Genomic DNA, 55,000 nt, shown 5'->3' on the forward strand with positions numbered 1-55,000 from the left:
GGTCGCGGGTCCCCGAATACCTCAGGGCATGGGAGCTCCGCGCTGCCAGGAGTCGATGACGATCAGCGTCTTCGTCTGGAGCACGCCAACCCCCTTACGGCGTAGACGATTGACCACTTTCTGCAGGTCATCGACGCTGTCGACATGCAACCTGACGAGCGCGTCCACGTCGCCGGTGAGCGTCAGCACCTCATCGACCTCCGGCAGGGTCGACGCGAACTCCACGATGTCGTGGATATCGGTATCGCCCGTGAAGCGCAGCTCGGTGACCGCCTGAAGGCCCTGACCCAGCTTCGCCTGATCCGTGGTGATCGTGTAGCCGGTGATGATTCCCGACTCCTCCAGGCGCGCGATGCGCCGGCGGACCGGCGCGGGGGAGAGCTTCACCAGGCGTGCGATGTCGCGAACGGTGCGCCGTCCGTCGGCTCGCAGCAACTCCAGGATCTGCAGATCGACCGAGTCGAGATGTACGGGTGCCGACATGCCGAAAGTGTAAGCAGTACTTCCCCCAACGATCACTCCCGACCCGGCTGGACTGCTCAGGAGGAGCGTGTTCCGCATCGCTGTGCACACTTTCGTTGTGGACGGATCGGGCCCCTGAAACGGTGTCCCGCATGTCACCGTCGACACAACCGGCAACACACGTTGCCCACTCCGAAACCGTGCAGCCATGCAGCCGGCAGGCCAGTGCCGTGCTGCGACTCGATGTCCTCGCCACGCCCCTGGCGGTCGCCCGGATCACCTCGATCCTGGCCCATCGCCAGTTCGACGTGGTCACCATGGACATCGCCGCGCCCGTCGACGGGGTGCGGCGGATCACCATCGAGGTGGACACGGCGGACGACATCAGGTTGCAGCAACTCGTCAAGTTCCTGAACCGCTCGAACGACGTCGTCAAGGTCATCCGCCTCTCCGACGACATGTCGCACAACCGGCGCGGGGCATTCGTCACGGTCACCTTCCCCGAAGGCCGGCTCGCCGAAGCCGTCGCCATCGCCCGGGCGTTCTCCGCCGAGATCGTGGAGGCCGACCGGACCCGCTGCACCGTCTTCACCGCGGCGGAGCCCGACCGTGTCGACGACCTCGTCAAGGCGCTCTCCGGCTTCACCATCCGGGAGCTCGTGATGGCGGCGCCGCTGCGGATCGCGCGCCCGCTCCGGAAGCGCACCGCCGTGGAGCGTGGCCACACCTGGGGGCAGCGATGAGTACGGACCCGGCACCCGCGGCGGCCCGCGCCGACGACGTCCTGCGGTTGGTCGATCCCGCCGGGACGCTGGACGAACGAGCGGCCGCGGGCATGCTCGACGTGACCGGCGAACTGGTACGCGGGCTGTACCGCGACATGGTGCTCGGGCGCCGCTTCGACCAGGAGGCGTACTCCCTGCAGCGTCAGGGTGAGCTCGGGCTCTGGCTGATGTCCCTCGGGCAGGAAGCGGCCCAGGCCGGGTCGATCCGCGCGCTTCGAGCGGACGACCGGGTCTTCCCGTCCTACCGCGAGCACGTGGCGGCCCTGTGCCGCGGGATCTCACCGACGGAACTGCTGTCGCAGTGGCGCGGCGCGAGCCATGGCTCATGGGATCCCGAGCGGTATCACTTCCACATCTACAGCCTTGTGCTGGCCACGCAGACACTGCACGCGGTCGGCTATGCGATGGGCGTTCGGTACGACGCCGCCGACAGCGTCGTGCTCACCTACTTCGGTGACGGCGCGTCGAGCCAGGGAGACGCCAGCGAGGCGCTCAACTGGGCGGCGGTGACATCGGCACCCATCGTGTTCTTCTGCCAGAACAACGGATGGGCGATCTCGACACCCGCGAGCAAGCAGTACGCCGGCCCGCTGAGCGGACGTGCGAAGGGATTCGGACTCGACGCGGTGTCCGTGGACGGCAACGACGTACTGGCCGTCCACGCCGCCACGCGAGCCATGGTCGAGCGGGTCCGGGCGGGCGGACCACCCGGGCTCATCGAAGCGCACACCTATCGCATGTCCGGACACAGCACATCGGACGATCCCAAGCGCTATCGCGACCACGCCGAGCTCGCCCGGTGGGAGGCACACGACCCGGTGGAACGCGTGCGCCTTCTGCTCACGGCGCGTGGCTGGGCCGACGAGGACTACTTCGCCACGGTCGCGTCCGACGCCGAGGAACTCGCGACGCGGACGCGCGGGGAGTGCCGTGCGCTTCCCGAACCGTCCCTGAGCGACACCTTCCGCAACACCTTGTGCGAGGAGACCGAGGCCCTGCGACGCGAACGCGAAGGTTTCGAGACGTATCTGGAGTCCTTCCTGTGACCACGACAGCCACTACGACCACGACGGCCGCTACGACCACTGCGACCGCGACGGCCACTACGGCCACGCTCGGACGCGCGCTGAACGAGGGCCTGCGGCAGGCGATGCGCGACGACGAGCGGGTGGTTCTGCTCGGCGAGGACATCGCCTCCCTGGGCGGGGTGTTCCGGGTGACCGATGGCCTCGCCGACGAGTTCGGCGACCGTGTCGTGGACACCCCGCTGGCCGAATCGGGAATCGTCGGGACGGCGATCGGCCTGGCCCTGCGCGGGTACCGACCGGTGTGCGAGATCCAGTTCGACGGTTTCGTCTACCCCGCCTTCGACCAGATCGTCAGCCAACTGGCGAAGATGCGGGCCCGCTCCCGCGGGCTGCTGCGGCTTCCGGTCACCATCCGGATCCCGGTGGGTGGCGGAATCGGCGCGGTCGAGCACCACAGCGAGTCGAACGAGGCGTACTTCTGCCACACGGCCGGCCTGCGCGTCGTGGCATGCGGCCACCCTCAGGACGCGTACGACATGCTCCGCGCCGCGATCGCGTGCGACGACCCCGTCATCTTCTACGAGCCGAAGCGCCGCTACTGGGACCGGGCCGAGGTCGACCTCGCCCGCCCCGTGGACGGCGACACGCTGGGGCGCGCCCGGATCCTGCGCGAGGGCACCGACGCCACCGTGGTCGCGTACGGGCCCACGGTCGCGGTCGCGCTGGGCGTGGCCGAGGTCGCCGCCACCGAAGGCCGTTCGCTGGAAGTCCTGGACCTCCGCTCGCTGTCGCCGCTCGACACCACCGAACTGTGCCGCTCGGCGTCGAAGACGGGACGCGTCGTGGTCGTCCACGAGGCGCCCGTCAACGTCGGCCTGGGCGCGGAAATCGCCGCGACGGTCATGGAGCACTGCTTCTACGACCTCGAGGCCCCCGTGGAACGGGTCGGTGGCTACAACATCCCCTATCCGCCGGCCCGAGCGGAGGGTGACTACCTGCCCGATCTCGATCGAGTTCTCGACGCCGTCGACCGGGTGTGTGCCCCGTGAAGAACCCGGCGAACCTCCCGGAGGACGCGATGCTCGTCACCAAGCACTTCCATCTCCCCGACGTCGGCGAGGGCCTCACCGAGGCCGACATCCTCGAGTGGCGCGTGGCACCCGGTGACCGGGTCGGCGTCAACGACATCATCGTGGAGATCGAGACGGCGAAGGCGGCGGTGGAGCTGCCCAGCCCGTACGCCGGGACCGTCACCGAGATCCTGTGTGCCGCCGGTGAGGCGGTGGCCGTCGGCGCGCCCATCATCGCGTTCCAGGTCGAGGACGACACCGTCCCGGGGACGGGGCCCGAACCCGACGCCACACTCCAGGAGCAAGCCGATCCGCCCGCCCCGGACGGTGCCCGGGACGAGCAGCCGTCCGCCCCTGCCCGCGAGCCCGTCCTGGTCGGCTATGGGCCGGCCCACGCCCGGACGGCGCGCCGCCCGCGCAAGAGCAAGCCCGCGCCACCGGCCGTCACACCGTCCAGCGGGAAATCCCTCGCGACCCCGCCGGTGCGCAAGCTCGCCCGCGACCTCGGAGTCGACCTGGCCCTGGTGACCGCCACGGGCGCGTCGGGCCGCATCACCCGCGAGGATGTCCACCGCCTCGCCGAGCGGCGGGCAACCCCGTCGAACGCCCCTGGCCCCGCCCGTGACGACGTGGTGCGCACGCCGATCCGCGGAGTGCGCAAACACACCGCGGAGGCCATGGTCAAGAGCGCTTTCACCGCTCCGCACGTCACGGAATGGGTCACCGTCGACGTGACGCGGTCCCTCAAACTGCTGAAGCGGGCACGCGCCGACAAGGCGTTCGACGGGGTGCGCCTGACACCGCTGTGTCTCGTCCTCAAGGCGGTGCTGACCGCCATCGCGCGGCATCCCGGGATCAACGCGAAGTGGGACGCCGAGGCCGGTGAGATCGTCCAGTACTCCGACGTCAATCTCGGTGTCGCCGCGGCGACACCGCGAGGGCTCATCGTCCCCAACATCGCCGCCGCCCAGCGGCTCTCCCTGCGTGAGATCGCCCTGGCGCTCACCGACCTCGTCGAGCAGGCCCGCGCCGGCAAGACGACACCGGAGCGGATGAGGAACGGGACGTTCACGATCACCAACATCGGAGTCTTCGGCATCGACGGCGGAACACCGATCCTCAACCCCGGCGAGGCGGCGATCCTCTGCTTCGGCCAGGTGCGGCGAACGCCGTGGGAACACAAGGGACGCGTACGGCTGCGCGACACCACGACCCTCGCCCTGTCGTTCGACCACCGTCTCGTCGACGGCGAACTCGGTTCGCTCGTCCTGCGCGACATCGCCCGCTTCCTGGAACGGCCCGACCTGATGGTCCTTCACCGCTGACCGGCCGTCCTGGACGTGCTTCAACGCCGGGTGAGCAGGTCTTCCAGGGCTCGCAACGCCGTGGCGTTGTCGGCCCGGCGGCGTTTGTGCTCCACCCAGTAGATGGTCCGGTCGGGTGGCCCGTCGCGCAGCGGGACGACACGGCATCCGGTTCGCGCCTTCAGGTCGTCGGCCATGAAGGAGGGGGCCACCGTCCAGCAGTCCGGGGTGCGCAGCAGCGGTGGCAGCGTATGCACCATGGTGACGGTGTGGACGGGCTCCCGCAGCAGGTTCCGCTCCCGCCACAGGTCGTAGTCGGGACCCCAGGGCAGATATATCTCGTTCGACCGGGACAGCGCGGAGAGCGGCAGCGCCCCGGCCGATTCCGGGTGTTCGCCGTCGATCGATGGTGAGTTGACGGCGGCGAGCATCGGATATCGCGCGAGTGGACGCACCCGGAGGTCGGTGTGGACAGGCTCGTAGAAGACGAAGGCGACGTCGAGATGGCCGGCGACGACGCGGTCGCACAGCGCTGTGCTGCGCCCGCTTTCCAGGGTGAGCCGCAACTGGGGGAGCCGGGTGCGCAGTTCTCCGACGAGTGAGTCGAACACATAGATGCTGATGGCGTCGGCGCCGCCCACGGACAGGGCCGCGTCCGGCGCCTCGCGGATCCGGGCGGCCTCGCCGACGAGTCGCTCCCACTGCTCGGCGAGCTCGCGGTAGCGCTCACCCGCGACGGTCAGCCCGATCCCCTTCGCTCCCCGTGCCCGGAGGACAAGACGCCGCCCCAGGCGCTTTTCCAGCCGTTCCAGCCGGTAACTCACGGTCGACTGGGAGGTGTGCACGATCCGGGCGGCTTGGGCGAGGCTTCCCGAGCGGGCGATCGCGAGGAAAGTCTCGACCTCCTCTACGACGAACATATCGATCCCGTCGATATTCGGTCTCGAAAACTTGAGCGTGACAGGCATCTTAAGCCCGACCTAACGTGTGTCCACCGGCCGGAGACCTACGTCACATCCGACTGCCGATTCCCATGGGGAGATGAGACACCGTGGACACGCGCGAAGTCCCCCTGGACGACCTGCCCACCTGCCGATTCCATCGCAAGGTCGCCTTCGTCGCGGCGGGCGGCCCCTTCTGCGACGGCTATCTCCTCGGCATCATCGCGGTGGCACTGCCCACGATCGCCACGGACCTGGGAATGGGCTCGCTGGGCGAGGGACTCATCGGTGCCTCGGCGCTGATGGGCATGTTCCTCGGCGGCCTGATCTTCGGCCCGCTCACCGACCGGCTCGGACGCAGCGGCATGTACACCGTGAACCTCTTGGTGTTCGTGGTGTGTTCCGCGCTCCAGTTCTTCGCCGGGGACGCCGTGTCCCTGTTCCTCATGCGCTTCGTCATGGGGGTCGCGCTCGGCGCCGACTACCCCATCGCCACGGCCCTGGCCACCGAATTCCTGCCCCGGCGGCTGCGCGGGCCGGTGCTCGCCTCGCTGGTGCTGGTCCTATGGGTGGGTTTCACCGCGAGCTACGCCGTCGGCTATCTGATGGCCGGTCTCGGTGACGGGGCCTGGCGCTGGATGCTGGCCAGTGCGGCCGTCCCCTCGTTCGTCTTCCTGCTGCTGCGGCTGGGCACCCCCGAGTCCCCGCGCTGGCTGCTGAGCGTCGGCCGCATCGACGAGGCGCGCGCCGTCGTCGCCGAACACCTGGGGCCGCGGGCCGACTTCGAGGCGCTGGCCGCCGAGACGCGCGCCGTCCCCGTGCGGAAGGGCCCGGCCCTGAGCGGCATCGGTGAGCTGTTCCGCCGCGGCTACGGGCCGATGGTGGCGTTCTGCTCGATCTTCTGGGTCTGCCAGGTGGCACCCTCGTTCGCGGTGAAGACCTTCCAGCCGCAGCTGCTCACCTCGCTCGGGGTCGACAACGCGCTGGGGGCCAGTGTGCTGGTGCAGTCGTTCGCGATCGTGGGCACCGCCCTCGGCATGCTCGTCATCAACGCCCTCGGCCGCAGGACGCTGCTGCTCGTCTCCACGGCCGTGTTCACCGTGGCGCTGCTGGTCCTCGGGATCAATCCATGGGCCACCAGCGGGCTGGTGATCACGCTGTTCATCGTGTTCAACCTGGCCGAGGCGGCCGGTGCCGCGCTGCAGTTCGTCTACCCCAATGAGCTGTTCCCCACCGATCTGCGCGGCACGGGCATGGGCGTGGCCACTGCCGTGAGCCGCATCGGATCGGCCACGGGCACCTTCCTCCTGCCCCTCACCACCGACCGATGGGGCACCTGCACCGGCCTTTACATCGCGGCGGGCATCGGAGCGGTCGGGTTCGCCGTCTCGTGGCGCATGGCGCCGGAAACCCGCCGGCTCAGCCTCGCCCAGGCGAGCGGGGCCGAGGAGCGGGACCGCGGACCGCGGCAGCAGGCCGACACCACGCGACCGGGCCGGCCGGCCCGATAGCCCACCTCAAACCGCAGAGAGACCACAACGAGCAAGGAGACTCATGCCACCCCTCCCTTTCCCCTCCTCCGCCCATGTGGTGGTCGTCGGCGCCGGCATCCTCGGCACGACGCTGGCCAGGCAGCTCGCCCTGAGCGGCGCCCGCGTGACCGTCCTGGACCGCGAGGGTCCCGCGGCCGGGGCCACGTCCGCCGCCTTCGCCTGGCTCACCAACCAGACGTACTTCCGCAACGGCACCTCGCTGTCGGACGGCACGTCCCGGCACTACTTCGGACTGCACCGTCTCGCCCTCGGCGCCTGGCGGCGGCTGCACCACGAGCTCGGCGAGGCCCTGGCGGTCCGCTGGGGCGGAACGGTGCAGCTCGCACCCGGCCACGGCGCGGAACACGACCTTCTCCGCGGCGACCTGCGCCGGCGGCTGGCCTGGGGCAGCCCCTCCCGTGCCATCACCGCCACCGAGGCCGGGGAACTGCTCCCCGGCGCCGTCGTCGCCGAGGAAGCGGTCGGCTTCTTCACACCCGACGAGGGCTCCGTCGACCCCGCCAAGGCCGTCGCCGCACTGGTGGACGCCGGGACGAGGCTCGGGGTGGACTTCCGCTACGGCGCCGACGTCACGGCTGTCGAGGGCGCCGGGGACCGCGCCCGCGCCGTGGTCACCTCGAACGGGCGGATCGAGTGCGACCACGTGGTCGTCGCCTGCGGCGCGGACTCACCCGCACTGCTGGAACCGCTGGGCATCACCGCGCCGCTGGTCGATTCCTCCGGCACCATCGTCCATCTCGCCCCGCTGCCGCCCTTCCTGGAGCGGGTACTGCTCGCCCCGGACTTCCACGCCATCCAGCGCACGGACGGACGGGTGGTGCTGGCCAGGCACTACACCGGAACCCCGGTCTCCGACCCGGCGGGGCTGGACGGCGAGGGGCTCCTGGCCGACGCGGCCACGGTGCTGCCGCCACTGCGGCGGGCGGAGATCGAGAAGGTCACCGTCGGGCGCCGCATCGTTCCCGCCGACGGCCTGCCCGTCATCGGCCGCAGCCCCCTGTATCCCAACGTCCACAGCGTCACCACGAACGCGGGTATCACCCTCGGCCCCTGTCTCGCCCAACTGCTGGCCACGGAGGTCCTGGACGACGTCAGCGTGGACGTGCTGGACCCGTACCGGGCGACCCGGTTCACAGCGGTCGGCGAATGAGCCACGCGGCTCGGGACGACCGGACGGGCCCGCCCCGCCCGGTCGCCGGTATGCCTACAGCCGAGCACCGCGCAGCCAGCGCAGTGACGCGAGACCCAGCGCGGTCATCATGGCCACGATGTTGGGATCGGCGTCCGGCCCGGCCGCGGCAGCGGTCCGCAGGAGGAAACCGGCGTGCAGGGCGAGCATCTCGTTGATCCGGGCGGGGTCGAGATCGCGGGTCAGCGGGTGGTTCTCGGCGATCGGCCGCGGGTCCACACCGCTGAGGGATGCGCTCGACATCAGGGTGACCGCGTCACAGTGACGGGGGCCGATCCAGGCGTGCGGCCAGTCGACGGCGAAGACACGGTCCGCGGTCAGCATGATGTTGAACGGGTACAGGTCTCCATGCAGGAGAGTGGCGCCTTCCAGCGAAGCGTTCTCCTCCAGGGCGACGAGTTGGTCGAAATGGCGGGCCGCCCACGGTGACAGCTCCTCGACCTTGTCCCTGAGCGCGGCGTCGTCCGCCATCGCCGACCACCCTCCGAGGCGCGGCTTGCCCAAGATCGCCTCGGTCACCGGCGATGGCGTCAGGACCTCCGCCATGTCGGTGACCGCCGCGAGCACTCTGTCGAGTTCCTCCCGCCGCCACGGCTGGGCGGGCAGATGTCCCACGACCTCCTCGAAGGCCAGCACGACCCAGGTACCGTCGTCGTACGCGTCGAGCAACCGCGGCGCGGGCACCTCCCTGGGAAGCCGCTCGGACACGGCGATCTCCCGGCGGTGGAAGTCCGCCACCGCCGGTGCCACCGGTGAGTCGGCCGCCTTGATGAAGGCACGCTTGCCGTTCTCCAGACGCACTCGTGCGGCGAGACCTTCGGAGAAGCCGCCCCGCTGGCTGACCGCATGGGCCACCGGGCTGCCGAGCAGCTGCCCGATCCGAGCCGTCACCTCGCGCGGCATCGCCGCCCAGTCCATCCGCCGGCTGCCTGTGGCCTCGGGCAGGCCCGGGCTCGCCGAAACGAGTCGGTCGTCGGGATCACGTGTCATGGCCGGCTCCGAGGTCGCCCTTCACCGTTCTGTGCTCTCTGTCACCGCGTAACCGGGCACGGACGGCCATCGGACGGTCAGCACCACCGACTCCTCCTCCGCGAACCACGAATGGTCGACTCCGTGCCCCCACACGACGTAGTCACCCTGCTCTTCCAGAAGAACGTCGTGGCCGGGGAGTGCCACGCGGAAACGGCCGCTGATCAGGACCAGGAGAGCCGTGCGTTCCTCGCCCCGCACCCACTCCGCTCGTTCGTCGCCACGGGGGTGGACGCCCCATTTGATCTCCACGGCCTCGCTGTGGCGGGGATCGCCGGCGTCCTTGAAGTGTCCGAGGAGCCACCCCCGGTCCAGTGCCGCGTCCTTGCCCGCATTGCCCACGTACACGCTGTCGCTCACGGCCGGACGCTAGCAGCTCCTCGGGTGCGCATCCCGGCATCCCCGTGGCTGTCGCGTCCTAATCGTACGTCGGCCGGGGGCGGGGCCGGAGGACGGTGCCCAGGACGTGTGCCGTGGGGAAGTAGCCCACCTCACGGGAGTCGTAGCTGTTGTGGGTGTTGTCGCCCAGGAGGACCAGCGCTCCGGGCGGGACGGAACCACCGGCGGCGCAGGGCCCCGGGAGCGCTCCCGGGGGCGGTCGGTCGCCCGCCACCGCCGCCACACGCTTGATCATCCAGTCTTGTGCGGTACCGACGGCCGCTACCGCCCGGCTCGGGGTGGGTGACGAGCGCCCGTCGTCCCCTTGCCGCACGACGACCACCTGCCCGGCCGCGTACCGGCCGCCGCGCCGCACCAGCACTCGCTCCCCGTCACGGTACGTGGGTTCCATGCTCCCGCCCCGTACGGTCACGACCACGAGTGTCCGCCGCAGCACCGTTCCCGTGATGAGAGCCGTCCCCAGGGCCGCCCCCAGCCCCAGTGCTGTCAGACCCATCACACGGCCTCTTCCGGCGCCACCGGGGACTCCTCGGCGGAGAGCTGATAGCCACCGGCCTGGAGTGTGAAGAGCCGCGCGTACTCGCCGCCCGCCGCCATCAGCAGGGTGTGGTTCCCCCGCTCGGCGACCCGCCCGTCCTTGAGTACGACGATGATGTCCGCGTCCCGCAGCGCACTGAGCCGGTGCGAGATCAGCAGGCTGGTACGGGTGCTCCGCTCGCTCCGCAGGGTCGCGTGGATCTCGTGCTCCGCCTCCGCGTCGAGCCCGGCCGATGGCTCGTCGAGGATCATCAGTTCGCGGCGCGTGCACGCATCGCGCAGGAAGGCCCGTGCCAGCGCCAGCCGTTGCCACTGACCGCCGGAGAGGACCACCCCCGTCTCCGGGTTGCCCTTGTCCTCCTCGGTGAAGAACATCCGGGTCAGCAAGGTGTCGTAGCCCCGGGGCAGTGCGGACAGCTGGCGGTCGATTCCGGCCCGTTGGGCCGCCTGACGCATCCGCTCACGCGACCGGTCCCGATCCGCCAGTACGGTGAGGTCGCCGAGTGCGATGTTCTCCGCCGCCGTCATGTCGTACTGCATATAGTCCTGGAACACCGCGCCCACGCGCTCCCGCAACCGCGCCGGATCGACCTCACGGATGTCCACGCCGTCCCACAGGATCGCGCCGCGCGTCGGGTCGTAGAACCGGCAGAGCAGCTTCACCAGAGTGGACTTGCCCGCCCCGTTGAGCCCGACGAGGGCCAGCGCACGGCCCTGCGGAAGGTGCAGGTCGACGCCGCGCAGCACCCATGGGAGGTCGGGAGAGTAGCGGAACCAGACGTCCCGGAGCTCGATTCCGTGGCGCAGTACCGGCAACGGGCGGGGCCGGTCCGCGACCGGGAGGTCCGAGGTGGCCCGCGTCACCGCCGTGTAGTGATCGAACATCAGCAGCGTCTGATGGCCCTGCGCGGCATCGCCCGCCAACGAGGTCAGCGCCCCCTGCACACCGGCGATCGCGGCCACGAACATGGTCACATCGCCCACCGACAGCGCCCCGCCACGCGCCGCGAGGACCGCCCAGAGCAGTCCACCGCCGGAGACCAGCGCCGCCAGTCCGCCCAGCCCCGTCTGTACGGCGATTTCTCGCCGGTCCATGGCCCGCTTCGCGGCGTTGGCCGTACGCCGTTCCGTCAGCATCCGCTCGCGCAGAAACCGGCCGATGCCGAAGAGCCGGACCTCCTTGGCCGCCTCCACACTGGACAGCAGATCGGCGTAGAAGAACTCCCGCCGCTCGACCGGCCCGACCTCCCACAGCATCCGCGCCCGCCGCCGTGCCAGTGCCACTTCCGACCACAGCACGGGCGCCCCCGCCACCAGCAGAATCCCGGCCATCACGGGGCTGACGAGGAAGAGCGAACCGAGGAAGCCACCGATGGTCACCCCGGCGCGCACGACGCCCAGGATGCTCTCCGCGACATGGGTGGCCGTCTCGTGGCCCGCCTGCTGGGCCAGCCGCAGGCGGTCCAGGAAGTGCGGGTTCTCGAACTTCCCCAGCCCGACGAACCCGTCGACGGCGGCGAACAGCCGGTCCTGCATCTCCAGCCCCACCCGGCGGTCCAGCTCCGCTCGCGCGTAGCGCATGGCCTGCGAGGCCACCACCGCCGTCACACCGAGGCCGGCCATCGCGATACCGGGCCACAGCAGCGTGTTCGGGTCACCGCTCGCCAGATCGTCCAGGACCAGCTTCATCAACCAGGCCGTCACCACCGGCAACGCGCTCACCAGCAGCGACAGCCCTATGTGGAGCAGCAGGGTGCCGGGGGCGGCGCGGGCGGTGACCGCGCAGACGGCGGCGAGCCGCCGCAGTGCGACCACGGCGCGCCCCGAGTGCCCGGAAGGGGCAGAAGGGGTGTCGGAGGGGACGCGGTCGGTGTCCGCCGCCGACTCCTCGTGGCCGCCTCGCCCGCGCACGCCGCTCACACCGGAAGCGTCGGCCGGGACAGGTCCACCGCGTCGTCGGTGACCACGACATCGCCCCCGTCGTCCGGCGCGACCATGAGCACCGTGGGGAACGCCATGATCTCGAACGCCGCGCCCATGGGTTCCTCGTTGCGGGTCTGGGTCACGACCTTCGCCACCGATCGCAGTTCGGCGACCATGGGCGCGGCCAGGTCCGCATCGCCCACCACGGCGGCCAGCACCCGATCGCGTCCGCCGGGCATCGTACGGGCGTACTCCATGAACTTCGGCAGCTGCTCCTTGCACGGTCCGCAGGTCGGCGTGAAGAAGCCCACCAAGGTGGTCCCGGTCATCGTGGCACGGCCCAACGGCTCGCCGTCCACGGTGTGGGTGGCGAAGTCACCCACCGGCTCGCCGAGTTCGATCGCCGACCGTGGCCGGTCGACGGCCCTCGCCGCCAGCAGTTCGCCGTGCTCCCGCAGGCGCTTGATCACGCCCAGGGTGAGGATCAGGTCCAGCGAACACAGTGCCCCCACGAGCACCACGGCGCTGATCAGGACTGGCATGGTTCCTCCCGGATGTCCCGGATGTTCCGGATGGCCTTCGGATGGTGTGCGCGCGTCGGATCGGGGGCCCGCCGGGCCCTGGACGGGCCGAACAGCTCGGCCAGGTCGTCGAGTACGGTCACCAGGGCACCCGCGACGAGCCCGGCCACCGCCGCCACGATGGCTCCCGTCGCCGTCGCCGGCGCCTGGTCCGCCAGTGTCATCAGGCCGGCCGCCGCCGCGACGGTGGTCAGCAGCACATTGCGGAGGAGATGGCGGCGGCCGAGCGGGGCGGCAGAGGCCCCGAAACACCGGCAGGTGGCGCCCGTTCCCCGCCGTATCGTCCGGGCTATCGCCGCCGCGAAAACGCTCAACAGCCCTGCCGCGAGGGCCAGTCCGGCCACGGTGGCGCCGTCCGACTCCACGATGAGCAGGGCACAGACCGCGCCCTCCGCGCCGACCACGGCCCATGCCGCGGGTCCGACCAGCCGCGGTGGCACCACTCCCATGGCGGGCAGCGATTCCACGAAGGCCGTGAACCTGCCCCGCCCCGCCGACTTGCTCGCGAAGGCGATCAGGAAGACCACGCCGATCATGGCCCGGACCGCGATCACCAGATACTGCACGGCAACCCTTTCAATCGAGGTAGGGGTGCGGGCTGAGCGTGAAGGCGGCCCCCGGATGCCCCCGTGGCCACTCGGGGGCCGCCTGCCCGCTGTCGTTCAGCGGTGCGCCGCGTACGCCGTCGGCCAGGAGCGGACGGCGGTCAGCGCGGCCGTGCGTGGTGTCAGCAGCCCACGCAACCGGCGCAGTCGAAGCCTCCGGCCGAGTTCTTGCAGCACCGGGCGTTGCAGCTGCACTGACCGCCGTACTGCCGGTTGCACTGCCAGCATTGCGGCCAGCACTGCTTCACCTGTACGGCAGAGGCTTCCACCTGGGGAACGAACAGGCCGAGCAGCCTGCTGCCCATCGTGGTGAGCGTCCTGTACATGTCCACCCTCCTTCCGTCGGGTCCGGCCCGGCTCCGTGGACTGGGCGCGGGCCGATGTTGGGTCGAGCCGGCAGACGGCGCCTGCCGACTCCGCCACCATCGCGATCCGGCGGGAGGGATGTCTTGTACGAATGCGACGCCGGGAACGGGCGGCCCTCACTCGGCGAGCAGAACGCTGGTGACCTGATCGGGCAGGAAGTCCAGCGGGTCGCCGGGCTTGGAGGACGCCCGGCGGGTTCCGAACCGGCCCGGCGTACAGCCGACCCGGTCCTTGAAGGCCCGGGTGAAATGGGCCTGGTCGTAGTAGCCCGCGAGGGCCGCCGCCTCCGCCCACGGCAGGCCGCCGTCCTGTAGGCGCAGCACCTCCTGCAGCCGCAGCACCTGGGCGAACTGCTTGGGCGGCAGGCCCACTTGTTCGCGGAAGCGCCGCTCCAGCCGTCGGCGGCTCCAGCCGGTCTCGGTGGCCAGGTCCCCCACGCGCATCCGGCCGTGGGTGCGTCCCAGCCGTCGCCACGTCCAGACGACCTCGGGCGCGCACGCCGGCCCGGCCTGGGCCCGGGTCGCGAACACCCCGTCGAGCAGGGCGAAGCGCGATGTCCAGTCGTGGCACTCGGACAGGCGGCAGAGGAGACGGCCCGCCTCCCGGCCGAGGAGATCGGCCGGGTCCAGGTTGCGCTCCGCCAGCTCGGCCATCGGCATGCCGAAGAAGCGGAAGGCCGCGATCGGCGTCAGCATGACCGTCACGCCGGACAACTGGCCGGTGTGCTCGCCCAGTGTGGCGGTGGCCCGTAAGCCGTTGATCATTGAGGTTCCGGTGACGGACTGGCGTGGATCCACCGCGTCGGCGATCCGTACCGGCTCGCCGAACCCCAGCATCACCTTCACCACACCGTCCGGCACCAGCAGCCGACATCGGGGCTGACGCGCACCGAACCGGAAGCCCCGGTATCCCAGCACATGCTCGCATGCGGCGGCTCCGGGCCTCCTGGTGATCAGCTCCCGCGAATCCGCCGCACTCGATAAGGCCCTCGATGAGTGCTTCTCGTGCATGTTGCTTTCCCCCTCGTGTCCGTGGATCGGTCACATAAGCCCCATCGTGTCCGGTACGGGGAAACGGGGACCACAGGGATCAGGCCAATGCGGACGGCACGGGCGGACCCACCCTGGAGTGCGGATATCCGGGACCCTAGCGGCGCTAGACATTCAAGCGATGCTCTGGTTAGCATCACATGGAAATCTAGCGGCGCTAGAAACGCGCCGGGGGCTCAGGAGGGGACATGCAGAACACACTCGCCGTCGTCACGGTTGTGATCGTCGGCCTGCTGGTGGGCGTCGAGTTCGCGGTGGCGGCCTTCGTCAACCCGATCATCAGTCGGCTGCCGAACAACGGCGGCCTCGCGGCCCGCGGCGAAGGAGCGCGCCTCCTCGGCAAGGTGATGCCGTTCTGGTACATCGGATCAGTCCTGCTCAGCGCCTTCTGGGCGGCCATGGCAAGCGGCGACGCGGGGGCGGGACTCATCGTCACGGCCGCCGCCCTGCTCGTCCTCAGCGTGCTGATGTCGATCGCCCTGCTCGTACCGATCAACTCCCGCGTGGCCCAGTGGACCCAGGACACCGTCCCGGCGGACTGGCGGGAGCAACTCGGCCGCTGGGACCGGTTCCACTACCTGCGCGTCGGCGTCATCATCGCGGCATTCGTCCTGCTGGTCGTCGGCATCGCGTGACGCCCCGGCGCCGGCCGGGCGCCGGGGCGTCACGTCAGGCTCCAGCCGGTGACTGCCCGGTCGCCTCCCCGCAAGCACGTACGTAGTCCAGCACCAGCGGACGGTGGTCGTCGGCACGCCGGGCGAGTGCGTACCGGCTCGGCGAGATGCCGCGCACCGGCCGGGTCACGACGCCGCCCAGAGTGATGAGCGGTGCGTTCCCGCTGGCCAGCAGGCAGACCCCGCGCCCGTCCACCAGCGCCTCGTACGTCTCCTCGGTACTGGCGATCTCGGCACCGACGACCGGTGGCCTGCCGCCACGGGCGTCCGTGGCGAGCCAGTGGTCCCGGAGCGCCCCGGCGCTCGGGGGCAGCGCGAGGAACGGCTCGTCCAGCAGGTCGGCGAAGTCGACCACATCCCGGGCGGCCAGGAGATGCCCCTCGGGCAGCGCGACCAGCCGGGGTTCCCGGGCCACCACCACCCAGGTGTAGCGGTCCGGATCGGGCATCGGGAGCCAGACGAAGGCGAGGTCGCTGGAGCCGTCCGCGAGCCCCGCGGTCGGATCCTCCCAGCTGACCTGGCGCAGTTTCATACGGGCGTCGGGGTGGGTGTCGGTGAACCGGGACCTGATCCCCGGCAGCAGACCGCCGCGGCCAGGGCTGGTGCTCATCCCCACGACAAGCGTCGCCCGTTGCCCGGCCTTGGCCTTCTCGACCGCTTCCCACGCGGCGTCCCACGCGGCGAGCACCTGCTGGGCGTGCGGCAGCAGCGCGGCGCCCACCGGTGTGAGCCGGACGCTCCTGCCGTCCCGTACGAACAGCGGCGCGCCGAGCCGGCGCTCCAGCATGCGGATCTGCTTGCTCAGCGCCGGCTGCGAGACGAACAGCCGCTCGGCCGCGCGGGTGAAGTGCAGCTCCTCGGCCACGGCGGTGAAGTAACGGAGGTCCCTTCCATGCACATCCATAACCATCGGTTATCACACCGGGTCTTGGACGGACAAAGGACTTCTCCGCGAGAGTCGACCTTGAAGAGCACAACACTTCCGTGAAGGGATGTCCGATGGGCAAGGTCTGGCTGGTGACCGGGGCGAACAGTGGCTTCGGCCGGGCGATCACCGAGGCCGCGGTGGCCGCCGGGGACGTGGTCGTGGCCACCGCACGCCGGGTGGAGGCGCTGGGCGACCTCGTGGCCGCGCACCCCGACCAGGTGGAGGCGCTGAGGCTGGACGTCACCGACACCGCCGGGATCGAGGCCACCGTGCGGGATGTGGTGAGCCGTCACGGCAGGATCGACGTCCTGGTCAACAACGCGGGGCGCGGCCACGTCGGCGCGGCCGAGGAGACCACCGACGGCGAACTGCGCTCGCTGTTCGACCTGCATGTCTTCGGCCCCGCCGCCCTGGTCAGGGCCGTGCTTCCCACCATGCGGGCCCGGCGCTCCGGCGCGATCGTCCAGCTGAGCAGCATGGGCGGCCAGATGTCCTTCGCCGGGTTCTCCGCCTACAGCGCCACCAAATTCGCCCTGGAGGGATTCTCGGAGGCGCTGGTGGAGGAGGTCCGCCCGCTCGGCATCAAGGTGCTGATCGTGGAGCCCGGCGCCTTCCGCACCAGCCTGATGGACAACACCGGCGCCAGCGAGGAGATCGCCGACTACGCCGGGACGGTCGGGCCCACCCGGCGGATGACCCGGACCGCCGGGGGCGCGGAGCCGGGCGACCCGGCCAGGGCCGCGGCGGCGATCCTGACCGCCCTGGACGCCGAGCGGACGCCGCTGCGGCTGCCCCTGGGCAGCGACGCCGTCGACGCGGTCCTCACTCACCTCGACGCCATCCGATCCGACGTCACCACCTGGGAGAAGACCGCTCGCGACACCGCCTACCCGTAGTAGACGCCACCTCGAACGTTCAGCGTTGGAGGATGTGGTCCGTCTCCCGCTGGAGCGCTCCCGGAGGGCGTCGCGCAGGCGCCGGCGGTCGGCCGCGTCGAGGAGGCCGGTGGCGTGGGCCACGGGGTAGGTGACCTCGCCGTTGCGCAGGTCTTCGGCGGGGGAGCGGGTGGTGATGCCCCGCTGGTGTTCGTCGGGGGTGGACTGCCCGTACAGGTCGGCGACGTCGTCGGTGATCTGGTAGGCGACGCCGACGGCCTCGAAGTACTCGCAGATCGCGGCGAGTTGGGTCTCGTCGGCGCCGCCGAGGATCGCGGAGACCTCGGCGGTGCTGCGGACGAGCATGCCCGTCTTGAGCCGGTGGGCGGTGCGGATCTGGTCGAGGAGGGCGCGGGCGTCACCGGTTGCCACGGCTTCGTCGAACGCGGCGTGGTGCCCGGCGAGGTCGAGGGCCTGACCGGCGTGGGGGCGCGCAGGTCCCGCAGATAGAGCGGGTAGATGCGCAGCATGGTGCCGGGGTCGGCCTGCGGGACGCGCTGATGAGGGCATCGAAGGTGTAGTAGCCGAGGGTGCCGGCGGTGATCGCGGGAGCGGTGCCGAAGACCTCGTGGACGCTCGGACGGCCGCGCCGGGTGGGGGAGTTGTCCTGGATGTCATCGATGACCAGCGCCGAGACATGGAGGAGCTCGGTGACCGCCGTCAGCGGCCGGTAGGGCTCGGGGTCCGCGCCGAGGAGGCAGAGCACGGCCGCGGCCACGTAGGGGCGCCACGAGCGCCCGGGGTTGTCCAGCAGATGCAGAAGGGGAGCGGCGACCCCCTGGTGGAGGCGGGTACGGGCGCACCTCCTTGTGCCTGCCCGCGTTGGCGTGCAACGTCTTCTCCTTCGAGGCGAAGGCGTCGAACAACGCCAGACCCGACTGGCGCGGGATGTGCTCGTCGTTCCACTGGAGCACGAACTCTACCGGGATGGTGATCCGCTGCGCCGTCTCGGCCAAGTCGTGCCAGAAGACGCCGAAGACCGCGGCGGTGATCCTGGGATCGGCCGCCGCTAGCGGTACCCCGATCGAGGTGCCCATGTTCAGACCGAAGTAGCCGACCGGCCCGTCCGCGCCGATCTCCGGCAACGCCTGGAGGGCGTCCAGTGTCGCCCGCCACTCCGGTACGGCACGCTCGGCCAGGTGGGCGTTGTAGCGGACGACGGTCGGGCCGACCGGCTCGCCCGCCGCCATCGCCCGCCGCATCGCGGCGATCTCCCGCTCGTCGACCGCCGTACGCGGTCGGCCGCCGTGACCGGGCGCGTTGATGACGGCGACGTGGAAACCGCAGTCGGCGATGAGGCGTTCGGTACGGCCCGACATCGCCGGTGCCTTCTTGTGGGTGCCGCCACCGTGCCCCATGAGCACCAGCGGCGCGCGCTCGGGACCGGACGCGGGTGACCAGAGCACACCGGGGACCTCACCGACGGTGAAGTCGCGTTCCATCACACCGCCGGCCGATGTCTCCGCGGTGAACTGCACAGAATTCATAGGGTGTTGCCTTTCGGGAGTGCCTGTTGTCGAGGCGCTCCCGGCGACACCTACCTCAATCGCCCGACCGTGACGAAGCGGGGGAGCACCCACACGGATACAGCGTTCATGGGTCTCACCTCCCGGCTCGTTGCCACGGTCGCCCGCACGCTACCAACCCGGACGTCAACCCGCCCAGCCCTTTTCCCGCGGGCGGTACGGCGTCGTCGATCGTCGTCGGCCTCGGCGCCTACCCCGCCCAGGCGAAGGTGGCGGTTCCACGCACCCCCTCGAAGACGACCGTATCGCCCACCCGGTGGGCGCCCCGGCCCGCGTCCCCCGACGGGCGGCCGTTGCGCCAGGCGATCCGGCCGTCCACGGCGATGGTGCGGTCCTTGTGGAGGAGGGGAACCGCGACCCGGCCGGCCGTGCCTTCCGGTGCCCGGACGGTGAGGACGAACGAGTCATCGCCCGCCCCGCGCCGCCACCGCACGGACAACGTGCCCGGCGGCACCGGGACGTCGCCCTGTGCCCAGCCCAGGTCGATCGGATCGGGCTCCACCGCCCATCTGCGGTAGCCGTCGGCGATCGGGCGGACGCCGAGCACGTGCATCGACAGCGCGGGCACCGCGGTACTCCAGGCGTGGGCCATGCCGACGTGCCCGCCCCAGGCCAGTGATGTGCCGGGCCGGGGCACGGCCGGCTTCCCGTCGGCACCGGCCTCCTCCCACGGTGTGCCGGGACCCTTGCGGATCATGTGGTCCCATGCGGTGCGGATCAGCCCGAGCGCTCCGGCGCCGTCCCCGTGGCGGAACCGGCCCAGGCTCTCCTGGGCCATCACATACGGGGAGATGTACCGCGTCATGTAGGGGTTGCCGGTGTGCCGGGTGGTGAGCGTGCCGTACGGACCGCTGAGGTGCGTGTCCAGGTATGCGATGGCGCGCCGGGCCCGCGGGCGGTCGAGCACCCCGAAGGCGAGGGCGGCGGCGTTGGCGTCGGCGGTGTGGTCGCGGCGCGGATCGTCGGTGTTGAGCGTCATGGCCCCCGCCGCCGGATCCCACAGCCTGCTGAGGAGCGCGGCCCGGACCCGGTCCGCCCGGCGGTCGAGCGCCGCCGCGGCGCCCCGGTCGCCCGCCACGGACTGTTCGAGCCGGGCCAGCGAGCGCAGCGCCGCGTAGTAGGCGGCGTTGGTGGTGGCGTCGAGGCCGGCGGCCCGGTCCGGGGTGTGCCAGTTCTGGGCGGGCAGCCCGCCGTAGTCGGCGGTCCGGAACAGCCCGCCGTCGGCGTCCGGGGCGTGTTCGCCGAAGAACCGCAGGGCGCGGCGGGCGACGGGGAGGAGCGGCCGTACGAAGGCCCTGTCCCCGGTGAAACGCAGGTAGTCGGCCACGCTGACGACCCACAGGAGGGTGAAGCTGTCGAGCCTGACCTGCCCGGCCGCGCCCGGCGGTTCGAACCCGGCCGGTGACCCGTCCGGCGGGCCCGGGTCGCCGGGCTCGCACGGCACATCGATCAGGCTGGTGGCCGGAAGCGTGCCGTCGGGCCGCTGCTGGCAGGCGAACAGGTTGATGGTGTCGCGCAGCACGCGGCGGTAGGCGCCGCCCTGCTGGTACGCGGCCAGGGCCACGAGCTGGACGTCGCCCGCGTACACCGTGCGGTCCCGCTTGGGGCCGTCCATGACGACCCACGGCCGCCCCGCGGCGGTACGGCGTCCACGGGCCGTCGACAGCTCCAGGCCGTAGGCGCTCGCGTACCAGGCACGGTTGAGCACCGGATCGCTGGAGAGGAAGTGCCCGTCGTACGCCCCGGGGAAGGCCGTCTGCCGCACCCGTACGAAGTCCAGAGCGAGCGAACCGGGTCCGTCCAGCGTGATCGCGACATACCGCTGGGAGCCGCGCAGACCGGGGCTGCGCAGCACGGTGGCTCCGCGCGGCGGGGCGTAGACGTCCGCCCGTCCGTCGGGATCGTCGTCGGTGCCCAGGGACCGGCCCCCGTAGAAGAAGCCGTCGGGGTCGGGATCGGCGTCCCCGGCCGGGCCCAGGTACTGGCGCGCCTCCGCGTACGACGCCCTGATCGGCGCGCCCGACGCCCGCCGGACCCCCAACTCGACGTACCCTCCGGCCAGTACGCCGAGGTCGATCACCAGCCGCGCGCCCCGTGGCGCGCTCGTGGTGAGGATCGCCGCCGCGCCGCCCTCCCGTAACGCCCCGTCTGCGCCGGTGACGGTGCCACCGTCTCCCTCGACGGTCACCGATGTGGGCCGCACGAAGGCGCCGGGGACGTGCAGCACCTGCTGTCGCCAGGCCGGATCCATGCCGACCGGCTCCCGGGACAGGGCCACTGCCCGGTTCTGAGGTCCGGCGGCGAGAGTCCCGGAGAGGGTGGCGGCGAGACAGGCGAGGACCATGGTTGAACGAGTCATTCGGTTCAATTTCATTGTTTATGCTGTACGCATACGCTGAGTGGCGGTCAACGTTTGGCGGGGTGATGGCGGATGAAATCCGGCCATGGCGAGGAAACGAACGCCGTGCGCGGCCTGGAACTGCTCTGGGGCCTGGGCGAGCGCCCGAACCGAGGCCGGCGCCCCGCCTTCACCCTTGAGCAGATCGTGCGCACCGCCGTCGGGATCGCCGACGCACAAGGACTCGCCGCCGTGTCCATGCGCCGGATCGCCGAACGGCTCGGCTGCACCACGATGTCGCTCTACCGTTACGTGCCCGGCAAGGCCGAACTGCTCGACCTCATGACGGACGCCGTGATGGGCGAAGTCCCGCCGGCCGATGCCGCGCCGGGCGACTGGCGGACCCGGCTGGAACTGTCCGCCCGCGCCGACTGGGGCCTCTACCACCGCCACCCGTGGATCCTGCGCCTTCCGGCCGGGCGTCCCGCCCTGGGCCCCCACGGCTTCGCCTGGTACGAGTCCGTCCTGCGAGTGCTCACCGCGACCGGTCTGCCCCCGGCGGCCCTGGTCCACGTGTTCGACACGGTCGACGCCTATGTGCGTGGCGCCGCCCGCGACGCCCTCGACGCGGCCGCCGTCGAGCGCCATTCCGGCCTGACCGACGAGCAGTGGTGGGCCGCCCGCGCCCACTTCTGGGACGCCGTCTTCGTCCCGGCGCGCTATCCCATGGTGGCGAGCCTCCGCGCCGCGGGTGCCCTGCATCACCCCCGCGACCGTGGCTTCGAGTTCGGCCTCCGGCTCGTGCTGGACAGCATCGGGACGTTCGTCCGGAACCAGGCCAATGGCCGCGACGAAACACCAAAGCGTTACGAAACTCCCTGTCCGCAATGCGGCAACCCCATCCCTCGCCCCGCTTCCACCGGCCGCCCGCGTACCTACTGCTCCGACGCCTGCCGCCAACGCGCCTACCGCGCCCGCCGGCCCCGCCCGGCGTAGGAGGCCCAGTGCCGAAAGTCCAGCCAGGAGTAGCAAGGCAAGACCAGATCATCTCGATCACCGAAGGCTCCGCGTTCCCTTTTCCGTGCCCGCGGCTACGCTCGTCCCCGTGATGCAGCCGTGGAAAGACCACGTCATCCGTCATCCACTGTGGGGCGCGGTGGAGTTGACGTTCGCATGGCACACCGTGCTGCTGCTCTTCGCCAAGGTCATCCTGCCCCCACTGGCCCCCTCCTGGTACCCGGACCTCGGCGCCACCCTGGTCAACGTCATCTGCGCCGCGGGGGTATGGCTCGTGCTGTGGCGGTGGGGCTGGCTGCGCGTCTCCGGGGTGGCCACGCCCGGCCGTCCGCGCCGCTGGTGGCTCGCCGCGCCCATGCTGCTGGTCGCCTGCTCGTACACCGTGGCCGGCCTCGACGGCAGCGCGACCGTGGTCGTCAGCGGCCTGGTGTCGCTGCTGTGGGTCGGCGTCAACGAGGAGATGTACAGCCGGGGACTCGTCCAGCAGGCCCTCGGCCCACTCGGTCCGATGCGCGCGGCCATCGCCGTCGCCGTCCTCTTCGGAGCGGGCCACATCCAGAACTACCTGTTCTTCGGCGATCCGCTCGACGACACCCTGTGGCAGATGCTGTCCGCCGGCTTCTTCGGCTTCACCTGCGCCGCCCTGCGCTACGCGATCGGCTCGATCTGGCCGATGGTGGCCGTCCACGGACTCGACGACTTCTTCCAGATCCGCTCTCCCGGCTCGGCCCCGGACTGGTGGCAGGTGAGCGTGTACGCCTTCCACTTGGCGTACGGTCTGTGGCTGCTGCGCCGGTACGGCGCCGAAGGCGTCCACTCATCCGCCGAGACCGTCCGCGTCGGCCCCGACGAGACGCCGGGAACGGAGGCGCGGCGCACCGGACCGCGCTGAACGTGCCCGGTACTCCCCGGCCAGGGCCCGGAAGGATTCCTTGGGCTCCCAGTGCCAGGGGGAATCCGGCTCCGCCGGACGGTCCCGGACCACTTTCACCAGGCTGTAGGCGGCCATGTCCAGGTCGAGTCGCGGCTCGCGGCGGTGAGGGGCGTCGGGCGTGACGAAGGTGTAGGCCATGGCCGCGTACAGGTTCATCGACTCGAAAACGTCCAGCACATCGGTCAGATACGCCGCCTGTGTGTGCTCGCTGCGCACCAGCCCCTTCTTCACCCGCGGCGGCGTCTTGGCGTAGTCGACGACGTCCCAGCCCATACCGCCCAGGCGGGGCGCGCCCTCGAAGGTGCAGCAGCCGAACTCGGTGATCGCGAGCGGCTTGCCGTGACGCTGGTACTTACGCAGCTCCTTGACGTGTCCGGCGCGGTTCGGAAACCAGCCGTAGTAGTCGATGCACACCAGGTCGAACAGGTCCCAGTCCACGTCCTCGTCCTGCGCGGCCCCGTATGACAGCGGCCCGCGGAAGACCGCGCGGCCGACGGCGGCGGCCCGTGCGGTGAAGCGGCGCAGTCGCCGGGCGGTCTTCACCGGATCGTAGTTGCCCTTGACCAGGTTCTCGATCCGCTCGGTCGCGGTGGCGCCGGGCACGATCCCGGGGACGAACAGCAGGAACTCACAGCCCACGTTGAGATGCACCCGCACACCCTGCCGACGCAGCCGTTCCGCGAACCGTCCGGTCTCCGCGAGGTGGTCGAGGATGTCCGAAGCGGGCACATCGCCGAGGGTCGGCTCCAGCCAGACACGCAGACCGTTCTCGGCCGCCTCGGCCGCGGTACGGGTGAGCCGCTCGACGCCGTCGCCGGTGATCTTCACCGTGTCGGCGTGCAGTTGGTGGCGGATCGCCCGCAGATCGGTGCGGGCACGAGCCGCGCTCCACGCCGTGGCCGGCGTCTCGCCCTCTCCTACTTCGTAGACGACCCCGCGATAACGCACCCCTCCCGGCCCGGCGTCCCCCGCCCGCTTCCGACCGGCCGGGGCGCGCGGGCTGTCGTGCCACTCCGACGCGGCGGCGTACCCGGCGGGCAGTGCCGCGCCGACTGCGACGGCCCCCGCGAGCCGCAGAAACCGCGCCCTGCTGACCTGGACTGCACCCATCTCGTTCTCTCCCGTCTTCCGGATGACAGCAGCCTGCGGGAGCCACCCGGGTCGGCACCATTCGCCGAATGTCCAGGAGGAAATGGCGGGGGTCAGACCGATGGCCGAGGGACGTCTGGCCGGTTGGCCGATGTGCCGCCCTTCGCGGCCCGCATACCCTCACCACATGACCAACGGCCTCGACCTCGCCCTCCCGGCCGGGCGTACCTGGCGCGACCGGGCGGTGGACGCGGGGCTCTTCTGCGCGGCCGTCTTCCTCGGCATGGTCGTCCTCGGCGTGGTGAAGGAGCAGGGCGGCCTGCCGGGGTGGGCGGCGGAACTGGACCCGCTGCTGGGGCTCCTGGCCTGCTGTGCGCTGTGGTGGCGGCGTGGTTTCCCGCTCACCGTGGCGCTGATCGGACTGCCCGCGGTGGCGCTGGCGACCAGCGCCCTGCCTGCCGGTGCGGTGATCGTCACCAACCTCGCGCTCCGTCTGCGCTGGCGGCGGGCGCTGTTGATGCTCGGTGCGTACATGGCCTGCATGGTGCCCTCCGGTCTGCTGCTCTCAGGAGCGGCTGACGACCTGTGGCTCGATGCCGCGTTCTCGCTGGCCTACCTCCTGGCCGCCTTCGCCTCGGGCAGCGCCCTGCGTTCCCGGCGGCTGCTCGTCGAGCGGCTGCGCGTGGACGCCGAGCGGGCCCGGACCGAAGAGGAGCGCCGGCTCGCCGACGCCCGCCGCGGCGAACGACAGGCCATCGCCCGCGAGATGCACGACGTGCTGGCGCACCGCATCTCCCTGCTCTCCGTGCACGCGGGCGCGCTGGCCTACCGCACCCGGCAGGCGGAGGCGGGCGCCGGTCCCGCGCTGAGCGGCGCCGAGGTCGCCGAGAGCGCCGAGGTGATCCGGGGCAACGCGCACCAGGCCGTGGAGGAGTTGCAGGAGGTGCTGCACCTGCTGCGGGCGGAGGACGGCGGAGAGCCGGTGTCGCTGCTGCCACGGATCGCGGACATCGGCGGTCTGGTCGCGGACGCCCGTGCCACGGGGCAGCCGGTGGACTTCCGTACCGAGCTGACCGCCGACGCCGTCCGCGCCCTGCGGGGGCAGGTTCACCGGACCGTCTACCGCGTGGCGCAGGAGGGTCTGACCAACGCCCGCAAGCACGCGCCCGGCACGCCCGTCAGCGTACGGCTGGCCGGCGGCCCCGGCGGCGGCCTCACGGTGGAGGTCCGCAACGGACTGCCCGCCGCGCCACGCGCCGACGGGGCGGTCCCGGGCACCGGCGCCGGTCTGACCGGGCTCGCCGAACGGGTCCGGCTCGACGGCGGCACCCTCGACCACGCCGCCACCGACGGCACCTTCACGCTGCGCGCCCGGCTACCGTGGCCCGCGAGGTGACGCGATGATCCGAGTGCTGCTGGCCGACGACGACCCCCTGGTGCGGACCGGGCTGAAGATGATGCTGCGCGGGGCGGACGGTATCGAGGTCGTTGGGGAGGCGGCGGACGGCGCCGAGGTGGCCACCGCCGTCCGCGAACACGCGCCCGATGTGGTCCTGATGGACATCCGGATGCCGGTCATGGACGGCCTCGCGGCCACTCGTGAGCTCATCCGGCGCGGTGCCCAGGCCCCGCAGGTGATCGTGCTGACCACCTTCGACGAGCACGGCCTGGTGCTGGAGGCGATGCGCGCCGGTGCCGCCGGATACCTCGTCAAGCACGCCGTACCCGAGGAAATCGTCGAGGCGGTACGGCGGGCGGCCCGGGGTGAGCCCGCGCTGTCGCCGTCCGCCGCGCGTGTCCTCATCCGGCACGCGGCGGGCGGACCGGACGACCGGGCCGAACACGCCCGGCAGCGGCTGGCGTCGCTCACCGAACGCGAGCGCGAGGTGGCCGAGGCGGTCGCCGAGGGCCTGTCCAACACCGACATCGGCACCCGCCTGCACCTCTCCCTCGGCACGGTCAAGGCCCACCTCTCCAGCGCCCTGGCCAAACTGGGCCTGGACAACCGCGTCCAGCTCGCCCTCCTCACCCACGACGCCCATCCGCGGCCCTGACCGGCGGGTGTACGGATCCGGCCGCCGGGCTACGCCACTGGCGTCAGGGCTGACCGGTGAGGATCGGGGTCTGCCAGTTCCGCCATTCGGCCAGGTTGCCCGCCTTCTTGCCCGAGACCCTGAACACGCCGGGGTCGTTCCCCGTCCTCAGCAGGAACTTCCGGATGTTCTGCTGCAGGGGAGCCTTCCACTCGGACCGGACGGCGCAGTGGTTGCCGTCCTGGATGTCCGACCAGTAACTGATGTTGCTCTCCGCGCCGAGCGCCTTGTAGACCTCCGCCCCGCCCAGGGCTGCCACGCTTCCGGACCTGGCTCCCAGCCAGTCGATGTGCGGGTTCTCCATGATGAACAGCCCCCGCGGCGCGACCATGGCCACGATCTCGTGGGTGTCCACCGGCAGCGTGGCCGGGTCGCCCGTGAAGGAGCCGAACGCGTCGCCCAGCCACGGCTGTTCGGAGTAGGCTCTGCTCAGCGGCTGTGCGCCGCCCTCTCCCGGAACCCCGCGGTAGACGGGGAGACCGGCGGTGCCCGACTCGATCGGCATGGTCAGGGCGATGCGCTGGTCGAACGCGCCGACCGCGAAGGCGCCCTTCCCGTACCGCGAGCATCCCGTGACGCCGATCGCGTCCGCCTTCTAGAAGCGGGCCGAGGGGCCGACAACGCCCGGAACGCGGGACCGTGAAGTTGGCCGTTTTCCTTCTGCCGCGGTCGCTCGCCGGTCACGCGGATACGAGGTGGTTGTAGCGGCTTCGGAAGAACAGCAGGGGTGCGGCCGTGCTGTCGGCGTCGAGGTCGTTGACCCGCCCGATGACGATGTAGTGGTCACCGGCGTCGTGCACGGCTTCGATCCCGCAGTCGATCCAGGCGACCACGCCGTCGATGACCGGGTCTCCGTGCGGCCCCGGCTGCCAGGCCACCTCGGCGAACTTGTCGCCGCCCGACACCGACAGGGCGCGGCAGATCCCCTCCTGGCCGGTGGCGAGGACGTTGACGCAGAAGGTGCCGCGTTCGGCGATGACCGGGAAGGTCGACGACGTCTTGCCGGGCAGGAACGCCACGAGTGGAGGCGTGAGTGAGACGGAGGTGAACGACGCGACGGTCATGCCCACCGGCCCGCCTTGTGCGTCACGCGAAGTGATGGCGGTGATGCCGCTGGGGAAGTGGCCGAGGACGGCCCGGAAACGTGCGGTGTCGGGGCCCGGCTGCTGGGAGCTCGTAGATGTAAGCATGCTTATAAAATAGAAGCATGCTTAGCATCAATGCAAGCATGCTGATGTTTCGGTCCCGCGGGCCGTATGCTGTACGGGTGTCCAGCGCTCTCCCCTACATCAACCCGTTCGACGACGGTCGCTCGCCGAACGGGGCTGCCGCAGACATGGACGAAGCGTCCTCGATGATCGATGCGGTCTTCCGGTTCGAGCGGGCGGTCACCAGGATCGGGAACACCCGACTGCGTCCGTGGAAGATGACGCTGTCCAGCTACACCGCCCTGCGCATCCTGGCCAATCAGCCCCATCTCAGCCTCGCTCAGCTGTCCCGCCGTTGCTATGCGCGGCCGCAGACCATGACGCGGATGGTCACGCAGCTGGAGAACCGCGGTTTCGTGGCCCGCGCCGCGCATCCGGAGAGCGAACGGGCGCTCTCGCTCCAGGTCACCGAGGCAGGCCTGGCCGCCTTGGAGGAGATGAGCAACGAGGTTCTCAAGATCAGCGACACATTGAACGCCACACTGGGGCGGGACGACATCGTCGCCACCGACGGGCGTCTGCGGCAGGCCGCGCTCATGGTGGAGAACGAACTCCGGGACATGGGCCGCCCGGAGGAGTAGACGCGCGGACGACCGCCCGCGGGGGAGTCCCCGCGGGACGGGTCCCCGGCCCGCGCGGTGGTCGTCGGGCCGGGTGAGTCGTCGTCAGGCCGGGTGCGGCGCCGGCGCGGCTTCGGTCGCGGCGGTGCGTCCGGCCGCGCGGCCGAACACCGCGGCGCGCATAAGGGCGGCGCCACCGGGATAGTCGCCGTAGAACAGACCGCCGATGGCCTCGCCCGCCGCGTACAGGCCGGGCACCGGCGCCCCGTTGGCCCCGAGCGCCCGTCCGTCCGGGTCGATCCGGATGCCGCCGAAGGTGAAGGTGAGCCCTGCGACCGCGGGGTAGGCGACGTACGGTGGCCGGTCGAGGGGCGCCGCCCAGTGGGACTTGGCCGGGGTGATGCCGGACGTGCCGCGGTCCTCGCTGACGGTGTCGCCGGGCGCGCAGGCGTTGTTGAACGCCTCGAGCGTGTGCGTCAGCCGGTCCGCGGGCACCCCGATCCGCTCCGCGAGCTCGACGACCGTATGCGCGACGATGGGCACCGCCGCGCCGGCGAACTCATCGGCCACCCGGGCCGCGGTGCGCTGGTCGAAGATCTCGAATGCCTCGCACCCGGGCTGACTCATGATCGCCCTGCCCATCTTCGAGTAGTTCCTGACCCACGGGCCGGGGCTCTCGTCGACGAACCGCTCACCATCGCGGTTGACGAGCACGCCGAGCCAGAAGCCGTGCAGCGGGAACGGCGGCGAGTCCGCACTGCGCCCCGGTGACGGCACGCTCGGGTCGACCGCGGCCGAATGGCAGCTCGACCACGTCCCGGCCTTCTCCGCCCCGGCACGCAGCGCGGCGTGGATCCCGTCGCCCGTTGCCAGGCGGGTGCCGCGCAGGCGCACCGTCTCCCACTCCGCCCCCAGATGCCCGCGGCGCAGTTCACGGCTGGCCTGGAAGCCGCCGGTGGCGACCACCACGGCGTCGGCGGGCACGGTCCGGCTGCCGTCGCCGACCACGGCGCCCGTGACCCGGCCATCGCCGCGCCGCACCTCCACCAGCGGTGTGGACCAGTGGATTTCCACGCCGATCCGCTCGGCGTGCGCGAGCAGCGGCCGGATCCCCTCGAACCCGCGTGACATTCCCTCGCCGACGCAGGTCAGTATCTGGCCGGGCGGGATGTGCAGGACACTGTCGCGGACCTCGGCCCCCAGAGTGCGGTTGAACGTGAAGCGGACGCCCTTCGCGGCCAGCCAGCGCACCGTGTCCAACGACCGTTCGGCGAGCGCCCCGACCAGCCGCGGCTCGGCCCGGCCGCCGCTCATCGCCGACAGCTCGGCCGCGTAGGCATCGCGGGTGTAGGGAGGTGCCTCGATCCGGTCGGCCCTCATGCCCGGCTCGAAGTCCTCCGTGATCGAGGTCAGATCGTCCGGCCCGTCGTAGCAGAACAGGAACAGACCGCCGGAGAAGGCCGCGTTCCCGCCGACGTCCTCGCGGCTGCCCTTCTCCAGCAGCACCACGCGGGCGCCGGCCTCGCGGGCGGAGATCGCCGCCGAGAGGCCGGTCAGCCCGGCGCCGGCGACGACGATCGTGGGCGTACGGGTATGCGTCACTGGTCCTCCTGGATTCGTGCTGCTGAACCGATGTGCGTGGGTCGGCGTGGCGGTGGCGCCTCGGGCGCGAGCTCTGGCCCGGTGTCACCAGGTGAAGGCGAGCGGATCGCCGGGGCGGGCCGTGCTCGGCACGCGGCCGGTGTGCCGGACGAACCCCTTACCGGGCACGCCGACCTCGCCGGTGAGCCAGTTCGCCGTCTCGATGAGGCGGGGCAGATCGATACCGGTGTTCACACCGCACAGTTCGAGCATCTGTACGGCGTCCTCGGTGCACAGCCCCCCGCCCTGGGCGCCGGGCATCGCCGGGTGGCCGCCGCTGCCGGCGAGGGAGGTGTCGATGGCGCGGACGCCGAGTTCGAGGAGCGGGAGCAGGGCGGCGAGGCCCATGCCGCGGCCGTCGTGGATCTGTACGGTCAGGTTCCCGGGCGGTATGTGCGTGAGCGCGCTGGCGACGAGTTCACGGATCTGGGACGGTGCCGCGTAGCCGGAGGAATCCGCGAGGATCCAGTGCTCCACCCCGATGTCGAGGAGCCGCCGGGCCAGCGGCTGGAGATCCTCGCCGGTGCGTGCGGGGCCGGTCGGCCCACCCCAGGCGAAGATGACGTAGGTGCCGAGCAGGATGTCCTTGTCCGCGGCGTACGCGGCCATGCGCTCCAGCTCGCGCAACGAGTCCGCCGTGGACCGTCCGATGTTGGCGCGGGCGAACTCCTCGTCGGCGGAGAGCAGGAAATGCGCCGTGTCGGCCCCCGCGTCGACCGCGCGGGCGAGCCCGCGCGCATTGCCGACACAGCAGCCGAGGCTGAGCCCGGGCACCCGCGGCACCCGGGCGAACACCTCCGCGGCGTCGGCGAGCCCAGGTACGAGATCGGGCCGGACGAAGGAGGACAGCTCGAACCCGCGGACGCCTGCATCGACCAGGCGCCGCATGAGTTCGATCTTGACGTCGGTCGGGACCGTATGGTCCTGGAAGGTCAACCGGGGCGCGATCTCGCGGATGCGCACTCCGTCGGGCAGGGGCATGGTGGTTCCTCAGGAGTGGCGGGTGGGTGCGAGCCCGGCGGCCAGTGCGTCCCAGGCCCCGACGCGGCCCTGGTCACGCAGCCGGTGCTTGCGCACCTTGCCGTTCGGGGTGATGGGAAGCCGGTCCACGACGCGGTAGTAGCGGGGGACCATGAAGTGCGGCATCGAGTGGTCGCAGTGGGCGAACAGCGTGGGGAAGTCCAGCTCATGGCCGGGTTCGGGCTGTACGACGACGAGGACCTCGTCCTCGCCCAGCTCCGACGGGGTGCCGATGGCGGCGGCGGCCATGACGCCGGGGCAGGCGAGCAGAACCGATTCGATCTCGTGGGAGGAGATGTTCTCACCGCGGCGGCGCAGCGCGTCCTTCTTGCGGTCGATGAAGTAGAAGTAGCCGTCCTGGTCCGTGTAGCCCAGGTCGCCGGTGTGCCACCAGAGATCCTTCATGGTCGCGAGTGTCGCTTCGGGATCGCGGTGGTAGCCGGAGAACATGATGTCCGGCAGGCGGGGCCGGTACACGATCTCCCCGGCCCGGCCGGGCGCGGCACGCTGCCCCGATTCGTCGTGGATCTCCAGAACGGACGATTCGGTGGGCAGTCCCAGCGACCCGGCCTTCCGGGCGTCAAGAGGGTTGTAGAGAACGTTCTTGATCTCGGTGAGCCCGTAGCCCTCGACGACATGGACGCCGAAGCGCTCCTCGAACGGATGCAGTACCTGCGGCGGGGCGGGCGCGGCGAACACCTTCGTCGCCCGGTGGTCGCGATCGCGGTCGGACGGGGGCTGCGCCAGGAGCATCGGCAGGACCGAGCCGAGCGCGTTGAACTGGGTGACCCGGTGGGTGCGCAGCTCGTCCCAGAACCTGCTGGCGCTGAACCGGCGCCCGAGGACCACGGTCGCCCCCGCGTAGAAGGCGTGCAGGGATATGTTGATCTGCGCGGCGCCGTGGAAGAGCGGCAGACAGGTGTAGAGCCGCTCATCGGCGGTCGTGGCCAGCTGCGCCGCGCATTCGCGCGCGGCGACCAGGGGCATCAGATGCGGGTGCACAACTCCCTTGCTGCGCCCGGTCGTTCCGGACGTGAGCATGATCGCGACCGGGTCCCGCGGCGCGACGCGGGGGAGCTCCGCCGCCGGGTCACCGGCCGCGAGCAGCTCGTTCCAGGTCCGTACCGTCACCCCGGGCGGGGTGCGGCGCCGGCGGTCGCCGTCGAGCAGGACGACGGTCTCGAGGGTGTGCGGTACGTCCGGCAGGTCGGCGACGAGTTCCAGCAGGGCCGCGTCGGTGACCAGCACCCGCACGCCGGTGCTGCGGAGCGCGTGGTCGAGGAAGGAGCCCTTGTAGGCGATGTTGATCGGGACCTCGACGGCCCCCGCGCGGGCCGCTCCCAGCCAGGCGAGCACGTATTCGGGCCGGTTGGGCAGGAAGATCCCGACCGAGCCGCCGGGGGCGGCGCCCGCCGATACCAGACCGCGAGCCACGTCGGTGACGGCGGCGTCGAGCGCGCCGTAGGTCAGCTCGCTGTCTTCGAAGACGAGCGCGGGCTTGTCGGGGTGCAGCGCGGCGCGGGCGGCGAGGAGCCCGCCGACCGTGCCGTCGGCGAGATCGGAGAATCCCTCCAGGCCCGTGGCACCATTGCCCCGGGCGGTGGATACCGTCATGCCAGCTCCTTCTTCGCCCGGGCCAGGAAGCCCTCCAACGACGGGTCCCAGGCCGCTTCGGCGCCGGTCGTCACCAGAAACGTGTCGACCCCGAGCTCCCGGTACCTGCCGAGGGTGTCCAGGACGCGCTCCTCGGTGCCGACGAGCGCCTGGGAGTTGGCGAAGCCGCCCAGGAGCTTGGTCAGGCCGGTCCAGAAGCAGTCGTCGTGCAGTTCGTGGTCGGTGAGCGCGAGAGCCCGTTGCCGCCCGACGGAGGTGTCGGTCGACGACGAGCGCAGGAAGGCCGGGGTTCCGGCGGCCTCGGCGATCTGCCGCTCCACGGCCCGGGCCCGGGCCCAGGCCTCGTCGTCGGTGTCACCGATGAACAGGCGCAGGCTCAGCGAGAACCGCATGGCACGGCCGTGGCCTTCGGCCGCCGCGGTGACCCGGTCGATGCGTTCCCTGGTGCCGGCGAGCGGCTCCCCCCACAGCATGTACAGGTCGGCGTGGCGGGCGCCGAAGTCCACGGCGTCGGCGCTCTCGCCGCCCATGAAGATGGGCACCTGGCCCTGCACCGGCTTGGTCCCCAGCTTCACCGCCTCGGCCGTGTAGTACTCGCCGTGGTGGTCGAAGGGCTCGGTCTCGGTCCAGGCGCGGCGGATGATGTCGAGGTACTCGACCGCCCGCCGGTAGCGGTCGGCCTTGGGGAGGTCGTCCGACTCGCGGCGCAGATCCTTGTCGGAGCCGCCCACGACCACGTTGACGGCGAGCCTGCCCCGCGCGAGTACGTCGAGGGTGGCGAAGTAGCGCGCGGCGGCCACCGGCGCCATCACGCCCGGACGGTGCGCGACGATGGGCGAGAACCTCTCCGACGTCGCCAGCGCGAACGGCGCGGTGGCGTGGTTGTGCGGCCAGGTGGAGGAGTACCCGAGCAGGACCCGGTCGATGACCTGCGAGCGGTCCAGTTCCTGGATCCTGGAGATCATGAGGTCGGGGTCGGTTTCAGTGGTCTGAAGGGGCTGCAGCCCGGTGAGGAATTCGACCATGGCGTTCTCAGCTTTCTGCGTGGGGTCCGTTGGGTGATGGTGATCGGCGGGCGAGCCAGGCTTCGTGGCGGGCGAAGTGGTCGGGTCGGCGGGTCCGCAGCTCGGCCCGGGCGGTGGCCAGCGCCGTACCGGCGAGCGTCATCCCGGCGGACACCTCCCACCGTCTGCCGGTGTGCCGCTCGATCCGCGCCAGGACGTCCACGGGCCGCCCGACCGGGACCGGGCGGAGGTAGCGGACCGTCAGCGACTTGGTGACCAGCCGCGGTTCGATCCGCAGCGCGACGACGCTGAGCGCGTCGTCGAACACCGCGGCGGTCCAGCCGCCGTGCGCGACACCGGGCCCGCCGTGCCAGAACGGTGGGCAGACGACCTCGAACCGCACCGCGCCGTCGCGCACCTCGGCGATCTCGACGCCCAGGCGGCAGGCGTCGTGCGGAGCGCAGCCGCCGCACAGGAGCCGGCCCGACGGGGAGGGCTCGATCGTGAAGGCGTCGGGGTCGTCCGTGAGGGCGTCGGGACCCTCCGCGAAGGTGTCGGGGTCCTCAGCCACCCGCGGCCTCCTTGCGCAGGGCCGCCACCACCGCTTCGGGTACGTCGATGGCGCCGCGCCGGAGCGTCTCGTCCCGGCGGCTCGCCGAGCGGTCGAACGGCATCCGCACCGCGTGGCCGTCCTCGACGGGACGGGTGGCGCGGACCGATTCGGCGAAGGCCGCGACCCGCCGCCGGTAGTCGTCCGGGTCGGTGAGCACGCCCGGATCGACCAGTACGACGAAGAAGCCGCAGTCCGAAACGCCCGGCGGGTCGGCGGCCGCGCCGGTCATCATGCCGAGCAACTGGACGACCAGGGCGAGCCCGGAGCCCTTGTGCGCGCCCCATACGCCGAACGCGCCCCCGAGCGCGGCGGCCGGGTCGAGCGTCGGGGCCCCGGCCGCGTCGTAGGCCTGGCCGGGTGCCAGCTTCTCTCCGAGCCGCGCCTTCAGCCGCACCTCCCCGTACATCACGGCGGAGGTGCCGATGTCCCAGATGACCGGAGTCGGGGTGGCCGGGAACCCGAACGCGATCGGGTTGGTCCCGAACCGGGCTTCGGTGCCGCCGTGCGGGGCCACCACCGCCGGTCCGCTGCCCGCGATCATCCCGGCGAGCCCGGCGGCCGCGGCCTTCTCCAGGTAGTACGAGAACATCCCGGTGTACCAGGTGTTGTGCGCGCCGACGACCGCGATTCCCTGGGCGCGGGCCTTCGCCATGGCCAGCCGCAACGCGTGCGTACCGACGAGGTAGCCCACCTGGTCGCCGCCGTCCACGGTGGCGGACACCGGCGTCTCGGCGACGATCCGGATCGGCCGCGGCGGCGCCTCGGTGGTGCGAATGCGCTCCGCTATGGACAGCGCGCGGGCGAGCCCGCCGAAGGACAGCCCGCGCAGTTCGCAGTCGACCAGATGATCGGCGATGGTCTCGGCGGCCTCGGCGGAATGCCCGCAGGAGGTCATCGCCGCCGCGACGAGTGCGCGGGCGTCGGGGAGGGACAGAGCCGTCATGAGCCGACCTCCACGGTGTGGGAGCTGGGGATTCGCCCGTCCGTAAGCATGCTGAGACAATATAAGCATGCGTACTGGATAGCAAGCATGCTGATACCCGGGCGGGCTGTCGATGGGGGTGTGTACGCGCGCGGGGCGGCAGGGGGTGCGTCTCCGGGGATCGTCGGCCGATCCCCGGAGAGGGGGTCACATCACGGCGTCGGTCTGGAGCGGGCCCGCGGTGATGCGCAGTGTCCGGACGCGAACCGGCTCTTCCTGGTCGAGGTAGAAGATGTGCATGAACGGGGCGCGCACCACCTGGTCCGGCGCGCTCTTCCTGGCCATGGTCGCCTCGCCGCGCAGCAGGCGGACGCCGTCGCCCGCGGCCCAGAACTCCAGAACCTCGTGCGTGATGTTCAGCGGCTCGTCGATCTTGACGAAGAACGCCTTGATGGCCTCGGCGCCGTGGATGTGCGCGGTGCCGAAGTGCATCTCGGTGTCCTCGGTCAGCGGTGCGAAGCCCTCGTCGAACTCCAGGGTGTCGATGGCGTCCATGAACTTCAGGACCCAGCCGGGCACGGATGTCGCGTGTGCAGTGTCTGTCATGACTAGTAGCGTAACGCTACTAGTTTCAATTCGCTATTAGCCTGATCAGCGGGCGCCGTCTTCCTCGGCGGGCACCGGTCGCAGGGTCGACGCCTCGACCGGCTGGTGGCAGCTGCTGCACGCGAGGTACGGATTGGTCGGGTTGCCGCACACCGTGTGCATCAGTGGGTGCCGGCTGATGTCGCTGTCGGTCGCATGGCTCTCGGCCCAGCGCGTGATGGCCGCGATGGCCGGGACGACGAGTTCACGGGCGCTGTCGGTGAGCTCGTACTCGTACCACGGCTTGTCCGCGCGGTAGGCGCGCTTGGTGAGCAGACCCAGTTCGGTCAGGCTGTTCAGCCGCGCGGTGAGGATGTTCGCCGAAATGCCCAGCGCTCGCTTGAGCTCGCCGAACCGGCCGACACCGAAGAACACCTCCCGCAGGATCTGGTAGTTCCAGCGCTCGGAGATCGCGGCCAGGAACTCCTGGCCGTGCTGGAAGGTGATGCGGCTCCCGCGGTCGGGCACGGCTTCTCCTCTTGGGTGATCCCGGTAGTAGTCTTGAATCGAAAGTAGTCCTGTAATGCTACCGGTGGCCGTGCCGACGTGCCCAAGCCCCGCCGCTTGGGCGGAAGTTGTGCCCATCGAGATCAAATCACTGCTTTAATTAGGTAGCTGATCTTGAGTCCCGGCCCCTCGGAAAGGCAGCCTTGATGTCCCCGGTCCTCTACTCGTCCCGCTCCCGTTCCGAGGTTCCGTTCGAGGCTGCCGACGCCGGTGTTCTCCGCGTCATGTCCAACTCCCGAACCCCGGTGTTCTGCACCGTGCACGCGAGTGGACGACGCCGGTACGGCTACTGGCAGCCGTACGATTCCGTCACCAACAGGGGCGGCTGCTACGCCGCGCTGCCCACCCCCGTATGCGACAGGCTGTACTCCCAGGGGCGGATCACTCTCGGTGAGCCCCTGGTGGATCCGGCCAAGACCACATACCGCGTGTGGCCCGCTCATGGCCCGGTCGCGCCGGTACGCATCCCGGCGGCGCCCCTGTCCGCGATGGCGGTGGCACAGGTGCTCGCCGCCTGAGTCGAGGTTCCGGGAAGCCGGTCCGGCGGTGCGGTGGTCGGCGGCGTCGGCGGCCGGACTCGCCGGTCTTCTCCGTGGTGCGGCAGGTCAGACGTAGAAGCGGGACAGACTCTGCACCACGGCAGCGGGCTTCGTGCCGCCGTCCACCTCGATCGTGCCGTCGACGGTGATCTGGACGCCGCCGGGTACGTCCTCGACCGAGGTGAGCCGGGCCACCAGCCGTATGCGGGACCCGGCCTTCACCGGCGCCGGGAAGCGCACCTTGTTCAGGCCGTAGTTCACCTTGGTGGTCACGCCCCGTACGTCCAGGAGTTGGGTGAAGAGGGGGATGAACAGGGACAACGTGAGGTAGCCGTGCGCGATCGGCGCGCCGAAGGGGCCCTGGGCCGCTCGCTCCGGGTCGGTGTGGATCCACTGGTGATCGTCGGTGGCATCGGCGAAGGTGCCGATGCGGTCCTGGGTGACCTCGATCCACTCGCTGGTGCCGAGGTCCGCGTCGGCGAGCTTCTTCAGTTCGTCCAGACCGTTGACGGTGATGCTCATGAATCGGCTTCCTGTTCGGGGGCGGGCGTGCCGTAGCGGTCGCGCACCCGGGACTTGAGGAGCTTTCCGGAGGCGGTGCGCGGAAGTTCGTCCGCGACCACCACCGACTTGGGGATCTTGTACTTGGCGAGCCGCCCGGACAGTGATGCCAGCACCTGCTCCGGGTCGAGTCCGGTGCCCGCCGCCGGGACGACGACCGCCCGTGGCACCTCGCCCCATGTGTCGTCCGGGACACCGATCACCGCGCACTCGGCGATGTCCGGGTGGGCGAGGAGGAGATCTTCGATCTCGGCGGGGTAGACGTTCTCGCCGCCGGAGATGATCATGTCCTTGATCCGGTCGACGATGTACACATAACCGTCTTCGTCGACCCGGGCCGCGTCCCCGCTGCGGAACCAGCCGCCCTCGAACGCGGCCTCCGTCTCCTCGGGCAGCCCCCAGTAGCCGGCCATCACATGTGGTCCGCGCACCACCACTTCGCCGGTCTCGCCGGTGCCGACCGGGGTGAGGCCGGGCCGTACGACCCGTACGTCGCTGAAGAAGTGCGGTACGCCCGCGGAGCCCGCCTTGTCGGCGGCGTGCTCGGCGTCCAGGAAGAGTGTGCCGGGCGCGGCCTCGGTCATGCCGTAGCCCTGGAGGAAGGTGAGCCCGCGTTCCTGGTAGGTGGCGATGAGCGGGGTCGGTACCGGGGATCCGCCGCAGGTGAGGATGCGGAGCGAGGACAGATCGGCGTTCGCCCAGCGGGGATGCCGGGCCACCTGGCCGAACATCGCCGGCACCCCGAACATGAAGGTGATGCGATGCCGTTCGATCAGGTCCAGGGTCGTCCCCGGATCGAAGGCCTCCACCAGGACGCAGGTGCCGCCCTTGAGCAGTACCGGCAAGGTGATCATGTTCAGCCCGGCGGTGTGGAACAGCGGGGCGGACACCAGGGCGCGCTCGTCGGCGAACAGATCGTGGTCGACCAGTACATTGACGGCGTTCCAGATGATGTTGGAGTGGGTGAGCATCGCGCCCTTGGGGCGGCCGGTCGTCCCCGAGGTGTACATGATGAGGCAGGTGTCGTCGGGGGAGACCGGTTCATCGATCGGCTCGGCCGACGCGGCCGCCAGGGCCTGTTCGTATGTGTCGCCGATCTCGATACAGGTCCGTACATCGGTGTCGGCGGGCAGTCCGGCGACGAGCCCGGCTTGTGCGGCACCGTGGATGAGGGCTTTGGCGCCGGAGTCGGCGAGCTGGTACGCGATCTCGGGGCCGGTGAGCCGGGTGTTGAGGGGGACGAAGACGGCGCCGAGCAGGCCGGCGGCGAACAGGGTCTCCAGATAGGCGGGGTGGTTGGGGCCGAGGTGGGCGATGCGGTCGCCACGCCTGATGCCCCGGGCGCGCAGGGCATGGGCGAGGCGGTTGGTACGGGTGTGCAGGGTGCGGTAGTCGGTCGACCGCTCGCCGTGGATCAGGGCCGTGCGGTTCGGGGTCTTACGGGCCCGGCGTGCGGGCCATGACCCCAGTCCCTCGTTGCGCATCCGGCACCCCTTACGGTTGTGTCAGTCCGAGCAGCCGGGCCGCGTTCTCCTTGAGGATCTTCGGCTTGACCGCGTCCTTGATGGAGAGCTTGTCGAAGTCGGCCAGCCATCGGTCCGGGGTGAGCACCGGGAAGTCCGAACCGAACAGGACCTTGTCCTTCAGCAGTGTGTTGGCGTACTGCACAAGCTGCGGCGGGAAGTACTTCGGCGACCAGCCGGACAGGTCGATGTGCACGCCGGGCTTGTGGGTCGCCACCGCCAGCGCCTCGTCCTGCCAGGGGAACGAGGGGTGCGCCAGGATGATCTTCAGATGCGGGAAGTCGGCGGCCACGTCGTCCACATGGAGCGGGTTGGAGTACTTCAGCCGGATGCCGCCCCCGCCGGGCACGCCGGCGCCGATGCCGGTCTGGCCGGTGTGGAAGAGAGCGATGGTGCCGGTCTCCTCGATCACCTCGTACAGGCCGTACGCCACCGAGCGGTCGTCGGGGAAGAAACCCTGGACACTGGGGTGGAACTTGAAGCCCTTCACGCCGTACTCCTCGACCAGCCGCCGGGCCCGCCGTACCCCCGCCTTCCCCCGGAAGGGGTCGATGGAGGCGAAGGGGATGAGGACGTCCGCGTTGGCGGCGGCTGCCTCGGCGACCTCCTCGTTCGGGACGGGCTCGGTGCCGGTGGCGGACTCGGCGTCCACGGTGAAGATGACGGCGGCCATCCGCCGTTCGCGGTAGTAGGCGGCCGTTTCCTCGATGGTGGGCTTCCGTTTCCCCTCGACCTTGAAGTAGGCGGCGGAGGCGGCGTGCAGATCGTCGTCCAGGGAGGAGTGGCCCTTGGAGGACACCTCCGCGTGGGTGTGGACGTCGATGGCGACCAGGTTCCGGAGGTCCATCACGCCTCCGGGGTCTTCGGCGCGGGGATGCCCACCGACTGCGGCTCGGCGCCGATCGATGTGGGCCAGGCGTCGGCGAGGGCCTCGGAGGTCCACCCGCCGTCCGCGTAGGCGGTCCGGATCTCCTGCGGATGTGACCAGAGCGCCACCTTGTCGCCGCCGATGCCGACGCACTGGCCGGTGATGCCGCGGGCGGCGTCGGAGGCCAGGAAGGGGACGAGGGCGGCGCAGTCCTCCGGGGTGCCGAATCCCTCGCCCTTGCGCAGGAAGTCCGGCAGCGGTTCGCCGTTCCTCAGGGCCTCCACATACGGGGCGAAGGCGGGAATGGTCTCGGTCATCGCGGTGGCGGCGACCGGCACGATCGCGTTGACGGTGATGTCCGCGCGGGACAGTTCCATGGACCAGGTGCGGGCCATGGCGGCGATTCCGGCCTTGGCGGCGGCGTAGTTGGTCTGGCCGAAGTTGCCGCGCTGCCCGGCCGGGGAGCCGACGAGGACGAGCGTGCCGCCCTCGCCCTGTTCGCGCATGCGCAACGAGGCGGCGCGGGCGCAGGTGAAGGTGGCTCGCAGATGGGTGGTGACGACCGCGTCGAAGTCCTCGTCGGTCATCTTCCAGAGCACCTTGTCGCGCAGGATGCCCGCGTTGGTGACCAGGATGTCGAGCCGGCCGAACTCCGCTACGGCACGGTTCACCAGCCGGTCGGCGGCCTCCGCGGAGCCGACCGGGACCACCTCGGCCACGGCGGTGCCACCCGCCTCGGTGATGGATTTGACGGCCTGTTCGGCCACGGCTTCGTCGACATCGTTGACGACCACGGACGCGCCGTGGGCGGCGAGGGCGTGTGCGTAGGCGAGGCCGAGGCCCCGGCCGCTGCCGGTGACGACGGCGGCCTTGCCGGTCAGATCGATGGTGGGCACGAGCGGATCCCTTCGCATGGGTGCGCCTGTCCGGCGCGGAGTGCGGCGGCGAGATCGAAGCTAAGCGCAATAATTGGTGTCGTCAACAGTTGTTGTTCGCCTCGGGTGCGCCATGCTGGACTCTGCACACGAGACCCACCCTCCGGGGGAGAGCCGAGACCGGCGCCCCGGGGCCGAGACCAGGGAGCCCACCATCGCCCGCCGGCACACCGACACCCCGCCCCCCATCGACGCGGACGAACCGTGGATGCGGGCGCTGCACGCGGACACGGGCTATCTGCTGTACCGCCTCGGTCTGCGCTCCGGTCAGCTGTTCAACACCTTCCTCCAGGAGTCGGGGCTGCGGCTGCGGCACTACGCCGTGCTGCGCTACCTCGCCACCTGTGAGGGCGCGTTGCAGCGAGAGCTCAGCGCCCGGCTCGGTTATGACCCGAGCGCGATCGTCGGCCTGGTGGACGACCTGGAGAAGCTGGGCTTCGCCGAGCGCCGCCCCGCCCCCGACGACCGCCGCAGCCGCATCGTCGTCCTCACCGAGGACGGCCGCGCGTTCCTCCGCGGCACGCACCAGGCGGGCAGGCGGGTGACCGACGAACTGCTCACCCCGCTCGCCCCCGCCGAACGGGAGACGCTGCACACGCTCCTGGTGCGCGTCGCCGGGAACGGGCTCGCCTGACCCGCCGGACGGCCGGCGACAACCGCCGCCGGGTGCCGGCTGCCGCGTGTGCGGGGGCCTCGTAATGTATGCGTGTGACCGGTCCAGCCCTCCGCCCCCAGTCCCTCCTGCTCAGCTTCCTCGGTGACGAAGTGCTGGGCCGCGGGGTGTGCGTGTACACGGGGAGCGTCATCGAGGTGTTCCGGCGCGCCGGAGTCGGAGAGCAGGCCACCCGGTCCACCCTCACCCGCATGGTCGGCCGTGGCCTGCTGAGTCGCCGGCGTGAGGGCCGGCGGACCTACATCGGCCTCACCGGCCGCTCGGAGGCGATCCTCCGTGACGGTGAGCGGCGCATCTGGAAGACGGGCGCGGTCAACCGCGAATGGGACGGCACCTGGACCCTGCTCGGCTTCTCACTCCCGGAGTCCTGGCAGCGCCAGCGGCACGATCTGCGCTCCCAGCTGACCTGGGCGGGCTTCGGCGCGCTGTTCAGCGGACTGTGGATCGCGCCGGGCGAGGTCGACGTCTCCGAGATCGTCGCCGAGCTGGGCCTGGCCGCGCATGTGAAGGTCTTCCGCGCCCACGCGGACGCCGGCATGGACATCGCCGAGATGGTCGACGACACCTGGGACCTGCGCGCACTGGGCGCCGGTTACCGGGACTTCGACGCGTCCTGGCGGCCGTACGCCTCGGGTGGGGTGGACCCGGCCGGAGAGGACGCCCTCGCGCTGCGTCTCCGATTGACCGCCGAGTGGCTCCAGGTCATCCGCAGCGATCCCCGGTTGCCCGTACGGCATCTGCCGGAGGACTGGCCTGCGGCCGGGGCGGAGGAGACGTTCCGCGCGGTCCACGGCCTGTTGGAGGCGCCCGCCCGGGACGCGGCGCGCCGGTCGATCGAAACCGTTCCGGCGTAGCCGTCCGCACACGCGCCACGCCAGGGCACGCTCTCAGGCGAAATTGTGCATTGCGTTGACGGCTGCAAGAAATCAGCCCTACATTCCTCCACACCTTCATTCAGCGCGCTGAGCACGCGCCCCGGGTTCCCCGCTCCGCAGCCGCCCACAAGGAGCCACTTCCATGTCCGCTCGCACCCGTCCGCGCATCGCCCTGGCCGCCCTGGCGTCCGTCGTCCTCGCAGCCCTTCCCTGGTCAGCCGCCCGGGCGGACCCGACGGCCACCGCCCACCTCACCGGCACCCTCGCCGACGGCGCCACCTGGATCGCGGACGTCCCCGACCGCTGGAACGGCACTCTGCTGCTGTTCAGCCACGGCTTCGGCCCCACCGTCGCCCAGGACGCCCCCTCCGACGCGGTACGCACCGAGTTGCTCTCCGAGGGCTATGCGATGGCCGGTTCGTCGTACGACCCCCATGGCTCGATGTGGGCCCTGAACAGCGCGGAAGCCGATCAGTTCGCCACGCTCGACGCCGTCGCCGCGAAGATCGGCACCCCGCGGCGCACCCTGGCCGTCGGCCAGTCCATGGGCGGACTCGTCAACGCGCAGATCGCCCGCGACGGCGCCGGCCGTGTCGACGGCGCGCTCGGCCTGTGCGGCCTGGTCGCGGGCGGCACCGACCTGGACAACTACCAACTCGACGCCGAGTACACCATCTCCCGGCTGCTCCTGCCGGGGCAGGACGTCGGTCTGGTGCGCTTCGGCTCCGCCGAGGACGCGGCCGCCACCGCCGGGAAGCTCACCGACGCCGTCACCGCCGCGCAGGCCACTCCGCGGGGCCGGGCCCGGATCGCGCTGGCCGCGGCCTTCCTCAACCTGCCCGCCTGGGCGCCCGGAAGGGACCGGCCCGCCCCGGCCGACTGGGCGGGCCAGGAGGAGCAGCAGTACACATGGTTCGCGCAAGGCATCCTGTCGTTCGTCGAGGGCGGCCGGTTCGCCATGGAGCAGTCCGTCGGTGGCAACAACTCCTGGAACCGGGGCGTCGACTACGCCCGCCTGCTCGCCGGATCCGCTCACGCCCCGCAGGTCCGCGCGCTGTACCGGACGGCCGGACTCGACCTGCGGGCCGACCTGACGTCCCTGACCCGGGGTGCCTCGATCGCCGCCGACCCCGCCGCGGTCCGTACCGCGCGGCGCACCTCGTCCGCCGGTCAGGGCCTCGGCGTACCACTGCTGGACGTGCACACGATCGCCGACAACCTCGTACCCGCGGAGCAGGAACGGCGGTTCGGCGACCGGGTGCGCACGGCCGGGGGCGGCGCGCTGCTGCGGCAGGCCTACGTCACACGACAGGGCCACTGCGCGTTCACCACCGCCGAGACCGTGGCCGCCCTGCACGCACTCGAACACCGCGTCGTCACCGGCCGCTGGGACGACGCCGCGACCCCGGCCGCGCTGCAGCGGTCCGCCACCGCGCTCGGCCTGGACGGGGCGGCGTACGCCCCGTACCGCCCGGCACGTCTGACGGTCGGCCGCGATCGCCCGGCGCCTCCCGTCCGCCACTGACGTTGGGACCCTCGCATGTCCGACGCATCCGCCTCTTCTCCGTCCGCATCCCCTTCCGCATCCCCGGTCCCGCGTCTCCCGCTGGGTACGCTCGTCGCCGGCTGTCTCGCCGTCTGCCTCGCCCAGATCGGCCTCGCGATACCGGCCACCCTCAATGGCCTGTTCCAGGAACACCTCCACCCCGTCGGCGCCCAACTCACCTGGATCTCCGACGCGTTCCTGTTGCCCGTCACCGTCCTCGAACTCTCCTTCGGCGTGCTGGGCGACCTCTTCGGCCGCAAACGGCTGCTCGTCGGCGGGGCCGCGCTGGTGTGCGCGGGCGAGGTCGTCGCCGCGAGCGCGTCCGGCATCCATCAGCTGTGGGCGGGGCAGGCGCTGGCCGGTCTCGGCGCCGCCGCGCTCTTCCCCACCTCGCTCGCCATGATCGCGGCCGGTACGCACACCGGTGCCCAGCGGGCCCGCGTCATCGCCCTCTGGGCCTCCAGTCTGTCCGCGGGCGGCTTCCTCGCGCCGCTGCTCGGCGGCATCACCGGCACCTACGGCTCGTGGCGCTCGGCGTTCGTGGTGGTCGCCGTGCTGGCCGCGGTCAGCGCCCTGGTGAGCCTGTGGCTCGCCGCCAACTCCCGGGCCCCAGAGGGACGTTCACTCGACATCGGCGGCCAGGTCACCATCGGCGTCGGTCTGTTCGCCCTGCTGTACGCCGTCATCCAGGGGCCGGCCGACGGCTGGGGATCGACCCCCGTGGTCGTGGCGTTCGTGATCGCCGCGGTGTTCCTGGGCCTGTTCGTGGCCGCGGAGTGCCGGGCCCGCTCGCCCCTCCTGCGCCTGGATCTGTTCCGCAACCGTTCCTTCGCGATCGCGTCGGTCGTCGCGGTGGTGGGCATGTTCAGCTTCCTGGGCACGGCCTACGCGGCGAGCATCCGGCTCGGCCCCATCCAGCACCAGAGCCCGATGCGCACCGCCTTCGCGTTCCTGCTGCTCAACGGCATCACCCCGGTGCTCACCCCGCTGACCTCCCGGCTGCTGAACCGGCTGCCCGCACGGGCGCTGCTCACCTCCGGGCTGGCACTGATCGCCGTGGGCGACTTCCTGGCCGCCGGGCTCGACGTCGGCGACCGGAGCCTGGCCTCGCTGATCCTGCCGCTCGGCCTGGTCGGCATCGGCTTCGCCTTCACGGTGTCGTCCATCACCGCGACCGCGGTCAACACGGTGCCGCTGCCGCTCGCGGGCATGGCCAGCGCGGCCACCAACCTGCTGCGCGACTTCGGCTTCACCCTCGGCCCCGCGGTCATCGGCGCCGTCGCACTGAGCCAGGCGACGTCCCGGGTGACCTCGTCGCTGGCCACCTCGTCGTCCCTGACCGCGGAGTCGAAGGCGGCGGCGCACGACGTGCTGAGGGAGGGCGGCCCCCTCGCCCTGAACTCCGTCCCCGCCACCTCCCCGCCGGGCGCGGCCCGCGCACACGCCCTCGACGCCCTCGGCCACGGCTACGCGATCGGCTTCGTGGTGTGCGGCTCGGCCGCCGTGTTCTCGGCGCTGCTGGTGGTGACGGCCCTGCGGGGGCACACGGCGGAGAAGAGCGCGCCGCGAGCGGAGGACGGTGTGCGACCGTGGCCCGCCGGAGAGTCTCAGGCAGCCGGTTGAGTGAAGCGGATGCGGTTGCCGAACGGGTCACGCAGGCCGCAGTCGATCCCGTACGGGCGCTCAGTGGGTTCCTCGGTGAACTCCACGCCTTGCGCCAGCAGGGTCTCGTAGGTCTTGCGGCAGTCGGGGGTGGTCAAGATCAGCCAGCCGCCCATCACCCCCCTGGTCACCAGCTCACGGACCTGCTCCGCCGTCTCCTCCGACATCGCCGGGGCGCCCGGCTTCTCCAGCAGGATCTGCCGCTCGGGGTGACCGGGATCGCTGACGGCGAGCCAGCGCATGAAGCCCAGGCGTGGGGGAGATCGGCGAAGGAGCTCATGCACGGGCCTCCTGGTTCTGGTGTTCCTGGTGGGCGGACCGCCACGCCTCGTATGCCCGCAGCGTCTCGGCGCTGGGCGGGTAGGTGCCCCACAGCGGTTCCCCGTCCCGCACCCGCTGGTGCAGCCATGCCTCCAGCCGCTCCTGCTCGACGGAGGGCCGGGCTATCCCGGCGGCGAGGGACCGGGGCACGACGATGACCCCGTCGCGGTCGCCCACGAGGATGTCTCCGGGGTGGACCGCGACATTCGCGCAGGCGATGGGCGCGTTGAGGTCGGCCACGTGGAAGGCGGCCGGCCTGGTGGTGGCCGTGGTGGCACGGGCGTAGGCCGGAAAGCCGAGTGCGGCGATCGCGGCGCCGTCCCGGAACGCCCCGTCGGTGACGAAGTCGGCCGCGCCGCGCTTCATGGCCCGGGTCAGGAGCATGTCGCCGGCCGACGCCGCCGAGGTGTCGTTGCGGCTGTCGACGACGAGCACCTGGCGGGGTCCGACGCTCTCGACCGCCTCCCACTGAAGGACGTTTCCGGTCCGGTAGGGGTCGCCCACCGGGTCGATGTCCTCGCGGGAGGGGATGAAGCGCATGGTGAACGCCTCTCCCACGAACCCGCGGAAGCCGTCGCCGACGGGGGAGAGCCCCACCAGGCACGGCTGCCGGATCCCGCGTGCTGGAGAACATCGACCTCGCCCGGGCCCGCGGCGTCGGCGGCATCAAACTCAAGGTCGGCTCACCGGACCCGGCCGTCGACCTCAAGCGGGTCGAGGCGGTCCGCGAACACCTCGGCGACGGCGTTCCGCTGATGGTCGACGCCAACCAGCAGTGGGACCGGATCACCGCCACCCGTGCCGGCCGGGTGCTGGAGAGGTTCAACCTCACCTGGATCGAGGAACCTCTCGACGCCTACGACGCCGAGGGGCATGCCGCGCTCGCGGCGACGCTGGACACCCCGGTCGCCACCGGTGAGATGCTGACCAGCGTCGGCGAGCACGCGGCGCTCATCGAGGCGGGCTCCTCCGACTTCGTACAGCCCGACGCGCCGCGGGTGGGCGGCATCACCCCGTTCCTGCGGATCTCCGCCCTCGCGGACTACAACGGCCGTGCCCTGGCACCGCACTTCGTGATGGAGATCCACCTCCATCTGTCCGCCGCCTATCCGCGCACGGCCTGGGTGGAGCACTTCGAGTGGCTGGAGCCGATGTTCAACGAGCGCCTCGAGCTGAGGGACGGCCGCATGGTCCTCCCGAACCGTGGTGGGCTCGGCCTCTCCCTCAGCGAGCAGGCCGCCGCGTGGACCAGGGAGGCGGCGGTCTTCGCAGCGGCCCCCGGTGACCGCCGCCACCCGCGAGGTGCCCTTCCTCGGCGCCATGTGACCGGCGCGCTCACGCCGAGGGCCGCTGCCCGGACGTCGAGGCGAGGTCGGTGTCGAGCAGCGACTCCGTGCTGGTCTCCGGTGCCCACACCCAGCAGACCAGTCCGCCGACGAGGAGAATCACCACGCATCCGACGAGGGCGGTGTTGATGCCGTGGCCCGCCTCGACGACGGGGAGCAGGAAGGTGCTGGCGGCCGATCCGAGCCGGCTGGCGGCCGTCGCGATGCCCACGCCCGAGGCCCGCAGATCGGTGGGGAACAGCTCCGGTGGGTAGACGAACTCCAGGTTCACCGCGGCCGACATGAGGAAGGCGAAGGCGGCGAACAGTCCGATGACGACGATGGCGGACGCGCCCGCGTCGGCGAACAGGATGAGCACGGTGAGCAGTGCCGCGCCGATGAAGAAGGTTCCCACCAGGAACCGGCGGCGGCTGATGCGGTCGATCAGCATCAGGCCGACCACGGCCCCGATGAGCAGGAACACGTTGTAGAGAGCTCCGGCGCCCATCTTGCTGGTGACGCCGAGGGCCTCCATCACCTGGGAGGAGAAGGTGCCGAGCGCGAAGAAGGGGATGACCTGACAGACGTAGAAGAGTGCGCCCACGGCGGTCCGCCTGCGGTAGGCGGGTCCGAAGAGGGCCGTGAGGCCGCGGTGTCGGCTCAGCGGGGGAGCGGTGGGTGGAAGGACACCCGGGCCGAGGTGGCGGCGGACGACATCGGCGGCTTCGGCGTTCCGCTGATGCCTGGCGAGCCAGAGCGGGGACTCGGGCACTCCCAGGCGGAAGCCGAAGACGAGCAGGGCCGGGAGGGCGCTGATGGCGAGCATGTACCGCCAGGCGTCGTCCCCGTGTCCGGTCAGCAGGAAACCGATGAGATACGCGAAGACGTAACCGGCGGCCCAGGCGACGGCCAGCAGACTCATGAGGCGGCCGCGGAACTTGCGCGGTGAGTGCTCGGTGACGAGGGACTTGCTCACGACGTAGTCGGCGCCGAGCACGAGTCCGAGGAGCAGCCGCAGGGTCAGAAGCTGTCCGGGGGTCTGCACGAAGAACTGAAGGAGCGACAGAACGGCGAAGAAGAGCATGTCCCAGCCGAAGATCCATCTGCGGCCGATCCGGTCCGCGACCGGGCCCACGGCGATGGCACCGGCGAACAGGCCGGTCAGGGTCGCCGCGCCCAGCGCGCCGGTCCACAGCGGAGTGAGCCCGAGGGTGTCGCCGGCCGCGGCGATGACGATGCCGATGATGCCGAGGATGAACCCGTCGCTGAACTGGCCGCCCGTCCCGGCGACGGCGATCCTGATGTGGAAACGCGTGAGCGGGGCGTCGTCGTAGGCGATGGACGCGGGCTGGGTGGGGGAGAGGGGAGTGGTCATCGTGCCGTTCCTCCATCGCTTCCGCCCGCCCGCAGTTCGGCGGTGGCCGGCTCGTAGCCGCGGGTCGCCGCCATCTCGACCCACCGGTCGAGCGCCCCGGCGAGGTTGCGCTCGCGGTGGGGGCCGTTCCAGTCCAGACCGAGGACGCAGCGCTCGGTGAAGGTCGTGGCGGCCGCGGCCAGGTCGTCGAAGATGTTGCTCAGGGCGTCGAGGATCACCGGTTCCATGACGTTGAGTTCGAGTTCACCGGCGGCGACGGCGCACTCAACGGTGTGGGCGCTTCCCCTGACGCGATAGCTGAGCTGCATCACATACTCCGGTATCACCGGATTGACCTTGGCCGGCATGATGGAGGATCCGGCCTGGACCGCCGGGATCGTCAGCTCGCCGAACCCGCCCCGCGGCCCGGAGGACAGCAGCCGGACATCGGCGGCGATCTTCGCCATGGTGATCGCCGCCCGCGCGCCCGCCGAGGCGATCCGGGCGTAGGGATCGAAATGCGCCAGGCTGTCGTACGGGTTCCCGGACGCGCTGATGGGCAGCCCCGTGAGCCGCGCCAGTTCCCCGGCGCAGCGTTCCGCGAAGCGGGCGGGCGCGCCGATCCCGGTACCCACCGCCGTCGCTCCGATCGGAACGGTGGTCAGAGCATGGGTGGCCGCATCGAGGATGCCGGTCGTACGGCGGACGGCCGCCGCCTGTGCCCGGTGGGTGTCACCGGCGGTCAGCGTGACCGCGTCCTGGAGACATGTACGGCCCAGGCGAGGAGTCGTCTCGAACTCGGCCGCCTTCGACTCCAAGGCGTCCGCGAGCCGGTTCAGAGCGGCCACCGGCGCGTCGGCCTGGCTCAGCAGCGCGAGCGCCATGGCGGTCGGATAGGTGTCGTTGGTGGACTGGGACGCGTTCACATGGTCATTGGGATGGACCATGGATCCGGCCAGCTCACCGGCGCGTGCCGCGATCACCTCATTGACGTTCATGTTGGCGGTGGTCCCGCCGCCACCGTGCACCAGCGCGGTGGGGAAGTGGTCGGCGTGCTCGCCGTCGAGGATCTCCTGACACGCCTTGGTGATGGCGTCGCAGCGCTGTTCGTCCAGCACACCGAGGGCCTGGTTGGCGCGCGCCGCGGCCAGCTTCACCTGGGCGTATCCGCGCACCAGGGGCGGGAAGTCGCCGAAGGTGCGGCCACGGGACGGGAAGTTGTCCATGGCCAGCTCGGTCTGCGCTCCGTACAGGGGCGCCCACGTCGAATCCGGATGGATGCCGGTGCTCACAAACTGCTCCGTTCTTCGGGGAGAGGGTTCCATTACCGCGTCTGCGGTGCGCGTCACCCTAGGCACCGATATGCGGCCTGAACAGGGACGATGCTCTCTCAGCAACAACCTTGTGGCATCGTGGCAGGTGGGATAGAAAAGCGATGACCGTATGTTGCTGTGGCAACAACAAGTGGAAGGTGGCGGGTATGGACTCGGCAGCCGAACGCGTGGCCGCGCTCCTGCTGGCCTTCGGGCGCCGCGGCACCACCGGGGATCACTCCGTCAGCGACCTGGCCAGAGCCGTCGGCCGTGAACGCAGCCAGGTCTCCCGCATGCTCCAGGCACTCGGCCGCGGCGGTCTCGTCGAGCAGGACAGCCACACCAAGCGCTACCGCCTGAGCTGGAACATGCTGGTCCTGGCCGCCGGTGCCGGAGACGGCTCACTCCTGCGGGCGGCCAGACCCGTGCTGCGCGCGCTCGTCGCACGCACCGGTGAGGTGGCGCTGCTGTCCGTGCAACGCGGCAACCGGTCGTTGACCGTACTGCGCGAAGAGTCGAACCAGTCCCTCCGGGCCGGTGGATGGGTCGGCCGCAGCTCACCTCTGCACTGCACGGCCTCCGGCCGGGCCCTGCTCTTCGACACCGACGACGATCTCGTGGCGGAGCTCGTCGCGGCGGATCTGACGACTCCCATGTCGGGGCTGTCCGCGCCCCGGACCATCGAGGACGTTCTCGAACGCCTGCGGATCGAACGTGACCGTGGCTACAGCATGGCGAGCGAAGAGGTCGAGATCGGCCTGACCTCGGTCGGAGTTCCGGTGCGTACACCGGCCGGTGAGCTGGTCGGCGTGATCAACGTATCCGGCCCCACATCACGGATGATCAACCGCCTCGATGACGCGGCCCGGCGGCTCCGCACCGCCGCCACCGCCATCGAGGGCACCCTCGGGCGCATTCCGCCGGCTCAGACGGCGCTGCCGGCGCCGGACGGGGCGTAGAGGTCCAGACGGCCTGGCCGAGAGCCGGGTCGTCCCGGCACATGGCGCGGACCGCCGTGGCGTCGAATTCGCAGGCCAGCACGGGTGTTGTCGCCGTGGCCTCCCCATGCCACCCCCGCGGCGCGAGGTTCCTTGCGGCCCAGCTCGACCATACGGGCGCCCGGTATGGGGGGGGAAGAGGCCGAACGGTCATGACGGTTCCCGGCCAGCGGTCCCGTGCCTGGCCCCTCGCGGCCAGATCACCTCAACATCGGCCCCGTGACTGCGCGCGTAGGCCACCAGATGCGCCGTGACGTCCCGGCCGTTGGACGGCGAGCCGTCCCATACCGCGAGCACGCGGGCGCAGTGGCGCAGCAAGCTCTCGTCCGCGGTCACGCACGAGCCGCGGTCGCCGGGGTCGTACTCCACCAGCCGCACGCGCTCCGACAGCAGCAGTTCGCCGGCGGCCCTGCGGTCGAGCTCGGCCAACTGCGTGGGCACGCCGTTCCGCGACGGCAGGACCGTCACCAGGGCCAGCCCGGCCTTACGGGCGGCTCTCCCAAACGCCGTCGGCAACCCCTTCCCGGCGCGGACCAGACCGGCTCTGCCCACCCGGGCGAACTCGGCCAGCCGCGCACGCAGTTCGTCCTCCACCAGCACGAGCGTCGACGTGCTGAGATCGGGATGCCCCACGACAGCGATCATCCCCGGCTGTCCTTCCTTCCCACTGCCCACTGGTCTGCTTGATCGTCTCCGGGCCCGGGGGCGGCTCGCCAGAGCCGAGCGGAACGAGGAAAGGGCCGGTCGGCCCTTGTGCGGGCGGAGCGCCGCGCATGTCCCTCGGGGGTGGATCTTCCTCTCTCGCCGCGTTGAGCACAGCAGCGACGGGCCTCACCTCCGTCCGGCCCGACGGGCCCTGGCAGCAAGGAAGTTCGGCCCTATTCGGGGGCACGTCGCCACCGGAACGATCGATGTACCGCTGCGCTCCACACGACGGACCCCGGCTGTGGCGGTGAGCGCCGTCCCCCTACGTGCCCGCACAGAGGAGAGCCATGCTTTCGCTTGAATCGGCCGCTGTCATTCGAGCCACCCTGCCCGTTGTCAGCGAGGCCCTGGACGAGATCACGGCGCATTTCTACGGCACCATGTTCGCCGAGCGGCCCGAGCTGCTGGACGGACTGTTCAACCGCGGCAACCAGGCCAGCGGCGAGCAGCGCAAGGCCCTGGCGGGGTCGATCGCGGCCTTTGCCCAGGCGCTGCCGGCCGACCCCGACGCCCGTCCCGACGCGCTGCTGTCCCGGATCGCCCACAAGCACGCCGCACTCGGCGTCACCGAGGACCAGTACACGATCGTCCACAAGTACCTCTTCCAGGCCATCGGCGATGTGCTGGGCGATGCCGTCACCGCTGAGGTCGCCTCCGCCTGGGACGAGGTGTACTGGCTGATGGCCGGTGCCCTCATGGCCCAGGAGGCCCGCCTCTACCAGGAAGCCCAGGTCGACCCGCGGTACCCGTGGCGTCAGTGGACCGTCGTGGAGCGGCGGGAGGAGACCGCCAACGTGGCATCCTTCCTGCTGCGCCCGGCTGATGACGGCCCGCTGCCCGCTGCCCGCGCCGGTCAGTACGTCAGTGTCCGGGTGCTCATGCCCGACGGAATCCACCAGACCCGCCAGTACAGCCTGTCCGGCGCCCCCGGCGACCGGCTGCGGCGCATCACCGTCAAGCGCGTGGCGGGCGTGGCGGGCGCCCCCGAGGGCGAGGTGTCCGGCCAACTGCACCGCACCGTCCGGACCGGCGTCGAACTCACCCTGTCGGCCCCGTTCGGAGACGTGGTCCTCGATGACCGCGACACCCCGCTCGTGCTGGTGTCCGCAGGCATCGGCTGCAACCCCATGGTCGGCATGCTCGAACACCTCGCCGCCACCGGTTCGGCCCGTCCGGTCCGTGTCCTGCACGCCGACCACGCCCCGGCCGACCACGCCCTGCGCGCCGACACCCGCCGTCTCGTGGCCCAGCTTCCCGACGCGCGAGCGGAGTTCTGGTACGAACGGGACGCGGCCGGGGAAGCCGGTGCGCGCACGGGCCTGATGGACTTCGACGGCCTGGACCTGTCCGCCGACGCCGATGTGTACCTATGCGGTCCGCTCCCCTTCATGCGCGCCGTCCGGGCCCTGCTGCGCCGGGCCGGTGTCCCCGCGTGCCACATCCGCTACGAGGTCTTCGGCCCCGACCTGTGGCTGCCCCACGGCGAGGGCTGAGACGCCCCGACCGCCCGGCGGCAGGAAGCAGGCCCACGGACCACAGCCGGCCCCCGCCCCGGCGCCCTCGACCGGCCAATGGCACGCGCCCGGCGCCGTAACCGCGTGTGCACCCCTGCCGAACTGCTGGAGGGTCACGGTGCTGCGGCTGAAGGTAGCGGACGACGGCCGCGGCATCGACCCGGCCGTCACCCGCCGAAGCGGCCTGGCCAACCTCCAGCGACGCGCCGAGGAGCTGGGCGGCTCGTTCTCCCTCCGCCCGAACGAGCCGAACGGCACCCTCTTGGAATGGGCCGCGCCGCTGCACGCCGCCCCATGACATCCCGGCCGCCGTCCGCGGCGCGCCGCGCTGTTCAGGGAACGCGGCTGGGAATCACACAGTTCTTCGGCTGTTCCCGGCCGGTGGGCCAGCCCAGACCGACGAACTTCAGCTTGCCGCGGCCTTCCCGGCCCGGATCCAGCTGGACCACCGCGACGGGTTTGTCGTATGCGTTCCCGCTGCTGGTCAGGCAGATCAGGCCGCTCGTACCGCGCACCCGGTGCCGGGACTGGAGCAGCGACCACTGAGCACCGACGTCCTCACGGCTGGGCACCGCCCCGGCGCCTCCCTCCTGCGCCTGGTGCAGCGCCTTTCCGATGGTGATGAGGCCGTCGTACACGAGCATCGTCCGGGAGTCCTCCAGGTTCGGGGCGGAGCCGAGGTCGATGCCCTCCTCGTGTGTTGTCCCGACGCGTTTCTTCAGGGTGTCCAGGGCCGCCCTCGGCTCGGTGAGGTACTGGGGGAGTTCCGTCTTGGTGGGCTCGCGGTCGTGGTGGGCTCGCCACTCCCGCTTCCAGTCGGCCAGCTCGGTACTCCAGGCGTCCGGGTGCGCGGGGGCGGCGTACTCCACCGTCACCTTCGCCTTGCCGTCCGCGCCGCGCAGCTGTTGCCAGTCCTTCTCCGTCATGTCCTGCCTCAGCGAGGCCGCGTCGGAACCGCTGACGATCGTGTAGTGCCGGTTCTGGCAGTCCACCTGGGCGAGCTTGAGCGCGAAGATCCGCAGGTGCAGCGTGCGGCCCGCGAAGTAGATGGTGCTGGCACCGGAGTCGCATATGTTGTTGGCCGTCCGGGTGAACTGGTTGCCGGTCGAGCCGGGCTCGTCGATGGCCGGGGATTCGAAGGGCATCGCGGCGGGACCGGGCGGGCCCTTCTCGTCGATGCCGCTGAACGCCTTCGCCAGCGACTCGTTGTAGGCGTCGCTGCGCTTGTCGTAGACCAGCACCGTCCTCTGGTTCTCCCGGCCCCGTTCGCCGCTGAAGTTGGCCAGTGCCTGGGCCGCGTCGTGGTTGGTGGGGATCAACCGGGCCAGGCCGGGGAACGGCAGATCGGCCGTCCCGTCCGTCCGGTCCTCGTTCGCGATCTCGTCTCCGCTGATCCGCGAGGCGAGGACCGGGACCTTGTGCTCCGTCAGGCGCTGGACCGCCGCTCGCGTGTCATCGAGGCTGAGGTTGAAGCCCGTGACCGCGCGTAGCCGGTCCTTGGGCGAGTCGGCCATCCGCAGCAGGGTGTCCACGACCTTCTCCTGCTGCTTGTACGCCCGTCCGGGGTTGGCCAGCACCAGCCGGATCCTCGGCGGTTCGCCCTCGCCCTCGTTGGCCTGCCGCTGCCCCAGATACGCCCCTTGGAGGTCGCTGCGCATCTGCCGACGCTGCGCGACCTTGTCCGACTGGAGTGGCAGCATCACCGCCACGGTGACATGCGGCTGGCCGTCGATCCTCTTGTTCTCGCGTGCGATGGCCCGGGAGACGTCATGGATCTCCGGTGTGCCGAAATCGTAGCCCTCGCCGTTGACGCCGACGCACTCGCCGCCGGTCCGCTCGACCCCGTCGGCGCAGGTGTCCGGCTTCTGGATGAAGTACAGCGCGAGCCAGACACATACCGTGACCGCGCCCGCGGCCAGCAGCACGTAGAGCATCTTCTTCCACCTGGGCATCCCCGTTACCCCCTTCGCCCGAGTTGTTCGGTGCAGGCACAGCGCAGCAATGGTTGCTCGTTCGCCGCCAGTCCGTTCCAGTGGGTGGCCACCTTGCCGAGCTGTCCCGCCCCGTCGAACTCCATGATCGATAGAAGCTCCAGCAGCTTGGCCAGTGTGCGGGCCGTCTCCTGCCCGGTCGGCCTGGTCCGTTCCTCGCACAGCCACACCGCGTGCAGCAGCTGGTCGACGGTGCGGCGCAGCGCGG

General features: G+C 71.1%; 57 protein-coding genes and 2 pseudogenes (1 of these 59 cut by a window edge). 22 read left to right on the forward strand and 37 right to left on the reverse strand.

From position 1 onward, the window contains the following. Nucleotides 1-21: 21 nt before the first annotated feature. On the reverse strand, nt 22-483 hold the full coding sequence (locus LIV37_RS49175; protein WP_020874558.1) for an Lrp/AsnC family transcriptional regulator: 462 nt from the start codon (nt 481-483) through the stop codon (nt 22-24). Nucleotides 484-692: 209 nt separating this feature from the next. Between LIV37_RS49175 and ilvN the strand changes: the two genes are divergently transcribed. Genes ilvN through LIV37_RS49195 form a run of 4 tightly spaced genes read left to right on the forward strand, consistent with a single transcriptional unit; the run spans nt 693 to nt 4,670 of the window. Continuing rightward, entirely contained in the window at nt 693-1,205 is a 513-nt protein-coding gene (ilvN, locus tag LIV37_RS49180; RefSeq protein ID WP_020874559.1) for an acetolactate synthase small subunit, read from the forward strand. After that, nucleotides 1,202-2,293 (forward strand): thiamine pyrophosphate-dependent enzyme, encoded by a 1,092-nt coding sequence (locus LIV37_RS49185; protein WP_020874560.1) that lies wholly within the window; start codon nt 1,202-1,204, stop codon nt 2,291-2,293. The genes ilvN and LIV37_RS49185 overlap by 4 nt, the downstream gene beginning before the upstream one ends. Next, nucleotides 2,290-3,324, forward strand: a complete 1,035-nt coding sequence (locus LIV37_RS49190; RefSeq protein WP_202979691.1) for an alpha-ketoacid dehydrogenase subunit beta — start codon at nt 2,290-2,292, stop codon at nt 3,322-3,324. The genes LIV37_RS49185 and LIV37_RS49190 overlap by 4 nt, the downstream gene beginning before the upstream one ends. Before the next feature lie 29 nt (nt 3,325-3,353). Beyond that, nucleotides 3,354-4,670, forward strand: a complete 1,317-nt coding sequence (locus LIV37_RS49195; RefSeq protein ID WP_121826687.1) for a dihydrolipoamide acetyltransferase family protein — start codon at nt 3,354-3,356, stop codon at nt 4,668-4,670. A gap of 20 nt (nt 4,671-4,690) precedes the next feature. Here the strand turns inward: LIV37_RS49195 and LIV37_RS49200 are convergent, their stop codons facing one another. Further along, complete coding sequence (locus tag LIV37_RS49200) at nt 4,691-5,569, reverse strand: LysR family transcriptional regulator (protein WP_020874563.1); 879 nt, start codon at nt 5,567-5,569, stop codon at nt 4,691-4,693. A gap of 131 nt (nt 5,570-5,700) precedes the next feature. Here LIV37_RS49200 and LIV37_RS49205 point away from each other — a divergent pair, with 131 nt between their 5' ends. Further along, on the forward strand, nt 5,701-7,101 hold the full coding sequence (locus LIV37_RS49205; protein ID WP_020874564.1) for an MFS transporter: 1,401 nt from the start codon (nt 5,701-5,703) through the stop codon (nt 7,099-7,101). Nucleotides 7,102-7,144: 43 nt separating this feature from the next. Beyond that, complete coding sequence (locus LIV37_RS49210) at nt 7,145-8,293, forward strand: NAD(P)/FAD-dependent oxidoreductase (protein WP_020874565.1); 1,149 nt, start codon at nt 7,145-7,147, stop codon at nt 8,291-8,293. A gap of 54 nt (nt 8,294-8,347) precedes the next feature. Here LIV37_RS49210 and LIV37_RS49215 read toward each other — a convergent pair whose 3' ends face one another. The 8 genes from LIV37_RS49215 to LIV37_RS49250 form a co-directional block, all read right to left on the reverse strand. Next, a complete protein-coding gene (locus LIV37_RS49215; protein ID WP_020874566.1) occupies nt 8,348-9,322 on the reverse strand; it encodes a phosphotransferase family protein in 975 nt (324 codons plus the stop codon). A gap of 21 nt (nt 9,323-9,343) precedes the next feature. Then, complete coding sequence (locus tag LIV37_RS49220; RefSeq protein WP_020874567.1) at nt 9,344-9,721, reverse strand: cupin domain-containing protein; 378 nt, start codon at nt 9,719-9,721, stop codon at nt 9,344-9,346. Between the two features lie 58 nt (nt 9,722-9,779). Further along, nucleotides 9,780-10,256 (reverse strand): S26 family signal peptidase, encoded by a 477-nt coding sequence (locus LIV37_RS49225; protein ID WP_020874568.1) that lies wholly within the window; start codon nt 10,254-10,256, stop codon nt 9,780-9,782. Beyond that, nucleotides 10,256-12,217, reverse strand: a complete 1,962-nt coding sequence (locus LIV37_RS49230; RefSeq protein WP_020874569.1) for an ABC transporter ATP-binding protein — start codon at nt 12,215-12,217, stop codon at nt 10,256-10,258. Before LIV37_RS49230 ends, LIV37_RS49225 begins: the two co-directional genes overlap by 1 nt. After that, nucleotides 12,214-12,762, reverse strand: coding sequence for a thioredoxin domain-containing protein (locus LIV37_RS49235; RefSeq protein WP_020874570.1), 549 nt, complete (start codon nt 12,760-12,762; stop codon nt 12,214-12,216). The genes LIV37_RS49230 and LIV37_RS49235 overlap by 4 nt, the downstream gene beginning before the upstream one ends. Then, a complete protein-coding gene (locus LIV37_RS49240; RefSeq protein WP_020874571.1) occupies nt 12,750-13,367 on the reverse strand; it encodes a MauE/DoxX family redox-associated membrane protein in 618 nt (205 codons plus the stop codon). The genes LIV37_RS49235 and LIV37_RS49240 overlap by 13 nt, the downstream gene beginning before the upstream one ends. A gap of 161 nt (nt 13,368-13,528) precedes the next feature. Further along, on the reverse strand, nt 13,529-13,732 hold the full coding sequence (locus tag LIV37_RS49245; protein ID WP_014057610.1) for a hypothetical protein: 204 nt from the start codon (nt 13,730-13,732) through the stop codon (nt 13,529-13,531). Nucleotides 13,733-13,888: 156 nt separating this feature from the next. Next, on the reverse strand, nt 13,889-14,782 hold the full coding sequence (locus LIV37_RS49250) for a helix-turn-helix domain-containing protein (protein WP_121826464.1): 894 nt from the start codon (nt 14,780-14,782) through the stop codon (nt 13,889-13,891). A gap of 227 nt (nt 14,783-15,009) precedes the next feature. On the opposite strand from LIV37_RS49250, the gene LIV37_RS49255 reads away from it, so the two are divergent. Continuing rightward, nucleotides 15,010-15,456: an anthrone oxygenase family protein gene (locus LIV37_RS49255; RefSeq protein ID WP_020874573.1), complete on the forward strand. Its 447-nt coding sequence runs from the start codon at nt 15,010-15,012 to the stop codon at nt 15,454-15,456. 34 nt (nt 15,457-15,490) lie between these two features. Here the strand turns inward: LIV37_RS49255 and LIV37_RS49260 are convergent, their stop codons facing one another. After that, a complete protein-coding gene (locus LIV37_RS49260) occupies nt 15,491-16,399 on the reverse strand; it encodes a LysR family transcriptional regulator (RefSeq protein WP_020874574.1) in 909 nt (302 codons plus the stop codon). A gap of 95 nt (nt 16,400-16,494) precedes the next feature. Here LIV37_RS49260 and LIV37_RS49265 point away from each other — a divergent pair, with 95 nt between their 5' ends. Further along, nucleotides 16,495-17,319 carry an oxidoreductase gene (locus tag LIV37_RS49265; RefSeq protein ID WP_020874575.1) on the forward strand — a complete coding sequence of 275 codons (825 nt, stop codon included), beginning with the start codon at nt 16,495-16,497 and terminating at the stop codon, nt 17,317-17,319. Nucleotides 17,320-17,427: 108 nt separating this feature from the next. Here LIV37_RS49265 and LIV37_RS49270 read toward each other — a convergent pair. The 4 genes and pseudogenes from LIV37_RS49270 to LIV37_RS49285 all read right to left on the reverse strand — a co-directional run. Beyond that, nucleotides 17,428-17,730 (reverse strand): annotated as a pseudogene (locus LIV37_RS49270) (polyprenyl synthetase family protein); the annotation flags it as partial. After that, nucleotides 17,717-18,076: a polyprenyl synthetase family protein gene (locus LIV37_RS49275; RefSeq protein ID WP_251983349.1), complete on the reverse strand. Its 360-nt coding sequence runs from the start codon at nt 18,074-18,076 to the stop codon at nt 17,717-17,719. The pseudogene LIV37_RS49270 and the gene LIV37_RS49275, both read right to left, overlap by 14 nt. Then, a complete protein-coding gene (locus LIV37_RS49280) occupies nt 17,973-18,845 on the reverse strand; it encodes a dienelactone hydrolase family protein (RefSeq protein WP_243146516.1) in 873 nt (290 codons plus the stop codon). The genes LIV37_RS49275 and LIV37_RS49280 overlap by 104 nt, the downstream gene beginning before the upstream one ends. 229 nt (nt 18,846-19,074) lie before the next feature. Further along, nucleotides 19,075-21,243 carry an alpha-L-rhamnosidase C-terminal domain-containing protein gene (locus LIV37_RS49285; RefSeq protein ID WP_158634995.1) on the reverse strand — a complete coding sequence of 723 codons (2,169 nt, stop codon included), beginning with the start codon at nt 21,241-21,243 and terminating at the stop codon, nt 19,075-19,077. A gap of 72 nt (nt 21,244-21,315) precedes the next feature. Here LIV37_RS49285 and LIV37_RS49290 point away from each other — a divergent pair, with 72 nt between their 5' ends. Both LIV37_RS49290 and LIV37_RS49295 read left to right on the forward strand, forming a co-directional pair. After that, the gene (locus tag LIV37_RS49290; RefSeq protein WP_020874579.1) at nt 21,316-22,218 is read left to right on the forward strand and encodes a TetR/AcrR family transcriptional regulator; all 903 of its coding nucleotides are present in this window, start codon (nt 21,316-21,318) and stop codon (nt 22,216-22,218) included. A gap of 112 nt (nt 22,219-22,330) precedes the next feature. After that, nucleotides 22,331-23,131 carry a CPBP family intramembrane glutamic endopeptidase gene (locus LIV37_RS49295; protein WP_121826685.1) on the forward strand — a complete coding sequence of 267 codons (801 nt, stop codon included), beginning with the start codon at nt 22,331-22,333 and terminating at the stop codon, nt 23,129-23,131. On the opposite strand, the gene LIV37_RS49300 is transcribed toward LIV37_RS49295, so the two are convergent. Continuing rightward, nucleotides 23,057-24,283, reverse strand: a complete 1,227-nt coding sequence (locus LIV37_RS49300; RefSeq protein WP_020874581.1) for a hypothetical protein — start codon at nt 24,281-24,283, stop codon at nt 23,057-23,059. The two genes, LIV37_RS49295 and LIV37_RS49300, sit on opposite strands and share 75 nt — an antisense overlap. Nucleotides 24,284-24,449: 166 nt before the next feature. Between LIV37_RS49300 and LIV37_RS49305 the strand changes: the two genes are divergently transcribed. Then, the gene (locus LIV37_RS49305; RefSeq protein WP_020874582.1) at nt 24,450-25,658 is read left to right on the forward strand and encodes a sensor histidine kinase; all 1,209 of its coding nucleotides are present in this window, start codon (nt 24,450-24,452) and stop codon (nt 25,656-25,658) included. Between the two features lie 4 nt (nt 25,659-25,662). Then, nucleotides 25,663-26,316: a response regulator transcription factor gene (locus LIV37_RS49310; RefSeq protein ID WP_020874583.1), complete on the forward strand. Its 654-nt coding sequence runs from the start codon at nt 25,663-25,665 to the stop codon at nt 26,314-26,316. A gap of 43 nt (nt 26,317-26,359) precedes the next feature. Here the strand turns inward: LIV37_RS49310 and LIV37_RS49315 are convergent, their stop codons facing one another. After that, nucleotides 26,360-26,938: a glucuronyl esterase domain-containing protein gene (locus tag LIV37_RS49315; protein WP_373920798.1), complete on the reverse strand. Its 579-nt coding sequence runs from the start codon at nt 26,936-26,938 to the stop codon at nt 26,360-26,362. Between the two features lie 97 nt (nt 26,939-27,035). Continuing rightward, nucleotides 27,036-27,545, reverse strand: coding sequence for a flavin reductase family protein (locus tag LIV37_RS49320; RefSeq protein ID WP_121826462.1), 510 nt, complete (start codon nt 27,543-27,545; stop codon nt 27,036-27,038). 77 nt (nt 27,546-27,622) lie between these two features. Between LIV37_RS49320 and LIV37_RS49325 the strand changes: the two genes are divergently transcribed. Further along, nucleotides 27,623-28,144: a MarR family winged helix-turn-helix transcriptional regulator gene (locus LIV37_RS49325; RefSeq protein WP_243146515.1), complete on the forward strand. Its 522-nt coding sequence runs from the start codon at nt 27,623-27,625 to the stop codon at nt 28,142-28,144. A gap of 84 nt (nt 28,145-28,228) precedes the next feature. Here LIV37_RS49325 and tcuA read toward each other — a convergent pair whose 3' ends face one another. The 8 genes from tcuA to LIV37_RS49365 form a co-directional block, all read right to left on the reverse strand. Then, nucleotides 28,229-29,725 carry an FAD-dependent tricarballylate dehydrogenase TcuA gene (tcuA, locus tag LIV37_RS49330; RefSeq protein ID WP_020874588.1) on the reverse strand — a complete coding sequence of 499 codons (1,497 nt, stop codon included), beginning with the start codon at nt 29,723-29,725 and terminating at the stop codon, nt 28,229-28,231. 84 nt (nt 29,726-29,809) lie between these two features. Continuing rightward, nucleotides 29,810-30,745, reverse strand: coding sequence for a beta/alpha barrel domain-containing protein (locus LIV37_RS49335; RefSeq protein ID WP_020874589.1), 936 nt, complete (start codon nt 30,743-30,745; stop codon nt 29,810-29,812). A gap of 9 nt (nt 30,746-30,754) precedes the next feature. Next, the gene (locus LIV37_RS49340; RefSeq protein ID WP_020874590.1) at nt 30,755-32,398 is read right to left on the reverse strand and encodes an AMP-binding protein; all 1,644 of its coding nucleotides are present in this window, start codon (nt 32,396-32,398) and stop codon (nt 30,755-30,757) included. After that, on the reverse strand, nt 32,395-33,423 hold the full coding sequence (locus LIV37_RS49345; RefSeq protein ID WP_020874591.1) for an LLM class flavin-dependent oxidoreductase: 1,029 nt from the start codon (nt 33,421-33,423) through the stop codon (nt 32,395-32,397). The genes LIV37_RS49340 and LIV37_RS49345 overlap by 4 nt, the downstream gene beginning before the upstream one ends. 7 nt (nt 33,424-33,430) lie before the next feature. Further along, nucleotides 33,431-33,973: a PaaI family thioesterase gene (locus LIV37_RS49350; RefSeq protein ID WP_020874592.1), complete on the reverse strand. Its 543-nt coding sequence runs from the start codon at nt 33,971-33,973 to the stop codon at nt 33,431-33,433. After that, nucleotides 33,966-34,958, reverse strand: coding sequence for an Ldh family oxidoreductase (locus tag LIV37_RS49355; RefSeq protein ID WP_020874593.1), 993 nt, complete (start codon nt 34,956-34,958; stop codon nt 33,966-33,968). Before LIV37_RS49355 ends, LIV37_RS49350 begins: the two co-directional genes overlap by 8 nt. 186 nt (nt 34,959-35,144) lie before the next feature. Further along, nucleotides 35,145-35,543 carry a nuclear transport factor 2 family protein gene (locus LIV37_RS49360; protein WP_121826461.1) on the reverse strand — a complete coding sequence of 133 codons (399 nt, stop codon included), beginning with the start codon at nt 35,541-35,543 and terminating at the stop codon, nt 35,145-35,147. 45 nt (nt 35,544-35,588) lie between these two features. Continuing rightward, entirely contained in the window at nt 35,589-36,050 is a 462-nt protein-coding gene (locus LIV37_RS49365; protein WP_020874595.1) for a winged helix-turn-helix transcriptional regulator, read from the reverse strand. 263 nt (nt 36,051-36,313) lie between these two features. Here LIV37_RS49365 and LIV37_RS49370 point away from each other — a divergent pair, with 263 nt between their 5' ends. Further along, nucleotides 36,314-36,607 carry a hypothetical protein gene (locus LIV37_RS49370; protein ID WP_309471222.1) on the forward strand — a complete coding sequence of 98 codons (294 nt, stop codon included), beginning with the start codon at nt 36,314-36,316 and terminating at the stop codon, nt 36,605-36,607. 87 nt (nt 36,608-36,694) lie between these two features. On the opposite strand, the gene LIV37_RS49375 is transcribed toward LIV37_RS49370, so the two are convergent. From LIV37_RS49375 to LIV37_RS49390, 4 genes are read right to left on the reverse strand one after another with little or no spacing between them, the layout of a single operon-like run. Further along, a complete protein-coding gene (locus tag LIV37_RS49375; protein ID WP_020874597.1) occupies nt 36,695-37,150 on the reverse strand; it encodes a MaoC family dehydratase in 456 nt (151 codons plus the stop codon). After that, on the reverse strand, nt 37,147-38,673 hold the full coding sequence (menE, locus tag LIV37_RS49380; RefSeq protein ID WP_020874598.1) for an o-succinylbenzoate--CoA ligase: 1,527 nt from the start codon (nt 38,671-38,673) through the stop codon (nt 37,147-37,149). Before menE ends, LIV37_RS49375 begins: the two co-directional genes overlap by 4 nt. A 10-nt stretch (nt 38,674-38,683) precedes the next feature. After that, nucleotides 38,684-39,559: an amidohydrolase family protein gene (locus LIV37_RS49385; protein WP_020874599.1), complete on the reverse strand. Its 876-nt coding sequence runs from the start codon at nt 39,557-39,559 to the stop codon at nt 38,684-38,686. Then, a complete protein-coding gene (locus LIV37_RS49390) occupies nt 39,559-40,476 on the reverse strand; it encodes an SDR family NAD(P)-dependent oxidoreductase (protein WP_020874600.1) in 918 nt (305 codons plus the stop codon). The genes LIV37_RS49385 and LIV37_RS49390 overlap by 1 nt, the downstream gene beginning before the upstream one ends. Nucleotides 40,477-40,723: 247 nt before the next feature. On the opposite strand from LIV37_RS49390, the gene LIV37_RS49395 reads away from it, so the two are divergent. The 4 genes from LIV37_RS49395 (at nt 40,724) to LIV37_RS49410 (ending at nt 45,232) form a co-directional block, all read left to right on the forward strand. After that, nucleotides 40,724-41,149 (forward strand): MarR family winged helix-turn-helix transcriptional regulator, encoded by a 426-nt coding sequence (locus tag LIV37_RS49395; RefSeq protein ID WP_121826683.1) that lies wholly within the window; start codon nt 40,724-40,726, stop codon nt 41,147-41,149. 68 nt (nt 41,150-41,217) lie between these two features. Continuing rightward, nucleotides 41,218-42,042 carry a PaaX family transcriptional regulator gene (locus LIV37_RS49400; RefSeq protein ID WP_121826460.1) on the forward strand — a complete coding sequence of 275 codons (825 nt, stop codon included), beginning with the start codon at nt 41,218-41,220 and terminating at the stop codon, nt 42,040-42,042. Between the two features lie 163 nt (nt 42,043-42,205). Continuing rightward, entirely contained in the window at nt 42,206-43,588 is a 1,383-nt protein-coding gene (locus tag LIV37_RS49405) for a hypothetical protein (protein ID WP_020874603.1), read from the forward strand. A gap of 15 nt (nt 43,589-43,603) precedes the next feature. Next, the gene (locus LIV37_RS49410) at nt 43,604-45,232 is read left to right on the forward strand and encodes an MFS transporter (protein WP_020874604.1); all 1,629 of its coding nucleotides are present in this window, start codon (nt 43,604-43,606) and stop codon (nt 45,230-45,232) included. On the opposite strand, the gene LIV37_RS49415 is transcribed toward LIV37_RS49410, so the two are convergent. Further along, nucleotides 45,217-45,513: a VOC family protein gene (locus tag LIV37_RS49415; protein ID WP_020874605.1), complete on the reverse strand. Its 297-nt coding sequence runs from the start codon at nt 45,511-45,513 to the stop codon at nt 45,217-45,219. The two genes, LIV37_RS49410 and LIV37_RS49415, sit on opposite strands and share 16 nt — an antisense overlap. A 34-nt stretch (nt 45,514-45,547) precedes the next feature. After that, nucleotides 45,548-46,189: an RraA family protein gene (locus LIV37_RS49420; RefSeq protein WP_020874606.1), complete on the reverse strand. Its 642-nt coding sequence runs from the start codon at nt 46,187-46,189 to the stop codon at nt 45,548-45,550. A 23-nt stretch (nt 46,190-46,212) separates the two neighbouring features. Here LIV37_RS49420 and LIV37_RS49425 point away from each other — a divergent pair. Continuing rightward, nucleotides 46,213-46,815: pseudogene (locus tag LIV37_RS49425) on the forward strand (enolase C-terminal domain-like protein); the annotation flags it as partial. Nucleotides 46,816-46,927: 112 nt separating this feature from the next. Here LIV37_RS49425 and LIV37_RS49430 read toward each other — a convergent pair. Continuing rightward, nucleotides 46,928-48,292, reverse strand: coding sequence for an MFS transporter (locus LIV37_RS49430; RefSeq protein ID WP_020874608.1), 1,365 nt, complete (start codon nt 48,290-48,292; stop codon nt 46,928-46,930). After that, a complete protein-coding gene (locus LIV37_RS49435) occupies nt 48,289-49,563 on the reverse strand; it encodes a lyase family protein (protein WP_020874609.1) in 1,275 nt (424 codons plus the stop codon). Before LIV37_RS49435 ends, LIV37_RS49430 begins: the two co-directional genes overlap by 4 nt. Nucleotides 49,564-49,751: 188 nt before the next feature. Between LIV37_RS49435 and LIV37_RS49440 the strand changes: the two genes are divergently transcribed. Beyond that, on the forward strand, nt 49,752-50,543 hold the full coding sequence (locus LIV37_RS49440; RefSeq protein WP_020874610.1) for an IclR family transcriptional regulator: 792 nt from the start codon (nt 49,752-49,754) through the stop codon (nt 50,541-50,543). A 189-nt stretch (nt 50,544-50,732) separates the two neighbouring features. Here the strand turns inward: LIV37_RS49440 and LIV37_RS49450 are convergent, their stop codons facing one another. Next, nucleotides 50,733-51,227 carry a hypothetical protein gene (locus LIV37_RS49450; protein WP_020874611.1) on the reverse strand — a complete coding sequence of 165 codons (495 nt, stop codon included), beginning with the start codon at nt 51,225-51,227 and terminating at the stop codon, nt 50,733-50,735. A 347-nt stretch (nt 51,228-51,574) separates the two neighbouring features. On the opposite strand from LIV37_RS49450, the gene LIV37_RS49455 reads away from it, so the two are divergent. Both LIV37_RS49455 and LIV37_RS49460 read left to right on the forward strand, forming a co-directional pair. After that, complete coding sequence (locus tag LIV37_RS49455; RefSeq protein WP_020874612.1) at nt 51,575-52,780, forward strand: globin domain-containing protein; 1,206 nt, start codon at nt 51,575-51,577, stop codon at nt 52,778-52,780. Nucleotides 52,781-52,919: 139 nt separating this feature from the next. Next, nucleotides 52,920-53,099, forward strand: coding sequence for a sensor histidine kinase (locus tag LIV37_RS49460; protein ID WP_020874613.1), 180 nt, complete (start codon nt 52,920-52,922; stop codon nt 53,097-53,099). A 34-nt stretch (nt 53,100-53,133) separates the two neighbouring features. Here the strand turns inward: LIV37_RS49460 and LIV37_RS49465 are convergent, their stop codons facing one another. Further along, on the reverse strand, nt 53,134-54,753 hold the full coding sequence (locus tag LIV37_RS49465; protein ID WP_243146514.1) for an ABC transporter substrate-binding protein: 1,620 nt from the start codon (nt 54,751-54,753) through the stop codon (nt 53,134-53,136). 5 nt (nt 54,754-54,758) lie between these two features. After that, on the reverse strand, nt 54,759-55,000 hold the 3' portion of the coding sequence (locus LIV37_RS49470) for a hypothetical protein (RefSeq protein WP_020874615.1). Its footprint extends 1,927 nt past the window's final position; only the last 242 of its 2,169 coding nucleotides appear in the window; the start codon falls outside the window, past its right edge; its stop codon occupies nt 54,759-54,761.

Origin of the sequence: Streptomyces rapamycinicus NRRL 5491 (genome assembly GCF_024298965.1) — a bacterium.
Taxonomy (GTDB): Bacteria; Actinomycetota; Actinomycetes; order Streptomycetales; family Streptomycetaceae; genus Streptomyces; species Streptomyces rapamycinicus.

Excerpts from the sequence above, each read along its gene's own strand:
- LIV37_RS49175 (WP_020874558.1), bottom strand. The coding sequence starts at position 483 with ATGTCGGCACCCGTACATCTCGACTCGGTCGATCTGCAGATCCTGGAG.
- LIV37_RS49185 (WP_020874560.1), top strand. The coding sequence starts at position 1,202 with ATGAGTACGGACCCGGCACCCGCGGCGGCCCGCGCCGACGACGTCCTG.
- LIV37_RS49195 (WP_121826687.1), top strand. The coding sequence starts at position 3,354 with ATGCTCGTCACCAAGCACTTCCATCTCCCCGACGTCGGCGAGGGCCTC.
- LIV37_RS49200 (WP_020874563.1), bottom strand. The coding sequence starts at position 5,569 with ATGTTCGTCGTAGAGGAGGTCGAGACTTTCCTCGCGATCGCCCGCTCG.
- LIV37_RS49210 (WP_020874565.1), top strand. The coding sequence starts at position 7,145 with ATGCCACCCCTCCCTTTCCCCTCCTCCGCCCATGTGGTGGTCGTCGGC.
- LIV37_RS49215 (WP_020874566.1), bottom strand. The coding sequence starts at position 9,322 with ATGACACGTGATCCCGACGACCGACTCGTTTCGGCGAGCCCGGGCCTG.
- LIV37_RS49225 (WP_020874568.1), bottom strand. The coding sequence starts at position 10,256 with ATGGGTCTGACAGCACTGGGGCTGGGGGCGGCCCTGGGGACGGCTCTC.
- LIV37_RS49235 (WP_020874570.1), bottom strand. The coding sequence starts at position 12,762 with ATGCCAGTCCTGATCAGCGCCGTGGTGCTCGTGGGGGCACTGTGTTCG.
- LIV37_RS49245 (WP_014057610.1), bottom strand. The coding sequence starts at position 13,732 with ATGTACAGGACGCTCACCACGATGGGCAGCAGGCTGCTCGGCCTGTTC.
- LIV37_RS49250 (WP_121826464.1), bottom strand. The coding sequence starts at position 14,782 with ATGCACGAGAAGCACTCATCGAGGGCCTTATCGAGTGCGGCGGATTCG.
- LIV37_RS49255 (WP_020874573.1), top strand. The coding sequence starts at position 15,010 with ATGCAGAACACACTCGCCGTCGTCACGGTTGTGATCGTCGGCCTGCTG.
- LIV37_RS49260 (WP_020874574.1), bottom strand. The coding sequence starts at position 16,399 with ATGGATGTGCATGGAAGGGACCTCCGTTACTTCACCGCCGTGGCCGAG.
- LIV37_RS49265 (WP_020874575.1), top strand. The coding sequence starts at position 16,495 with ATGGGCAAGGTCTGGCTGGTGACCGGGGCGAACAGTGGCTTCGGCCGG.
- LIV37_RS49280 (WP_243146516.1), bottom strand. The coding sequence starts at position 18,845 with ATGAATTCTGTGCAGTTCACCGCGGAGACATCGGCCGGCGGTGTGATG.
- LIV37_RS49285 (WP_158634995.1), bottom strand. The coding sequence starts at position 21,243 with ATGACTCGTTCAACCATGGTCCTCGCCTGTCTCGCCGCCACCCTCTCC.
- LIV37_RS49290 (WP_020874579.1), top strand. The coding sequence starts at position 21,316 with ATGAAATCCGGCCATGGCGAGGAAACGAACGCCGTGCGCGGCCTGGAA.
- LIV37_RS49295 (WP_121826685.1), top strand. The coding sequence starts at position 22,331 with ATGCAGCCGTGGAAAGACCACGTCATCCGTCATCCACTGTGGGGCGCG.
- LIV37_RS49300 (WP_020874581.1), bottom strand. The coding sequence starts at position 24,283 with ATGGGTGCAGTCCAGGTCAGCAGGGCGCGGTTTCTGCGGCTCGCGGGG.
- LIV37_RS49305 (WP_020874582.1), top strand. The coding sequence starts at position 24,450 with ATGACCAACGGCCTCGACCTCGCCCTCCCGGCCGGGCGTACCTGGCGC.
- LIV37_RS49310 (WP_020874583.1), top strand. The coding sequence starts at position 25,663 with ATGATCCGAGTGCTGCTGGCCGACGACGACCCCCTGGTGCGGACCGGG.
- LIV37_RS49320 (WP_121826462.1), bottom strand. The coding sequence starts at position 27,545 with ATGCTTACATCTACGAGCTCCCAGCAGCCGGGCCCCGACACCGCACGT.
- LIV37_RS49335 (WP_020874589.1), bottom strand. The coding sequence starts at position 30,745 with ATGCCCCTGCCCGACGGAGTGCGCATCCGCGAGATCGCGCCCCGGTTG.
- LIV37_RS49340 (WP_020874590.1), bottom strand. The coding sequence starts at position 32,398 with ATGACGGTATCCACCGCCCGGGGCAATGGTGCCACGGGCCTGGAGGGA.
- LIV37_RS49345 (WP_020874591.1), bottom strand. The coding sequence starts at position 33,423 with ATGGTCGAATTCCTCACCGGGCTGCAGCCCCTTCAGACCACTGAAACC.
- LIV37_RS49355 (WP_020874593.1), bottom strand. The coding sequence starts at position 34,958 with ATGACGGCTCTGTCCCTCCCCGACGCCCGCGCACTCGTCGCGGCGGCG.
- LIV37_RS49360 (WP_121826461.1), bottom strand. The coding sequence starts at position 35,543 with ATGACAGACACTGCACACGCGACATCCGTGCCCGGCTGGGTCCTGAAG.
- LIV37_RS49370 (WP_309471222.1), top strand. The coding sequence starts at position 36,314 with ATGTCCAACTCCCGAACCCCGGTGTTCTGCACCGTGCACGCGAGTGGA.
- LIV37_RS49375 (WP_020874597.1), bottom strand. The coding sequence starts at position 37,150 with ATGAGCATCACCGTCAACGGTCTGGACGAACTGAAGAAGCTCGCCGAC.
- menE (WP_020874598.1), bottom strand. The coding sequence starts at position 38,673 with ATGCGCAACGAGGGACTGGGGTCATGGCCCGCACGCCGGGCCCGTAAG.
- LIV37_RS49385 (WP_020874599.1), bottom strand. The coding sequence starts at position 39,559 with ATGGACCTCCGGAACCTGGTCGCCATCGACGTCCACACCCACGCGGAG.
- LIV37_RS49395 (WP_121826683.1), top strand. The coding sequence starts at position 40,724 with ATGCGGGCGCTGCACGCGGACACGGGCTATCTGCTGTACCGCCTCGGT.
- LIV37_RS49400 (WP_121826460.1), top strand. The coding sequence starts at position 41,218 with ATGCGTGTGACCGGTCCAGCCCTCCGCCCCCAGTCCCTCCTGCTCAGC.
- LIV37_RS49405 (WP_020874603.1), top strand. The coding sequence starts at position 42,206 with ATGTCCGCTCGCACCCGTCCGCGCATCGCCCTGGCCGCCCTGGCGTCC.
- LIV37_RS49410 (WP_020874604.1), top strand. The coding sequence starts at position 43,604 with ATGTCCGACGCATCCGCCTCTTCTCCGTCCGCATCCCCTTCCGCATCC.
- LIV37_RS49415 (WP_020874605.1), bottom strand. The coding sequence starts at position 45,513 with ATGCGCTGGCTCGCCGTCAGCGATCCCGGTCACCCCGAGCGGCAGATC.
- LIV37_RS49430 (WP_020874608.1), bottom strand. The coding sequence starts at position 48,292 with ATGACCACTCCCCTCTCCCCCACCCAGCCCGCGTCCATCGCCTACGAC.
- LIV37_RS49440 (WP_020874610.1), top strand. The coding sequence starts at position 49,752 with ATGGACTCGGCAGCCGAACGCGTGGCCGCGCTCCTGCTGGCCTTCGGG.
- LIV37_RS49450 (WP_020874611.1), bottom strand. The coding sequence starts at position 51,227 with ATGATCGCTGTCGTGGGGCATCCCGATCTCAGCACGTCGACGCTCGTG.
- LIV37_RS49455 (WP_020874612.1), top strand. The coding sequence starts at position 51,575 with ATGCTTTCGCTTGAATCGGCCGCTGTCATTCGAGCCACCCTGCCCGTT.
- LIV37_RS49465 (WP_243146514.1), bottom strand. The coding sequence starts at position 54,753 with ATGCCCAGGTGGAAGAAGATGCTCTACGTGCTGCTGGCCGCGGGCGCG.